We start from the raw sequence: 49,893 nt of genomic DNA, 5'->3' as shown, positions 1-49,893 counted from the left end.
ACACAAATCCCCAGGAAAACACACATAAACGCGATAGTTAAACGCGCTCGATTGTGGCACCCAGCTCCGTCAGGTTTTCCACGAAGCGCGGGTAACCGCGATCGATGTGGGAGATGTCGTGCACGGTGGTCACGTCGTCGGCGACGAGCCCCGCCAGCACCAAGCCGGCGCCCGCGCGAATGTCGGAGGCCCACACGTCGGTCGAGGAGAGCTGGTCCACGCCGCGCAACACGACGTGATGGCCGTCGACCGTCGCGTCCGCCCCCAGTCGCTGCATCTCGTCGACGAAGCGGAACCGTGCCTCGAAGACGTTCTCGGTGATCACGGAGACCCCGTCGGCGATGGCCGAGATGCCGATCGCCATCGGCTGGAGGTCCGTGGGGAAACCCGGGAACGGAAGGGTCTGGTAGTCCACCGCGTTGGGGCGGTTCTGCATGCGCACGCGGAAGCCGTTGTCGTAGGTCTCCACGTCCGCGCCCGCGATCTTCAGTTTCGCCAGCGCCAGGTGGAGGTGACGCGGCGCAATACCGGTCACGGTGATATCCCCCCGCGTCATTGCCGAGGCGTAGGCCCATGTTCCGGCGACGATGCGGTCACCCACCACGGTGTGCTCGGTGGGGTGGAGTTTTTCCACTCCGTCGATGGTCACTGTGGACGTGCCCGCCCCGGCGATGCGCGCCCCCATCGAGTTGAGCATCTCGCACAGATCCACGATCTCGGGTTCGCGCGCGGCGTTCTCCAGGACGGTGCGGCCCTCAGCGAGAACCGCAGCGGTGAGGATGTTCTCCGTTGCACCCACGGACGGGAAGTCGAGGTTGATCCTCGCGCCGGTGAGCTTGTCGGCCTTGGCCACGACGGCACCGTGCTGGATGTGCGTGGTCGCCCCGAGCTTCTCCAGGCCCGACTGGTGCATGTCCAGCGGCCTGGACCCGATGGCGTCTCCACCGGGCAGGGCCACGTACGCCTCGCCGCAACGGGCGGCCAGCGGCCCCAGGACGGCGACGGACGCGCGGAACTGGCGCACGGCCTCGAAATCGGCGTGGGGCGAGACATCGGCCGGAACAGTGATGGTGACCTCGGGCCCGGAGATGTTGACCTCGCAGCCCAAGCCGACGAGGACATCCCTCATGAGGGGCACGTCAAGGATCTCCGGGCAGTTGTGGAGGGTGGTGGTTCCCTCGGTCAGCAGCGTCGCCGCCATGAGCTTGAGCACACTGTTCTTCGCGCCGTCCACCCTGACGACACCTTCGAGACGGGTTCCTCCGTGGACCAGAAATCGTTCCTTCACCCCGCCCACAGTACCGGCCCCGGGGGCCTTTAAGGCAGAGCCCCGATGCGCCGGGCCGCGTTGACCGCCTCATAGCGGGTGTGTGCTCCGAGCTTGCGCATGACGCTGCGGAGATAAGACTTCACCGTCTCCGCCCCGATGCCCATTTCCTCGGCGGCCTCCACGTTCGTGTGGCCGAGGGCGACACAGGAGAGCACGTCGAGCTCGCGGGCGGACAGCTTCGTCGACTGCTTGATGCGCACCGGGGAGACCATCTGGTCGCAAAGCTGCTCCAGCTCCTTGCGCAGGTTGTCGTCGTCGACCCGGTTGGCCAGCATGCGCAGCTTGGAGTGGGTGGAGCGGACCTGCTCCCACTCGGCACCGTTCATCACCCGCCCGGCCTTGGCGGCGCCGGCCCCGCCCTCGGAGCGTCGTAAAGCGGAGTTGACCGCGAGGTCCTGCTCGAGGGTGCGCGCGGTCATGGTGACCTCCTCGATGACCTTGTCGCCGAGGCGAACCGGCGAGTGGACACCGACGTAGAGGACGCCCCGAATCTCGCGCTGGACGATCACGGGGACAGCGACGACGGAGTGCAGTCCCTCGTCCTGGATCTGCCGGTCGTACTCATGGGAGATGACGTTGGCGCGCGTGTAGTCGGAGATCCCGACCGCGCGGCGCGTGGCGACGACCCGCCCTCCCACACCGGAACCCGAGTCGATGACGAGGTTCTGCAGTGCGGGCGTACGCAGGCCGATCCACTGGGTGATCTGGAGGCGGTTGTCGGCGAGGAGCGTGCCGTACATCGCGACAGGGATGCCGGTGGCCGTCTTCAGCGCTGTCAGTGCTGCGCGGATGGCATCGTCGTCATCCCTGATTCTCTGCGCGTCCATGATCAATCCTTACAGTCTCCACCCCTCCGGGTGTCCCCGTAGGGGGGAATTTTATGTCCGAACTTGACTACGGATTTTCAACATCATATCGCGCTTGCGGGGGTAGCCAAATTCCACCCCCTCCACCTGTCCCCGTTCCACACCAGTTTAATAGACCATATTGTCTACTTATCGAAGACTCATAAGTCTGCATTGCGGGTGTACGATGAGCGGCATCCCCCGCGTGAGTCGCACGCGGCCGACAATTCCCTAAGGAAGTAATGATGAGCAAGATCGCAAACAACGTTCTCGACCTCGTCGGCGGCACCCCGCTCGTCGAGCTGCACGACGTCACCGGGGACGCCAAGGCCCGCGTTATCGGCAAGCTGGAGTTTTACAACCCCGCCAACTCAGTCAAGGACCGTATCGGCAAGGCCATCGTCGAGGCCGCCGAGGCCTCCGGCGAGCTCAAGCCGGGCGGCACCATCGTGGAGGCGACTTCCGGCAACACCGGCATCGCCCTGGCGCTCGCCGGCGCGGCAAAGGGTTACAACGTCGTTCTCACCATGCCGGAGACGATGTCCACCGAGCGCCGGGTGATCCTGCGCGCGCTCGGTGCCGAAATCGTGCTCACCCCGGGCGCCGCCGGAATGAAGGGTGCCGTGGACAAGGCGAATGAAATCGTCGACGGGGACGAGAACGCCATCCTGGCCCGCCAGTTCGAGAACGAGGCCAACCCCAAGATCCACTACGAGACCACCGGGCCCGAAATCTGGAATGACACCGACGGCGAGATCGACATCCTTGTCGCGGGAGTGGGCACCGGCGGCACCATCTCGGGTGCCGGCAAGTACCTCAAGGAGAAGAACCCGGACATCAAACTGGTCGCCGTCGAACCGGCCGCCTCTCCCCTCCTCTCCAAGGGCGAGGCGGGCCCGCACAAAATCCAGGGTCTCGGTGCCAACTTCATCCCGGGCACCCTCGACCGCGGCATCGTCGACGAGATCATCGCCGTCTCCAACGAGGACGCGGTGGAGTACTCCCGCGAGCTCGCCCGGCAGGAGGGCATCCTCGGCGGGATCTCCACCGGTGCCAACCTGAAGGCCGCGCTTGAGGTCGCCAACCGCCCGGAGAACGAGGGCAAGACGATCGTCTTCATCGTCTGCGACTTCGGCGAGCGCTACGTCTCCACCGTGCTCTACGAGGACATCCGCGACTAAGCGCCCGCTTTACGACGCCCCGCCATACGCGACTCCGCGTAGCGCGGGGCGTTTTTGCACCCGCCCCTAACAGGCACGTTGGGCGATCATGCGACGCTGCTAGACTCGGCGGGCATGTTCAACGCCCTGAAGATGATCCGCGAGGATCTGGTAAACGCGCGCAGCCACGACCCGGCCGCCCGCGGCGACCTGGAAAACGCCGTGGTGTATTCGGGGCTTCACGCCATCTGGATTCACCGCGTCTGCCACTGGATGTGGGGGCGCGGCTGGAAGGGCCCGGCCCGGATTCTGGCGCAGATCAACCGCTTCCTCACCGGCATAGAGATCCACCCGGGGGCGACCATCGGGCGCCGGTTCTTCATCGACCACGGCATGGGCATCGTGATCGGAGAGACCGCCGAGATCGGCGACGGCGTGATGCTTTACCACGGGGTGACTCTGGGCGGTCAGGTTCTGACGCAGACCAAACGCCACCCCACGGTCGGGGACAACGTCACCATCGGCGCCGGTGCCAAGGTGCTGGGCCCGGTGACCATCGGGGAGAACTCGGCCATCGGAGCGAACGCCGTGGTGACCAAGTCCATCCCACCGAGCTCCATTGCCGTGGGAATCCCTGCGAAGGTCCGCGAGCGCAAGCGCGAGGAGACCAAGCACCTCGTTGACCCGGACAAGTACTTCGACCCGGGCAGCTACGTCATCTAGCGGGCCGGGTTAGGCGAGGAGGTCGTTGTACTCCGGGTTCTTATCGATGTAGCTCGCCACGGCGGGGCACGACGGGATGACTTTCAGTCCGGCGGAGCGGACGTCGTCAAGCGCGAACTTGATCAGGGGCTTCGACAGGCCCTGGCCGCGGAACTCGTTCTCCACCACCGTGTGCGGAAGGACGCGGGCTCCGTCCCGGTCGGAGTAGGTGGCGTAGCCCGCGACCGCACCGCCGACATGGATCTCGTACTGTCCCTTGGACTCGTTCTTGCTCAGCCCGTAGTTATTGCTCATGATCGTGCCTTTCCTTGGGTAGATCCCCACCCTAACGGAATCGCCCGGCTCGGGCGCGCAAAAAAGCCCCGTCCCCGCGAGGGGAAGAGGCTTTGATGTGTGGCCAGAGCCAGGATCGAACTGGCGACCCCACACTTTTCAGGCGTGTGCTCTACCGACTGAGCTATCTGGCCAGAACTGCTCAAACAAGCTGTTCTGCGACCCTGACGGGACTTGAACCCGCGACCTCCGCCGTGACAGGGCGGCGCGCTAACCAACTGCGCCACAGGGCCTTATTCTGTTGTTCTGCTCGCTCCGGGGCGTTTCCGCACCGTCGCTTGCACGAGTTGTTACTCTACACAGACGCTTCGCAGGAGTACAAATCCGCAGGCGGGGAGCAATTTCGCTCACTGTACCCCGGTGACGCAGCGCCCGGCGGGTGCGTCCGGCCCCATCTCTCCTCCGCCCCCCGGACACGAAAAAGCGGCCGGGATTCCCCTGGAATCTCGACCGCCTGCTGCGACCCTGACGGGACTTGAACCCGCGACCTCCGCCGTGACAGGGCGGCGCGCTAACCAACTGCGCCACAGGGCCTTATTCTGTTGTCCGAACCCACGGGGCTCGAGTACCCCCAACGGGATTCGAACCCGTGTTGCCGCCGTGAAAGGGCGGAGTCCTAGGCCTCTAGACGATGGGGGCCCGCTATCTCAAGAACTAATCGCTCTCAGGCAGCCCGACAATCATAAACCAGCGCCATGGCAGACTCCAAACCGGCCGTGGGCCCCACCGCCGCCCCTTGACCCCGCAGGTAATGTCGCCCGCATGGAGGAACGCGAGCGCCCCGAAGCGTGCCGGGAAGAGCACGGTTACACCGCGGACAGAGCCCGCTACATCGCGCGGATCAAGCGGATCGAGGGACAGGTGCGTGGGATCGAGAGAATGATCGATGAGAACCAGTACTGCATCGACATCCTCACCCAGATCTCGGCGATCACGTCCGCGCTGGAGAATGTGGGGCTCGCGCTTCTCGACGAGCACCTGAAGCACTGCGTCGCAGGTGCCGTCGACAACGGCGGCGGGGACGCCGTGGACGCTAAAGTTGAGGAAGCAATGCAAGCGATCAAACGAATGGTGAAGAGCTGATGGCAACCGCGAAAATTTATGATGCCGATTTGAACCCCACAAAGGACGAGGTCGCAGCAACGTACTCGAAGATCCAGAAGGTCGACGGCTCGTACCGGGCCGTGGATCCGGCCAACGTTGTGGGCATTGAGGTCGTCGTGGGCAAAGACCCCGACGACAACCTGGCCCAGCTCGGGCTGAGCTACCGCCCCGCGGACCAGGCCCTGGACACCGAGCTGCTCCGGATGCAGCACTCCGAGCTCGGCGAGCGCTCCGTTGCCTACCTCACCGACGATGCCGTCGCGGTGCGGGAAATCATCCGCATGATCATCACCGGCGGGCACGGCGCCGACTTCGACAACGGCGAGCCAATTTTCGACGTCTACGGCAACGGACGGACCCCGGACGCGACGGTCGGTGACGTGGAAATCGAGGAGAGCAACGGGTGGACCTCCCTCGGTACCGCCACCATCGACGGGGAAAGCCACCAGTTCCAGCTGCGCCTGCAGAAGACCATCCAGGAGCAGAGCACCGAAGCGGACGAGCTGGCCCTGGTCAAGGACGGCAACGCCACCCTCATGCGCCTCGAGGTGTGGCGCTAAGAAGTGAACCCCTCAGGCCCGCCCCGTCATGCGCCGGGGCGGGCCTTGGCGGCTGCGGGGGTTAAGAACCTTCCCCGTAGACGATCCTGCGGCGTCTACTCGGAAACGGCCGGCCCCGGTAAAGAACCCTGCGCAAGCCGCGGGAAGAAAGGGGCGGAACCAACCGCTGAGCGGGCTCGGTACCCGTGGTCCCACCAGCACGGCTGACCTCGGCGCGGCCCCTGACTCCGCCCATTCGGAATTGCTCCTCCCTTTTCCTGGGGCACCAGACATGAAACCGCATCGGGCAGGGGTTGTCATCTCGTGTCGGACCTGAGGCCCGCACCGGTTCAGGGCCGCCCGGTCAACCTCATGTGGAGTAGTGGATAAGGTCGGCCAGCCTCATCTGTCTCGCTACGCCCGACGACCTCGAACCCGCCGTGAGCGTAGAACCCGGCGGCGCCAGCGTTTTGCTCATTGACATCCACGGTAGTGACACCGTGCACCACGATGGCGTGACTGAGAAGCGCCGAGCCAATGCCACCTCTACGCCGCGCCGCGTCGACAAACAGCATTTCCAGGTTCCCATCCAGGACTCCCGAGAATCCCACCGGCTGACCGTCAAGTTCCGCGACCGTTAGGGTCACCGCCGGGAAGTAATCAGACTGGAGGTGCCCTTCGATCTCTTCGCGGTGAGTCTCGGCAAGAAAGTCCTGCGTCGCGTCCACGGCGCTGCGCCATATCGCAACGAGCGCGGGATACTCCACGATCCCCCTGGAGGGCGAAGACGAAGAGCAGGCGTGGCGGGTTTCTCGGGCGACGACATCAGTCCATTGTCCCCCATGAGCCCGTGGCTGCCAGTGCACACTCGGCCACCGCATGCTCACCCGCGCGCATGGGGGTCGCGCGACGGGGCCGAAAAGAAACCCCTGGTCAAAAATGACCAGGGGTTTTCTCAGTGTGGGCCCTCCGGGGCTCGAACCCGGGACCTGCGGATTAAAAGTCCGTAGCTCTACCAACTGAGCTAAAGGCCCGAACCGTTCGCGCGAAGCGGCCGGCTCGTTGAGCTAGTTTAGCGCCCCGACCGCGAATTGCTGAATGCGGGTGGCCGCTACCCGTCCCCGCGAACCGACAACGCCCCCTCCCCCGCCAGCCGGTGGGTGCCGGGGCGGGTGAGGGGGCGTCGAGAAGCGCGCAGCGGTTACTTCTGCATCGTGCCGGTCTCGGCGATGCGATTGTGGAAGTCGAAGGCGTGCTTCAGGTCGTGCGGGGTGGCCTGGTACTTGGACTTGGCCGCCAGCTCGACGTACTCCTCCAGCAGCGGGCGGTACGTCGGGTGCGCGATGGAGATCATGCGCTGGACGCGGTCGCGGGGCGCGAGGCCGCGCAGGTCCGCCACGCCGTACTCGGTGATGAACACCATGGCGTCGTGCTCGGTGTGGTCCACGTGGGAGACCATCGGGACGATGGCGGAGATCGCGCCGTCCTTGGCCACCGACGGGGAGATGAAGGAGGAGATGTAGGCGTTGCGGGTGAAGTCGCCGGAGCCGCCCAGCGCGTTCATCAGGCGGGAGCCGTTGATGTGGGTGGAGTTGGCGTTGCCGTAGATGTCGGCCTCGATCATTCCGTTGGAGGCGATCAGGCCCGTGCGGCGGATGACCTCGGGGTGGTTGGAGATGGACTGCGGGCGCAGGATGATGGACTCGCGGTAGCGCGATGCCTCGTTGTTCATCTTCTCCGCGTACTCCGGGGAGAGGGAGAAGGAGGTGGCGGAGGCGACGGTCATCTTGCCGGCATCGATGAGGTCGACCATGCCGTCCTGGATGACCTCGGTGTACGCCTGGATGTTCTCAAACTTCGAGTCCATCAGGCCGGCCATCACGGCGTTGGGGACGTTGCCCACGCCGGACTGCATGACGTAGCCGTCGTAGGTGAGGCGGCCCGCCTTCACCTCGCTCTCGAGGAAGTCGAGGAAGTTGCCCGCGATCTGCTCGGAGGTCTCGTCGGGTGCCTTGAAGGGGGCGTTGCGGTCCGGGTCGTTCGTCTGCACGATGGCGACGACCTTCTCCGGGTCGATCTCGATGTAGGTGGTGCCGATGCGGTCCCCGGCCTTGGTGATCGGGATCGGGATCCTGTTCGGCAGCGGCGGCACGAGCCAGATGTCGTGCATGCCCTCGAGCTCCTCGGACTGCCACTCGTTGACCTCGATGATGATCTTCTTCGCGGCGTTGAGGTACTCGACGGAGTTGCCCACGGAGGAGGTCGGGACGATGTTGCCCTGCTCGGTCACGCGCACGGCCTCGACGATGGCGGGGTCGACATCGCCGAAGAAGCCCTCCTCGACCATCATGCCGGAGTGGGAGAGGTGGATGTCCTGGAACTTCATCTCGCCGGCGTTGATCTTGGCGCGCATGGTCGGGTCGGACTGGTAGGGCATGCGGTAGCGGAGAGCGTTCGCCTCGGCGAGGACGCCGTCACACTCCGGCGCGGTGGAGGCGCCGGTGAACATGTCGATGCTGAAATCCTGGCCCTTTTCGTGGGCCGCCTTCGCCTTGGCGGCGATGGCGGCGGGCATGGCCTTGGGGTAGCCGGCACCGGTGAAGCCGGACATTCCGACCTTGTCGCCGTGGTTGACAAACTGGGCGGCCTCCTCAGCCGTCATGACCTTGTCACGCAGCTTTGCGTTCGCGATGCGATCGCTCATGTATCTCTCCTTAGATAGCGGATAACAACCTCACTTTATTGTGACGTACCTTTCACTGCCATACGCGCATTTCCCGCGACGGTGAAGCTTTTTCTTTACAGGCTTCACAAATCTGTTAATGAGGCAGGTGAAAGCACCCGCGATCCCTTAACTTCCGCGCTAATCGACACCCCGGGGCCCACGTCGTTCACCCCCGAAAGTGCGTAACCGACCCCGTCCGGTGCCCACCGGAGGAAATTGGACTGTATTGGGCCGACAGGGAACAATGGAGCCACTATGACTGAGACCCTGCCGTCAACCGCGGCATCCGCCCCGCTGCGCATCGGGGGCTACGAGCTCAACTCCCCCGTTGTTCTCGCACCGATGGCGGGCGTGACCAACATGCCCTTCCGCGTGCTCTGCCGCGAGATCGAGGAGCAGTTGACCGGCACGACCTCCGGGCTCTACGTCTGTGAGATGATCACCGCCCGGGCCTTGGTGGAGCGCAACGAGAAGACGCTGCACATGACCACGTTTGCTCCGAGCGAATCGCCGCGCTCCCTGCAGCTGTACACCGTGGATCCGGCCTACACCTACAAGGCCGCCCGCATGATCGTCGATGAGGATATCGCCGACCACATCGACATGAATTTCGGCTGCCCCGTGCCCAAGGTGACCCGCCGCGGTGGCGGCTCGGCGATCCCCTACAAGCGCCGCCTCTACGCGAATATCGTGGCGGCTGCCGTCAAGGCCACCGAGGGCAGCGGAATCCCGGTGACGGTGAAGTTCCGCATCGGAATCGACGACGAACACCACACCCACCTCGATGCCGGCCGCATCGCAGCCGAAGAGGGTGCGGCAGCCGTGGCACTTCACGCCCGCACCGCGGACCAGCGGTACTCGGGCTCTGCCCACTGGGAGGAAATCGCCCGCCTGGTCGAACACATGGAGGGCTCCGGTCTGCCGGTCATCGGCAACGGGGACATCTTCTCCGCCGCCGATGCCCAGCGCATGATGCGCGAGACCGGTTGCCACGGCGTGGAGGTCGGCCGCGGCTGCCTCGGCCGGCCCTGGCTCTTCGCCCAGATCGGGGCCCAGCTGCGCCGGGAGGAAATCCCGGGCGAGCCCACCCTCGGCGAGGTCTCACGCATCATCTACCGACACGCGGAGCTTCTTTCGCTTCACGACGGCGAGCAGCACGCGTGCCGGGACATCCGCAAGCACACCGGCTGGTACCTGCGCGGGTTCCCCGTCGGCGGGACCTTCCGCAAGGATCTCGCCCGCGTGGAGTCCCTCGCCCAGCTGCGCGACTTGCTGGACACCATCGCCGACTCCACCGAGCTGGCGGAGAAGGCCGAGGACGCGCGGGGCCGCCAGGGCTCCTCGTCCAAGGTGGCACTGCCCGACGGCTGGCTCGACGACCCCGAGGACGAAACGGTGCCCATCGGCGCCGAAATTGAAAGCAATGGAGGTTAGACACCGTGGAAGACGGCAAGATCGCGCCCCGGCGCACCGTGTACCGCGACCACATGGAGGCGTTCTCAAGCGACCTCCTGGACATGTGCGACACGGTCCGCAGCGTGATGTCCAACGCGTCGACGGCACTGCTCACCCAGTCGCTGGACCACGCCGAAGAGGCGCTCTCCAGCGCGGACGGGCTCGAAGAGACGCGCCAGCGCTGCGAGGACCGCAGCATGAAGCTTCTCGCGCTGGAGAACCCGGTCGCCTCCGACCTGCGGCAGGTGGTCTCCTCCATCTACATCGTGGAGGACTTCGAGCGCATGGGGGCCCTTGCCATGCACATCGCCAACACCGCCCGGATGCGCCACCCCTCGCCTGTTGTGCCGGAATCGATGACGGACTTCGTCACCGAGCTCGCGCGCCTCGCCGACGACCTGGGAAAGAAGACCCACGAGCTGCTGGGAAACCCCGACGTTGAGGTGGCCATCGGCCTGCGTGACGACGACGATGACGTCGACGCCATGAAGAACTACCTCCTCAACGTGCTCACCCACCACGAGTGGCCGCACAGCGCCCGCGAGGCCGTCGACCTGGCCCTGCTCTGCCGCTACTACGAGCGCTACTCGGACCACTGCGTCAACGTTGCGGCGCGCACGGTCTTCCTGGTCACCGGCCTCAAACCCGATGCATACCTGGAGAAGCAGCGGGCCGTGGACGGCTTTGAGATGGACGAAAAATTCGCCGCCATCGAGCGCCGCTTCCGCCAGGACCGCAACCAGCGGCCCAGGATGTGAGGCGGCGCCGCGTGGCGGCGCACGTTTTCCTGGTAGCTCGCGGGGGGCGTCGATAGGCGCCCCGGGCGATTACCCGAAGCGGCCGGCGATGTAGTCCTCGGTCTCCTTCTTGTCCGGGTTCTCGAAGATGGTGGTCGTGTCGTTGAACTCGACCAGGTGGCCCGGCTTACCCGTGGCCTCGAGCGAAAAGAAGGCGGTCTTGTCGGAGACGCGGGCCGCCTGCTGCATGTTGTGGGTGACGATGACGATGGTGTAATCGTTCTTCAACTCGTGGATCAGGTCCTCGACGGCGAGGGTGGAGATCGGGTCGAGGGCCGAGCAGGGCTCGTCCATGAGCAGAACCTCGGGACGCACCGCGATGGCGCGGGCGATGCAGAGGCGCTGCTGCTGACCGCCGGAGAGGCCGCCGCCCGGTTTGTCCAGGCGGTCCTTGACCTCCTCCCACAGGTTGGCGCCGCGAAGGGACTCCTCCGCGACCTCCTTCAGCTTCTTCTTGTTCTTCTCCCCCGACAGCATCAGACCCGCCACAACGTTGTCCTCGATGGACATGGTCGGGAAGGGGTTGGCCTTCTGGAAGACCATGCCGATGGTGTTGCGCACGCCGACCGGGTCGACCTTCGGGCCGTAGATGTCGTGGCCGTCGAGGAGGATCTCACCACGCACGGTCGCGTTCGGGATGACCTCGTGCATGCGGTTCAGGGTGCGCAGCACGGTGGACTTGCCGCAGCCCGACGGTCCGATGAAGGCGGTGACGGCCTGCGCCGGGATGTGCATGTTGACGTTCTGCACGGCTTGGAAATCGCCGTAGTAGATGTTGACGTCGTTGAGTTCGAGCTTGGACATCGTGGTTTCTCCTCTGGGGCGGATTGTTTCGGTGCTTCGGGGGTTACTTCTTCACCGAGAATCGCGACGCAATGAGGCGGGCGAGCAGGTTCAGGGTGATGACGAGGATGACGAGGGTCAGGGCTGCGCCCCAGAGCCTGTCCATGGAGGGGCCGGTTGCGCCCGTCTTCCACATGTCCAGCATGAACAGCGGCAGGGACGACTGCGGCTGGGAGAACATGCCGAACCAGTTCAGCGCAGGGGTGGAGCCGACCAGGATGAGCACCGGCGCGGACTCGCCCATGACGCGGGCGACGGCGAGCATGACACCGGTGAGGATGCCGGACAGGGCGGTCGGAAGGACGATGCGCGCAATAGTCTTCCACTTGGGCACGCCCAGGGCGTAGGAGGCCTCACGCAGGTCCATCGGGACGACGCGGAGCATTTCCTCGGTGTTACGCACCACGATGGGGACCATGAGGAGAATCAGCGAGAGCGACACCGCGAAACCCGAGCGCTGCTGGCCGAGAATCGTGATCCACAGGGCGTAAATGAACAGCGCGGCAACGATCGAGGGGACACCCGAGAGAATGTCGACCATGAAGGTGGTGATGCGGCCGAGGCGGTTGCCGTTGGAGTACTCCACGAGGTAGATCGCCGTGAACACGCCGACCGGGATGGAGATGATGGAGGCCACGAGGGTCTGCATGATGGTGCCCGCGATGGCGTGGAGGGCCCCGCCGCCGTGGGCCCGGGCGCGAACACCCACCATGTCGTGGGTCCACCAGTTCACGTCGGTTACAGCCCCCCAGCCACGGCTGACCACCGTGAACAGGAGCCAGAGCAGAGGAATGAGGGCGATGATCATGCACGCCCACATGAGCAGGCCCATGAGTGAGTTCGTGGATTTACGGCTGGCGGAGATGTCCGTGAAGGGGCTGCGGTCGGTGGACGCATCGGTCTCCCGGCGGGTGGCCGTCCCGGTGGCGGTGCTGCTGGCGGACGCGTCGATTGCGCGGTCGCCCGAGGTGTTCGGAAGTGCGGTGCTCATTTCGCTTCTCCCCCTTACTTCTTGTTGACGATCGCGCGGGCGATCGAGTTGACGATAAAGGTCAGGATGAACAGCACGAGGCCGGCGGCGATGTAGGCACCGGCGCTGGTGGGATTGTTGAACTCGGCCGAGGCGTTCGCGATGTGGGTGGCGAAGGTGGACCCGCCGTCGAATAGCGAGGCGCGGTACATCAGGCCCGGTGAAACAACCATGTACAGCGCCATGGTCTCACCGAGGGCGCGGCCGAGGCCCAGCATCGAGCCGGCGATGTAACCGGAGAGGCCGAACGGGATGACGGTCATGCGAATGACCTCCCAGCGGGTCGCGCCGAGCGCGAGGGCCGCCTCGACCTGGCCCGGAGGGGTCTGGACGAACACCTCGCGGGCGGTTGCGGCGATGACCGGGAGGATCATGATGGCCAGGACGATGCCGCCGGTGAGGATGTTGCGGCCCGTCGCGAAGGAGGGGGAGTTCTGGTAGTGCGCGAAGAGGAAGAACCCGTTGCCCCACGAGTTGATCCACTCGTAGGCCTTGCCGAGGAAGGGGCCGAGGATCTGCGCGCCCCAGAGACCGAACACGATCGAGGGAACCGCGGCCAGCATGTCGACCAGTGTGCCGAGGGGGCGGACCAGGCGCTTCGGGGCGTAGTTGGAGAGGAACAGCGCGATGCCCAGCGCGATCGGCATGGCGAGGATGAGGGCGATGAGGGAAATCGTGACCGTGGAGAAGAACAGGTTCGGGATGCCGAACTGCATCGCGTCGAGGTTCGCCGTCTGCCACTGACCGGTGTAGGTGAAGAAGCCGAGCAGGCCGCCCTCGTTCTTCAGGATCGGGGGGATCGCCTGCAGCAGGAGGAACAGGCCGATGGCGGCAATGATGATGGCAATGAGCGTGGACGAGGCGGTGGCGAAGAATTCGAACACACGGTCACCGGGGCGCTTTACGCCGGCGGAGTGGGTCGGGGCCATACCTGGGGCGCCCGAGGTATCGGCAGGGGTCTCCCGGTCGAGGGTGGGGGTTCCGGTGGAACCGCCCGGGATCACGGCGTCGGATGCCACGTCTCTGCCGGCGCGGTGGTCACCGCGGCCGGTCGACGGCAGTTCGTTTTCAGCCATAGTCACGAGTCCTTCTATTGAATGTCTCTGGCGGGAGGGCTGCTCCCGCGACAACTCCGGCGACCGTGGCGGGCACCGCGAAGGTGCGGCCCGGCCGGGCCGGTACATGAGACAACCCCCCGGTCAGACAAGACCGCACGGGGGGCAATCTCTCGCGTGGCGCAGATGCCTGACGCGGGTTTCGTTGCTTGTTAGCCGATGGCCTTGACGGCCTCGCGGAGACGCTCGGCGTGGGCACCCTTGACCGGGATGAAGCCCTCGTCGGCGAGCTCGTCGTCCTGGGAGTCGAGTGCGACGTTCAGGAAGTCCTTGACCATGTCGGAGGTCTGCTTGTCGTAGCCGGCGGAGCAGACGATCTCGTAGGTGGTGAGAACCAGCGGGTAGGTGTCGGCCTGGTTGGACTTGAACAGGGCTGCGGAGTCGACAACCATGTTGTGGCCCTGGGTCTTGAAGGACATGCCGTCAATGGCCTTGCCCACGGTGTCCTCGTTGAGCTCGACCGGGCCGTTGCCGAAGTCGATGTTCGCCTTCTTCTCGGCGAAGCCAGCCTCGACGTAGGTGATGGCACCCGGGGTGGAGTTAACCTGCTCCGCGACACCGGTGGAGCCGTTGGCACCGGCACCGACGGAGGCCGGGAAGGCCTTGCCGGAACCCTGCCACTTGCCGTCGGAGGCGGAGGCGAGGAACTTCTGGAAGTTGTCGGTGGTACCGGACTCGTCCGAGCGGAAGACGACGGAGATGTCCTGGTCCGGAAGCTTGGCGCCCGGGTTGGACTCGGCGATCTTCGGGTCGTTCCACTTCTTGATGTTGCCCTGGAAGATCTCGACGATGTTGTCGACGGTGAGGTTCAGCTTGTCGACGCCGTCGAGGTTGTACGCGATGGCGACGGGGCCGATGACGAACGGCAGGTGCCATGCCTCGTTGCCGCCGCAGCGCTCGGCAGCCTTCTGAACCTCGTCGTCCTTGAGGGCGGAGTCGGAGCCGGCGAAGGTGGCCTGCTTGGCGATGAAGTTCTTGATGCCGTTGCCGGAACCTGTGGCGTTGTAGGCGAGGTTCGCACCCGGGACCTCTTCGGAGTAACGGGAGCCGAAGTAGTCCATCGCGTTCTGCTGGGAGGTTGCACCCTCGGCGACGAGCTGGCCGGTCTGGCCGGTGAGATCGGAGGCGCCCTTGCCCTCCGTCTTGGTCTCGGTGGCGGTTGCGGAAGAGGTGCTGGTGGTCTCGCTCTTCGAGGAGCTGGAGCTCCCGGAGTCGCCGCAGGCGACGAGGGATGCGGAGGAGACGGCGACGACGCCAATGACGGTGGCGGTGCGCTTGAAGTTGCGGATCACGGGGTACCTTTCGGGTGCAAATCAGACGATTATCCGAGCATCGCCCCTCAGGGGGAGAGACCACCCTCCCGCGCCCGCCCAAGGCGCGCGAGGAGGGGCAATCTCCGATTGCTCACACTCGGGTAACCTACGAGATTCCGGTTAACCGGTGGTATCGGTTCGGGTGAACAATGCGTAAACTTTAAAAACCCCCTGCACAAACCCTGTTATTTGCTGTGTTTTTGGTAGACGACGTGGGACTCCTTCACGGTGAAGCCCATCGCGTCGTAGCGGTGAACAGCCGGCCCGTTATTCGCCTCGACGTAGAGGATGACCTCATCGGCGCCGTTGCCCACCAGGTGCCCCAGTCCGAGCGAGAGCAGTGGCGTGCCCAGCCCGGCCCCACGAAACGCCGTGGCGAGCCCGATCACGTACACCTCCCCCACCCCGCCGGGGTGGGGCTTCGTCCAGTGGAACCCCGCCATGACCCCGTCGCGGTAGAGGAACCACACACCGTCCGGGTCGAACCAGTCCGTGTCCATCCCGCGCCGCAAGCGGTCCGCGTCCCATCCCCCCTGCTCCGGGTGCCACGAAAACGCGTCGTTGTTCACGGCCAGCCACTGCCCCTCCACTGCCTCCCGCCCGAAACGTTCCACGGCTGCGGGGTAGTTCAGCGCCTCGTAACCGGCGGGCACCGTAAGATCCGCCCCGGCGCGCAGGGCGTCACCGCCGAGTCCCATTACATAGAGCTCGCGGGTCTTGCGCATTCCCAGGCTACGGGCAGTTTCCCGGGCCTCCGGAAGATCGCCGTGCGCCCAGATCCCGGCGGCGGGCTCCGCCTCCAACACCGCGCGGGCGAGCGCGGCGCCGTACCCCCGGTGCCGCACGGCCGGGTGAACGACGAGCTCCGCGGACCCGTCGGGCGCGAGGGCGGCCAGGCCGGCCAGCTCCCCGCCGCTGTGCTCCTCAAAGTGGCGGTGCCCGAGATCCTCCGTGATTCCGCGGAGAAAAGCCTCCGAGAAGGGAGCGATTCCGTCGTACTTCTCCGCCTCGGCAAGGATGGTCAGGCGATCTCCGGTGTCAGTCATGGCTCCAGGCTACGGTAGAAATAAAGGCGTGAGGTTGAGTTCGATTGGGCGCCTGGTGCGTCGCGTCTGGCGCTGGGCGGCGGTGTTCGCGATCGTGCTCGTGGTTGCGCTCGCCGCCGACACCATCGTTGGATCGCGCGCGGAGAACCGCCTCTCCAACGCCGCCGAGAGCTTCGACGGGCTCGCATATCCCCCGGACACCTACATCGGCGGTTTTCCCTTCACCCAGGCCCTGTTCACCGATTCCGTTCCCCGGCTCAGCCTGACCACCCTCGATGCCCCGGTGGAGGGGCTCGGGATCGTCAACGCGACCGCGGAAGCCTTCGACATCGACGTCCCCGGCAGGCAGGTGCTCAACGCCGACTTCACGGGGGCGGAGGCATCGCTCGTGCGCCGCCGCATCCGCCTCGACGGCGTCGCCTTCGGACAGCTTCTCAACATGACGGACCTGGACATCTCCAACCCGTACGACATTTCCCCCACGGGTGGGGTCGCCAGCGAGGCCAGGCTCACGGGGACGGTGCCGGGCATGGAGGTACCGTCCACGGTCGTGGTGACGCTCCGCCTCGAGGACGGGGTCCTGGAGATGCGCCCGAGCGCGCTTGTCGACGCCCCGCGCACCGCCACCGGTGACGACGCAGCCCGGATCCTCGACGCCTTCACCCTGAAGCGCGACACCCGCGATCTGCCCCTCGGCGGCCCGGCGGACCTGGTACAGGTTTCCGGAGGCTCGATCGAGTTCTCGCGAGACCGCATCAACGTCACCCTCACTCCGGACGATCTCACCCCACTTGCCCCCACGACACGGTGACACCCGCGGGCGGGGTCCGGCGGGTGAGTACCCTGGCGTGCATGAGTGAGATCAACGACAACGAACCCCGCCCGGAAGACCCCGAGAACACCCCCGGGCAGCAGCCCACTCTCGCCGGTAGCGAGGCCGTCAACCTCGCCGCGGAGCAGTCCAAGAACACCGCCCACCGCAACATCCCGGGGTTGGGTTTTGAAGACGTCCCGCTGGAGGACGACACCGCCAACCTGCGCCAGGGCCCTTCCCTCCACGACGGACTGCTGGCGCTTCTACCGCTCGTCGGGGTCTGGTCCGGCTCCGGCCAGGCCAACGACAACGGCGAAGAGTACGCCTTCGGCCAACAGCTGGTCATCTCCCACGACGGGGAGAACTACCTGCGCTTCGAGTCGCGCACGTGGCGCCTGGACTCCGACGGGGAGGCGACCGGGGCGGACCAGCGTGAGGTCGGCTTCTGGCGCATCTCCCCCAAGGACGAGATCGAGGTGACCCTGACCAATTCGCGCGGCCTGGTGGAAATCATGTACGGCGAGCCCGTCAACGAGCGCGCCTGGCAGCTCGAAAGCGCCTCCACCATCGTCACCGCGACCGGCCCGGCGCAGCACGGACCCGGTAAACGGCTTTACGGCCTCATGCCGAACAACAACCTGGGCTGGGTGGACGAGCGCGCCGTCGGCGGCGAGCTTGTACCCTACATGTCGGCGGAGCTCAAGCGCGTCGCCGGCTAGCCGGTGGCGGCGGCGAGGGCAGCGTCGATAAGCCCTGCAATTTCCTTCTCGTTGCCGGGTGCGGGGAGCGGGGTGCCGTCGACCGCGGTCACCCGCACCCCGCGGCGCACGGAGCTGACCAGCCACACCGATTCGGCGGTGGCGAGGTCATCGACGTGGAGGGGTTTTTTCTTGCACCGCCACCCGTTTTCCGTGGCGTACTCGAAGATGGCCTGCTGAGTGGTGCCGGGGAGTATGTCGGGCCCCGCCGCAGGAGTGCGCAGGCGGGATCCGCGCTTGACCACGAGGACGGTTGACGTGGCGCCCTCGAGTACGCGGCCGGTAGCCGGGTCGATGTAGATGACATCGTCGTATCCGTGGTCGCGCGCCCAGCGCAGCGCGCCCATTGTCGCCGCGTAGTTCAGCGTCTTCGCCCCGAGGGCGAGCCAGGGGACGGCGGCCTCATCCCGGTTGATGGTGAAACCGCGTCCGGTGGTCATCACGGAGACCCCGTGCTTGCGCTGCCTGGCGAACTCCGGGTTGGGCGGGCGTACCGTGAGCCACGCGGTGGGAACGCCGGTGGTTTCGCGGCCCCGTGTCATGGTCCACACGCAGGCGGCGTCGATGGTATCGGGCGCGGCATCTCCCCGCTCGCGGCAGTAGTCCGCCACCGCCTCCCGCGTCGCGGTGATCCAGTGCTCCCCGCCGGGGTCGGGGAGGTTCAGCGCCCCGGCCGAGCGGCGGAACCGATCGAGGTGCTTCCCCAAGTTCACCGGACGTCCGCCCCGGATGAGAATCGTCTCGAAGATCCCGTCGCCACGGGTGACGGCCGCGTCGTCCCAGAAGACGTGCGGCATGTTCGCGTTCTGCCTGCGCACCGACCCCCCGAACGGTTCCACGAGGTAGATCACGGGTTGGGGAGGGAGTAGTGACTGGCCCATGCCTCCACATTATGCACGTATGATCGGCCCCGTGATTGAGGACAACAACCAGCCCCACCGCTCCCCGCTGCTCGCCACGCCCGGGGCCGCCGAGCTCGCGGAGGCCGGCACCTCACCGCTGGACGCGGCGGGTGTGGCCTGGCACTACGGCAACCCCCTCGGGGAGCAGCGCGCCCTCGCGGGGGGACCCGTCCTCGTGGACCGCTCGCACCGCGCGGTGCTCACGGTCACGGGCCCCGACGCCCCTGTCTTCCTCAACAACCTGCTCTCGCAGAAGCTCGACGATGTCCCGGCCGGATTCTCCGGATCCGCCCTCGACCTCGACATGCAGGGGCGCATTCTCCACCACGCCGACGTGTATTACGACGGCACAGCCTTCCACCTCGACCTACCCTCGGCACAGGGGGCCAGCTTCGCGGAATACCTGCGGCGGATGGTGTTCTGGTCGGATGTCGTCATCGAGCCCTCCAACCTGGCCATACTGACTGTCCTCTCCCCCACCGCGGACGCGCCGTCCGTCGACGGCGTCTTCACCCGCGAAGTGCCCGGGTGGGGCCGGGTGCACAGGTGGGACGTGGCGGTCGAGCGACGCGACATTACCAGCACCGCCCGGGACTTCACCGCCGCCGGGGGGTCGCTCGCCGGCTTGATGGCGTTCACCGCCGAGCGCGTCCACGCCGGAGAGCCCGAGCTGGCGGCGGACCTCGACGGGAAGTCGATACCCCACGAGGCGCCCGCCCTGATCAGCCGGGGAGGACGGGTGCGGGCGGTTCACCTGAACAAGGGCTGCTACCGCGGCCAGGAAACGGTGGCGCGCGTGGAGAACCTCGGCCGCTCGCCCCGCCTCCTGGTCACCCTGCTTCTCGACGGCTCCGCCCCCGTCGACCCCGCCACCGGCGCCGATCTCACTCTCGGCGGCCGAACCGTGGGCAGGCTGGGCACCGTCGTCCACGACGCGGACTACGGGCCCATCGCCCTCGCCCTGGTGAAACGCTCCGCCATCGGGCGGGGGGATCTGGTCGTCACCGGGGAGGTGGACGTGGCCGCGAGCATCGACCCCGAATCCCTGCCCGGGGACGAGGGGGAGAAGGCGGGCCGTCGGGCCGTCGAAAAGCTGCGCGGAAACCGTTGATGCCCCCATCCCCGCAGCGTGCGGCTCGTTAAGGAATTTTCCGGGGCGACAGGCTATTATGTTGCACAGGACAATTCAGACACGATTTATAGAGGCCGCCCATTAAACAGGGGCCGCCCGAAAAACCACCTCAAGGGGGTCACGCCATGGGCCGCGGACGCGCCAAAGCAAAGCAGACCAAGGTTGCTCGCCAACTCAAGTACCACACTCCGGACATGGACCTCGAATCGCTGCAGCGGGAGCTGGCGGGCCAGACCCCGGCCCGCGGGTGGGACGACCAGGACGAGGCGGATGACCCCTACGCCGACTACGTCAACTGGGACAGCCACCGCTAACCCATCCTTGGACCTCTGACCCTGGCTTGTCGCCGGGTCTTCTTCTCGCCCCGGGTTCGTCCGCCCGGGGCGTTTCCGCGTCCTAGTAGTGCGGGTGGGAGCCGGTGAGGGTGGCGCGGGCCGTCTCGCCCTCCGGCGCGCGGCGGACCTCCCCGATAACCCAGCTGTCCACGTGGCGTGCCGCGAGGATGGCCAGAGCGCGGTCGCGGTCCTCGGGGGCGACGACTGCCACCATGCCGACACCCATGTTGAAGGTCTTCTCCATTTCCTCGTCCGGAACCTGCCCGTAGGAGCGGATGGTGCGGAAGATCTGCGGCGGGGTCCAGGAGCCGCGGCTCATCTCAGCGACCTTGCCCTCGGGGATGATGCGCTCCATGTTGCCCACCAGCCCTCCGCCGGTGACGTGGCAGAAGGTGCGCACCGAGCACTCGCTCGCCAGCTCGAGGCAGTCGAGAGCATAGATGCGGGTGGGCTCGAGCAGTTCCTCGCCCAGCGTGCGGCCGAGCTCCTCCATGTGGCCGTCAAGCGGCAGCCCGGCGCGCTCGAGCAGGACGTGGCGGGCGAGCGAGTAACCGTTGGAGTGCAGGCCGGAGGAGGCCATTCCGATGATGACATCTCCGGTGCGGACCCGGTCCGGACCGAGCAGCTCGTCGGCCTCGACGACTCCCACGGCGGTGGCGGAAACGTCGTAGTCGTCCGGTTCCATCACGCCGGGGTGCTCCGCGGTCTCCCCGCCGAGAAGGGCGCAGCCGGCGCGGACGCAACCCTCGGCGATGCCCGAGACGATCTCCGCCACCTTCTCCGGAACCACCTTGCCGACCGCGATGTAATCCTGCAGGAAGAGCGGTTCCGCGCCGCAGACGACGAGGTCGTCGACGCACATGGCGACGAGGTCGATGCCGATGGTGTCGTGCCTGTCCATCGCGCGTGCCACGGCGAGCTTCGTGCCCACACCGTCCGAGCCCGCGGCCAGCAGCGGCTCCCGGTACTTGCCCAGGGCGAACAGGCCGGCGAAGCCGCCGAGTCCACCGCGCACCTCGGGGCGGCTGGCGCGCTTGGCCAGCGGGGCGAAGAGCTCGACCGCCTTGTCACCCGCCTCGATGGAAACGCCGGCGGCCTCGTAGGAAACGGGTGTCTGGTCGTCGTGAAGGCTGCTCATCGGCTATTTTTCACCTTTCTGGATGCGGCGGACTAGGTCGGCGTTGTGGTTGCCCTCGGGAAGGCCGAGGGGGTAGTGGCCGGTGAAGCAGGCGGCGCACAGCGTCTCCGCGGGCTGCTCGGTGGCGGCGATCATCTCCTCCGTGGGAACGAAGGCCAGCGAGTCCGCGCCGATCATGGTGCGGATGGACTCGCTGATCGCAGCGTCATCCCCGCCGCCGCCGTTGTTGGCGATGAGCTCGCCCGGGCTGGCGAAGTCGATACCGTAGAAACACGGCCACTTCACGGGCGGAGAGGCGATGCGCACGTGCACCTCTGCCGCGCCCGCCTCGCGCAGCAGCTTGATCAGCTTGCGCTGGGTGTTGCCGCGCACGATGGAATCGTCCACCACCACGAGCTTCCGGCCGGCGATGATCTCGCGCACCGGATTGAGCTTGAGGCGCAGGCCGAGCTGGCGCAGGGTGTCGGAGGGCTGGATGAAGGTGCGGCCCACGTAGGCGTTCTTCATCAGGCCCTGCTTGAACGAAATCCCGGACTCCTCCGCGTAACCGATCGCGGCGGGGGTGCCGGATTCCGGCACGGGCATGACCAGGTCCGCGTCGACCGGGGCGACGCGGGAGAGGCGTCGGCCGATCTCGATGCGCGAGGCGTGGACGGAGCGGCCCTCGATGACGGAGTCCGGCCGGGCGACGTACACGTACTCGAAGACGCAGTGCGCGCGGGGCGTCTCGGCGAAGCGCTCGGTGTGCACGCCGGATTCGTCGATGGCGATGAGCTCGCCCGGTTCGATGTCGCGGACGAATGTTGCTCCGACGATGTCGAGGGCGCAGGTCTCGGAGGCGACGACCCAGCCGCGGTCGAGGCGGCCCAGCGCCAGCGGGCGCACACCGTGCGGGTCCCGGGCAGCGTAGAGGGTGTGCCCGTCGGTGATCATGAAGCAGAAGGCGCCCTCGATGTGGGGCAGGAGCTCGCGGGCGGCGTCGAGAAGCGACTTGTCGTCCCGGATTCCGTCGGTGAGCAACGCGGACACCACGGCGGTGTCCGAGGAGGAACCCTGGCCCTCCACGCCCTGGGCGGGGATGAGCTTGCGCTCGATCGCCTCGTCCTGGAGGGCCTGGTAATTGGTCAGGTTTCCGTTGTGGGCCAGGGCGACATCAGTGCCGTTCGGCGACGTGCGGAACATCGGTTGGACGTTTTCCCAGCTGTTGCCGCCCGCCGTGGAATAGCGCGTGTGCCCGATCGCGACGTTGCCCTGCAGGGCGTCGAGCACGGATTCGTCGAAGATCTGGGAGACGAGGCCCGTGTCCTTGAACACCACCACGTTCTCGTGGTTGCCCACGGCGATGCCGGCACCCTCCTGGCCGCGGTGCTGCAGGGCGAAGAGGCCGAAGTAGGTGAGCTTGGAGACGTCCTCCCCGGGTGCCCACACCCCGAACACCCCGCATTCCTCGCGGGGTTGGTCATCCAACTGGCCTGGCGCATCAATACGCACGGGGGCCGCATGGTCCCCGGTGTTCACGGTTTGCACCTGCCCCACTTTATCGGATTGGCGCGCTCAAAGGGCAATTACGGGCAGGCCGGCGGCCACTTCGCCGGCGCGCGAGCCGCTGGCGTCCACCCGCGCGTCCGCGAGGGCGTCGTCAAAGCTCAGCAGCCCCGTGGCCAACCGCAGCCAGGTCTCCGGGTCGCACTCCACCACGTTCGGCGGGGTGCCGCGCGTGTGACGCGGTCCCGCCACGCACTGCACCGCCACGAACGGCGGCACCCGCAGCTCCACCGTGTAGCCGGGCAGCTCCTCCGCGAGGGCCCGGGCGGTGCGGCGGCAGGCGTCTGCGAGGAGCCCGCGCCCCGGCTTCTCCCCCGCCTCCCCCCGGAGCCACGGGGCGACCGCCTCGACGGCCTGGCGCGTCAGCACGGGATCGTTCTTCTGGGTCATGGCCTCATGGTAAACGTGCGTATTAAAGTAAGTCCCCATGCCAACAACTTCCGAGCCGACCTCCGGGCAGACCTCCGAGCCGATGGGCGAGCCGGCAGCCAAGTCCCCGCACGTCACCCTCCGCTTCATGGCGGCCCCCACGGACATCCTCCTGGCCGGGTCCCAGGGTGTCTCCGGCGGGCGCGTGCTCGAGTGGATCGACAAGGCGGCCTATGCCTGCGCCGCGCAGTGGTCGGGCACCTACTGCGTCACCGCCTACGTGGGACACATCCATTTCACCCGCCCGATTCCCTCCGGCCACATGGTGGAAATCCGCTCCCGCATCGCCATGACGGGGCGCTCCTCCATGCACATCGTCAACGAGGTTCTCTCCGCCGACCCGCGGGAGGGCATCTTCACCCGCGCCTGCGACTGCCTGGTCATTTTCGTGGCAAAGGACCCCACGACGGGCAAGCCCATGCCGGTTGAACCCTTCGTCCCCTCGACCGAGGAGGAGGAGCGGGTGAAGCAGGCCGCGCTGTCCCGCATTGACCTGCGCAAGGAAATCGAGCGCGAGATGCTGAAGCAGACCTACACCGACGCCTCCACCGCGCCGCGTGTGATCCACCGTTTCCTGGCCAAGCCCACCGACGTGAACTGGGGCGGCAACGTGCACGGCGGCACGGCGATGGAGTGGATTGACGAGGCCGGTGTGGCCTGCACGATGGAGTGGTCCGGTGAGCGCACCGTGGCCGTGTACGCGGGCGGCATCCGCTTCTACAAGCCCATCTCCATCGGAGACCTGATCGAGGTGGACGCGCGCCTGACGCGGACCGACGCCCGGTCCATGCACTTGGCGGTCCAGGTCCGCTCCGGCAGCCCCCGGGGAGGACGCGGCGCGCTGACCAGCGCCATCCACGCCACCTTCACGTACATCGGCGTGGACATTGACGGCCAGCCGCTTCCCGCCCGCCAGTACAAGCCTCAGACGGAGGAGGACATGCGCCTCTGGGAGCACACGCAGACCCTCAAGGACCTGCGCGCCCAGTACGCACCGACACCGCTCGTGCAGCCGCGCCCGGCGCGCCAGCTGATCTACTAGCCCCCCGGCAAACGCACAGAAGCGGGGCCGGCACCTCCCTGGAGGGTGCTGGCCCCGTTTGCGCGCCTGCGGGTGTCGCCCCGGCTGCCGCTATACCGCCGCGTTGGGCGCGGTGGAGTGGCCGAAGAGTGCCGGCAGAGTGGCGGACCAGGCGCTCTCCAGCTCGGCCAGGCCGATCGTTTCCCCGGCGACCGAGATTTCACCGGTGCCGTTGGTGGATCCGATCACGGCACCGGTGATGCCCAGCGCGGCCGCCGCCTCCACGACACCGTCGACGCGGTCCGTGGTCACAGCGACGAGCACGCGCGAGGCGGACTCGGAGAACAGCGCGGTGAACGCGTCCTCGTGCACCGCCTCGAGATCCAGCTCCACGCCCTTGCCAGAGCCCTGCACCAGCTCGAAGACCGCCTGGGCGAGCCCTCCCTCCGACAGGTCGTGCGCGGCGTTGATGCCTCCGTGGTCGACGAAGAAGCGCGCTAGGCGCTCCTCGTCGGCGAGGTCGACCTGCGGGGGCACACCGGCGAGCCCGCCGCCCGAGATGTCCTGCCACACCGAGCCGCCGAACTCCTCGCGGGTCTCTCCGAGAAGCACCAGCGCGTACTCCTCGTCCGCCGCGCCGATGCGGTTGCGCACGGTGTCGTTGACGTCCTCGATCACACCGAGCACGCCCACCACCGGCGTGGGCAGGATCGGGGTTTCACCGGTCTGGTTGTAGAAGGAGACGTTGCCGCCCGAGACGGGGATCCCCAGCTCCCGGGCGCCGTCCGCCAGGCCATGGACGGCCTCGCGGAACTGCCACATCACGTCGGGGTTCTCCGGCGAGCCGAAGTTGAGGCAGTTGGTCACAGCGACGGGGCGGGCGCCGGTGGTGACCACGTTGCGGTAGGCCTCGGCGAGTGCGAGGCGCGCACCCATGTTGGGGTCGAGGTAGGTGTAGCGCCCGGAGGCGTCAGCCGAAACGGCCACGCCGCGGGATGTCTCCTCGTTGATGCGCAGCACACCTGCGTTGGCGTGCTTCGCCTGCACGGTGTTGCCCCGGACGTAGCGGTCGTACTGCTCGGTGATGAAGTCGCGGGAGCATAGCGCGGGCGAGGCCAGCATCTTCAGCCACGCCTCGCGCACGGAGGCGCTCTTGTCGACTTCCCCGGCACCCTGCACCTCGTCCAGCCAGGCGGGGCGGGCGAAGGGACGCTCGTAGACGGGGCCCTCGTCGATGGTCGAGGGCGGCGCGTCGAGGACCAGCTCGCCGTTGTGGTAGACGACGTAGCGGTCCTTTTCGTCGGTCACCTCGCCGATCACGGCGGCGTTGACCTCCCACTTCGCGCAGATCTCCATGAAGCGGTCAACGTTGTCGGGGGTGACCACCGCACACATGCGCTCCTGGGACTCGGAGGCGAGGATCTCCGCGGCGGACATGTTCTCCGCGCGCAGGGGCACGGCGTCGAGGTCCACGCGCATGCCACCATCGCCCGCCGCCGCGAGCTCCGAGGTGGCGCAGGCGAGACCGCCCCCGCCGAGGTCCTGGATCCCCACGACAACACCCGCCCCGTACAGCTCGAGACAGCACTCGATGAGCACCTTCTCCGCGAAGGGGTCGCCGACCTGGACGGCGGGAAGCTTGCGCTCCTCGCCCTCCTCGAAGGTGGCGGAGCCGAGCACCGAGACGCCGCCGATGCCGTCGAGGCCGGTGCGGGAGCCGAAGAGCACGACCTTGTTGCCGGTTCCCGAGGCAAAGGCCAGCTTGAGGTCCTCGACCTTCAGCGTGCCCACACAGAGGGCGTTGACCAGCGGGTTTCCGGCGTAGGCCGCATCAAATACGGTCTCACCCCCAATATTGGGCAACCCCAGGGAATTGCCGTAGCCGCCGATGCCGTGGACGACGCCGGGAAGGACCCGCTTGGTGTCGTCCGCGTCAGCTGGGCCGAAGCGGAGCTGGTCCATGACGGCGATCGGGCGCGCACCCATGGCCATGATGTCGCGCACGATGCCGCCGACACCGGTCGCGGCACCCTGGTAGGGCTCGACGAAGCTCGGGTGGTTGTGGCTTTCCACGCGGAAGGTCACGGCGTCGCCGCCCCCGATGTCCACCACGCCGGCGTTCTCGCCGATGCCCGCGAGGATCTTCGAGGCCATCTCCTCGGTCATCGTCTCCCCGAAGTAGCGCAGGTGCACCTTGGAGGACTTGTAGGAGCAGTGTTCCGACCACATGACGGAGTAGACGGTGAGCTCGGAGTCGGTCGGGCGGCGGCCGAGGATGTCGCGGATGCGCTGGTACTCGTCGTCCTTCAGGCCGAGCTCAGCGTAGGGCTGCTCCAGATCCGGGGTGGCCTTGGCGTTGTCAACGGTGTCGTTGTGCACAGTCACGGCTTTTCAGGCTCCGATCGAAGAGATGGCGGACAGGAAGAGTCCGAGGCCGTCGGTTGACGGCCCGGTGAGCAGCTCGATGGCGTGCTCGGGGTGGGGCATGAGGCCGACCACGCGGCCGGTCTCGTTGGTCACACCGGCGATGGAGTTCAGCGAACCGTTGAAGTTGTCGGTGTAGCGGAAGACGACCCGGCCCTCCTTCTCCAGCTCCTCGATGGTCTCGGGGGCAGCCTGAAAGCGGCCCTCGCCATGCTTGGCGGGGACGAGGATCCGCGAGCCCTCCTCGAACCGGCTGGTCCACGCGGTACGGGTGTTGGCCACCTCGAGGTAGGTGTCCACGCAGTGGAAGTTCAGCCCCTGGTTCCGCGTCAGGGCACCGGGGAGCAGACCCGCCTCCGTGAGGATCTGGAAGCCGTTGCAGATGCCCAGAACAGGCATGCCCTTCCCGGCGGCCTCCACTACGGCACCGATCATCGGGGCCTGCGCGGCAATCGCGCCGGAGCGGAGGTAGTCGCCGTAGGAGAAACCCCCGGGCACGACGACGGCATCGACACCCGTGAGGTCGTCGTCGGCGTGCCACAGCTGCTTCGGCTCCGCGCCCGCGAGCCGCACCGCGCGGAGCGCGTCGACGTCGTCAAGCGTTCCCGGGAAAGTGATGACGCCGATGGTTGCCGTCATCGAACGACCTCGAAGTCCTCGATCACGGTGTTTGCGAGAAGGGTCGAGGCGACGCGCTGCAGCTCCTCGTCGGACACGGAATCGTCGACCTCGATCTCGAAGCGCTTGCCCTGGCGCACATCCTCCACGCCGCTCACGCCGATCCGCCCGAGGGCGCGCAGCACCGCCTGGCCCTGGGGATCGAGAATTTCTGCCTTCGGCATGACATTTACCACGACACGTGCCATGAGTTTCCTTCTCTGGTTGGACGTCGAGATTCCGCTTCGCGACGGGGCGCCACGACCGCATCTCACAAGGGTCAAAAGACAGCGCCAAGTATATAGGACGGGCAGGTACTCCCCTATTTTTCAGGGCCTCGACTCAGGCGGTGGCGTCGGTGGCGGAGGAGGGGAGAAATACCCTGTAATCGGCGGGCACCGCCCCCTCGGAGGCGGCACCGAGGGCGGCGTCGAGGAAGTCGCGGCGCACCTTCTTCTCCCCCAGTTCGCGTCCGGAGACGGAGAGGCGGATCGTGTTTCCCTTCGCTGCCCCGCGCTCGGCGGCGCGGATGATGTTGCGTCGCCACCACTTCGCTGCACCGAACCCCTCACCGACGGAGAGGTTGCGGCAGCGGCGGAACTCCCCGCTGCGGGTGAGGTGCAACCCCTTGGTGGAGGCCACCAGGTCGAAACCGAAGTCGTGGACGACGGCGAGTGTGCCGTCGGAAAGCTGCCACCGCGGCGGGGCGAAGATGTCGAACTCGTAACCGAGGGACTTCATCTGGCGCGTGGCACCCTTGAGCCGCAGGCGGGCTTCATGGTCGCCGAGGGTGGCGAACTCCGAGCGGCGGCCCTGGGCGGGCTGGTCGAATCCGTTGAGGATGAGCGCTCGGCCCGCGTCGCGCTGGCCGTCGAGCCAGCCGCGGGTCTTCTTGTCCCTGGCCAGGTGCCACTTCTTGTCGATGTGCGGGGCGACCAGCAAGGATACGGGGATGCCACTGCGGTCGAGATCGGATACTAAAACGGCCACGCCATCGAGAGTGGTGTCGAAGATGGAGGACACCGAAACGAGGACGTGGCCGGTCATGGGGGAGATTATCGCACAGCCGGGCCGGAGCCGCTGGCCGGCGGAGCCGCCTGCTGGTAGGCGGAGAGGTCGACCTGGGGGGTCGGCTGGAGGTGGTCCGTCGCCGGGTTGTTCACCGTCGGATTGGACAGGTTGACGTGCGTGTCGATGTCGGACGGGACGTAGGGGTCCTCACCGGAGAGCACACGCTTGACCTGGTCGCGGTCGACGGTGCGGGTCCAGGTGCCCACGACAAGGGTGGCGATGGAGTTGCCGGCGAAGTTCGTCAGCGCGCGCGCCTCGGACATGAAGCGGTCGATACCGACGATGACACCGACGCCGGTGAGCAGGTCGGGGCGGAACGCCTGCAGGCCGGCGGCGAGCGTCGCCAGACCGGCACCGGTGACGCCGGCGGCACCCTTGGAGGCGATGATCATGAAGACCAGCAGAGAAATCTGCTCGCTCATGTTCATCGGCATGTTCATCGCGTCGGCGATGAAGATGGAGGACATGGTCAGGTAGATCGCGGTGCCGTCCAGGTTGAAGGAGTAGCCGGTGGGCACGACGATGCCGACCGTGGACTTGTCCACGCCGAGGTGCTCCATCTTGCGCATGAGGTTCGGCAGGGCCGATTCGGAGGAGGAGGTGGCCAGGATGAGGAGGAACTCGCCGCCCAGGTACTTGAACAGCGACCAGGGGGAGACGCGCGTGACGACCCAGAGAACCAGGCCGAGGATACCGAAGACGAAGATGAAGCAGGTGAGGTAGAACGCGCCCATGAGCACGATCATCTGCACCACGGCCTTGATGCCCGTCTTGCCCACGACGGCTGCGATGGCACCGAATGCGCCGATCGGGGCCAGCCAGAGGATCCAGCTCAGGATCTTGAAGATGAGCTTCTGCAGGTGGGCAACGAAGCCCAGGATGGGCTCGCCCTGCTTGCCCAGCGACTGCACCGCGAAGCCGACCAGCAGGCCGATGAAGAGGACCTGCAGGATGGTGCCCGAGGTGAAGGCGGAGAAGAAGGACGTGGGGATGATGCCCTGAATGAACCCGGTCAGACCGTGGCTGGACTCCGCGGCCTGCTGGGCGTACTTCGCCCCCTCCCCGGCGGTGGACTCGTAGTTGATGCCCTCACCCGGCTTGATGACGTTGCCCACGATCAGGCCGATGGCCAGGGCGAAGGTGGACATCACGATGAAGTAGATCAGCGCGAGGCCGCCGGTCTTGCCCACCGTCGCGGCGGAGCGCACGGAGCCGATGCCGAGCACGATGGTGCAGAAGATCACCGGGGTGATGATCATCTTGATCAGCGAGACGAAGCTGTCGCCCAGCGGCTTGAGCTGGACCGCGAAACTGGGAGCCATGAGGCCGACGACGACGCCGCCGATGACGGCCACGATGACGGCGATGTAGAGCCAGTGGGTGTTGTCGCGGCGGCGCTTCGGCTCCGCAATCTGGGGGGTGTAGCTCGCACCCGTCTGGGGAAGCGAAGTAGACATGTTGACCTCTCTGGTGAGAAGGGGCGTAAAACTAGACAATTTTTACGCTCATTCTGCGGTAATCACTTGTCTTTCAACATACTCACCCCTTGAAGGTGGCCCGCATCACGCCCCCGTTACCCCCGCGAGCCCGCCACACGTCCCAGTCCGCGGGGGTGACGTTGGGCCACCCCTCACGCCTCCACGGCGCCGCTGTGGGCGAGGGTCCACGCGTACTCGAAGGCGGTCTGCCTCCACCGCGCGTAGCGCCCGGAGACGCCGCCGTGGCCGGCCTGCATCTCCGTCTTCAGCAGAATCTCCCCGCCCGTGGCCATCTCCCGCAACTTGGCCACCCACTTGGCGGGCTCGACGTAGAGCACCCTCGTGTCGTTCAGGCTGGTCACCGCCAGAATGTCGGGGTAAGCCTTCGCCTCGACGTTCTCGTAGGGGGCGTAGCGGGAAATGTAGTCGTAGACCTCCGGGTCGTGGTACGGGTCGCCCCACTCCTCCCACTCACCGACGGTCAGAGGGAGTTCGGGCATGAGGATGCTCGTCAGCGGGTCCACGAAGGGCACGATCGCCTGGATACCGGCGAACTTCTCCGGCGCCATGTTCGCCACCGCGCCCATGAGCAGGCCGCCGGCGGAACCACCCTCGGCCACGAGCTGGCCGCGGGTGGTCACCCCCTGCTCGACCAAAGCATCCGCGCAGGCGATGAAGTCCGTGAACGTGTTCATCTTTTCCAGGCCCTTGCCGTGGTCGTACCAGAGCCTGCCCATCTCGCCGCCGCCGCGCACGTGGGCGCACACCCAGACCATCCCGCGGTCCAGCAGCGAGAGGCGTGCAACGGAAAAACCCGGGTCATTGGAGGCCTCGTAGGAGCCGTACCCGTAGAGCAGCGTGGGGTGCGTGGCGCCCGGGTCCGTGTCCGCGCGGCGTACGACGGACATCGGCACGCGCGTGCCGTCCTCAGCCGTCGCCCACATGCGCGAGGCCACGTAATCGGCCGGGTTATAGCCTCCCCTGACCTCCTGCTCCTTGAGCAGGACTTTGTCACCCGTGGCCACGGTGAGGTCGAACAGCTGCGCGGGGCGGGTGTAGGAGGAGTAGCTCACCCGCACGACGGGCGCGTCCCACTCCGGGTTCCCGCCGAGACCCACGGTGTAGAGCTCCTCGTCGAACTCGAGCTCACGGAACCCCCCGATACCGGCCTCCCCCACCTTGGCCAGGGCAAGCCGGCTGATGCCGCCTGAGCGGTAGGCGCAGAAGATGAAGTCCCGGTAGGTGTCCACGCCCTCGATGCGCACGGCATCGTCGTGAGCCATGAGGACCTCGAGGCCGGCGAGGGCGGGCAGGGGCTTGCCGACGACGCACGTGCCCACCTCGTAGTTGGGGCCTGTGGCGTTGTGCGTGACCACCCAACGGCCACTGCCCGCCACCTCCGCGTAGTCCACGTCGTATTCGACGCCCTGCTCGCGGGGCCAGAGCACCTCGAACTCGCCCTCGGGCTGATCGAGCGGGAGCACCCGCCACTCGCTGGTGAGCTTGGAACCGGAAACGATGTAGAGGAACTTCTCAGCGCGGTCCCCGCCAATGCCGACGTTGAAGCGCTCGTCCGGTTCCTCGTAGACCAGCACGTCCCGGGAGGACGGGGTGCCCACGGCGTGGCGCCACACCTGGTGGGCGCGCCAGGCGGCGTCGACGCGGGTGTAGAAGAGGAACTCCTCGCCGGCCCACGTGGCGCCGTAGAAGACGTCGTCAAGCGCATCGGGCAGGATCTCCCCGCTGTCGAGATCCTTGATGCGCAGCCGGAAACGCTCGTCGCCCTCGGTGTCGGAGGAGAACGCGAGCAGGCGGCCGGACGTGCTCACGCTGGAGGCACCGAGCGAGAAGAACTCGTGGCCCTCGGCGAGTTCGTTGACGTCCAGGATGATCTGCTCACCGGGCAGGGCGGAGCCGTCATCCGGCACGACCGGGGGCTGCCACGGGGCGCCCGGGTCGGCGGGGACGCGGCAGCTCAGCCCGTAGTCCCTGCCCTCGATGGTGCGGCCGTAGTACCACCAGTCGCCCTGGCGCTGGGGGACGGACATGTCCGTTTCCCTGATGCGGGACTTGATCTCCCCGTAGATCTCCTCCGTCAGCGCCGAGAGGTTCGCGGTGCGCGCTTCCGTGTAGGCGTTCTCCGCCTCGAGGTAGGCGATGGTTTCCGGCGACTCCTTGTCGCGGAGCCACTCGTAGTTGTCCACGACCTCGCGGCCGTGGAACGAGCGCGTCACGGGGTGCTTCGGGGCACTGGGGGGAAGGTTGCTCGGCTGTCCACTCATGGCCGCCGAGTTTACGCGCGGCCGTTCAGCCCACCGGCTAGGCCATCGTCCCGGGCCAGTCGCCGAACTTCCTCCCGCTGAGGCGCTCGTAGGCCTCCACGTAGCGGTCGCGGGTGGCCTCCACCACGGAGCCCGGCAGCTCCGGGGGCGTGTCCCCGCTCGCCGGGTCCCAGCCGGACTTCGGCCCGGTGAGCCAGTTGCGCACGTACTGCTTGTCGAAGCTCGGCTGGACCCGCCCCTCCTCGTATGAGTCCGCCGGCCAGTAGCGGGAGGAATCCGGGGTGAGCACCTCGTCGGCAAGCACCAGCGTGCCGTCCTCGTCGAGGCCGAACTCCAGCTTGGTGTCGGCGAGGATGATGCCCCGGGTCGCGGCGTAATCCGCGGCGCGTGAGTAGATGTCCAGGGTGGCGTCGCGGAGCTTGCCCGCGAGTTCGGACCCGACCCTGTCAGCCACGTGGGCGAAGGAGACGTTCTCGTCGTGGTCACCCTGCTCCGCCTTGGTGGCCGGGGTGAAGATCGGCTCGGGGAGCCTGGATGCCTCCGCGAGGCCGTCGGGAAGCTCGATGCCGCACACGGTGCCGTTCCGGTCGTACTCCTTCTTGCCGGAGCCCGTCAGGTAGCCGCGGGCGACGCATTCGAAGGGGACCATGTCGAGGCGCTTGACCACCTGGGCGCGGCCGAGGACCTCCTCGGGGATGCGCTCGTCGTCGATGGGTCCCGCGAGGTGGTTGGGCACGTCGCCCAGCAGGTCGAAGAAGAACATCGAGGTGGCGGTGAGCACGCGCCCCTTGTCCGGGATCTCCGGGTCGAGGGAGAAGTCAAAGGCGGAAATCCGGTCGGTGGCCACCATCAGGAGGGTGTCGGCATCGATCCCGTAGATTTCACGGACCTTGCCGCCGGACAGGTGGTCGTAGTCAGAGAGCTCTGGACGCATGGGGCACAAGTCTAGTCCCGGCGCGGTCGGGACCGGACCGGGAGACCGGGAATCCCCGAAATCACTGCCCGGGGAGCGGCGGGCGGTGGTTTAAAGTAAGTTCCATGCATGCCCGCCGCCTCGCCTCGACCCCACTGACCCTCGTCACCGCCGCCGGGCTCACCCTCGGGCTCTTCCCCGTTCTCACCGCGTGCAGCCAGGTGGACCCCGAGAGCAGGGAGCAGGTGACGGAGCTCGCCAACGAGCCGGAGGGGTTCACGCCCACCGCCGACGGCGAGAAGCTGGCGTTCGACGAGCCCGCCCATGTGGTCACCACGAGCCTGAGCAACGGCGTGCCCGTGTACTGGGACGTCACCGTGCACAAGCCGGAGACCCTGAGCCCGGAGCAGGTGGAGGAGAACATCGGGCAGGACCCGGAGACCATCGGCTCCCCGCCCCCCGAGCGGATCAGGAAGTACCGCTGCTTCCCGGTCACCTTCACGCCGCGTGGCGACGGCCTGAGCCGCGGTCAGGCACCCGTCTCGGTGTCCCTGCCCACTCTCACGCCGGTGGACGACAACGGAACGGACGCCAACTGGGTGCATCAGGGCGACGACCGGTACTGCGGCACTGACCGCTCCCGCACTGTTCCCGCCTACATCGGGGACATGCGCATCGGGGAGAACTACGATGCCGCGGTGGTGACCTGGGAGGGCGAGGACGACCCGGGCATCGTGGGCACGGGCGTGCGCCTGAACACCCTGCCCAGCCCGCGCAACCCGTCCCAGCCTGCGCAGGCGATCAACTGGGCGGCGAAGTAACCCTGCCCCGGGCGCGGGGTCAGAGAATGTCGCCCGGGGTGTAGCTGGCGGCGTCGGGGTGGGCGCGGACAAGCGCGGCGATGCGGGCCAGGACGTTGTCCACCTGGGACTCGGCGGCGCCGATGAAGGCGTGCCGGTCGGAAAGGGCCGCGTCGAGGGCGGTGCGGTCCAGCGGGAGACGGTCATCGGCTGCGAGGCGTTCGACAAGGTTCTGCTCCGCGCCGTTCTCGCGCATTTCCAGGGCCATCGCGACGGCGTTTTCCTTGATCACCTCGTGGGCGGTCTCGCGGCCCACCCCGGTGCGCACCGCCGCCATGAGGATGCGGGTGGTGGCCAGGAACGGCAGGTAGCGGTCCAGCTCACGGTTGATCATCGCGGGGAACGCGCCGAACTCGTCGAGGACGGTGAGGAAGGTCTCCAGCTGACCGTCGATGGCGAAGAAGGCGTCCGGAAGCGCGACGCGGCGCACCACCGAGCAGAACACGTCGCCCTCGTTCCACTGCTGGCCGGAAAGGTCGGCCAGCATGGTGAGGTAGCCGCGGAGGATGACCTGGAAGCCCCCGACACGCTCGCAGGAGCGGGCGTTCATCTTGTGCGGCATGGCGGAGGAGCCGACCTGGCCCTCCTTGAATCCCTCTGTGACCGTCTCGTTGCCCGCCATGAGGCGGATGGTGGTGGCCAGCGAAGACGGCCCCGCGCCGAGCTGCACGAGCGCGGAGACCGCGTCGAAGTCAAGGCTGCGCGGGTACACCTGGCCGACGGAGTCGAAGGTGCGGGAGAACCCGAGGTGGCGCGCGATCCCGCCCTCGAACTCGTGGAGCTTGGCTTCATCGCCGCCCATCAGGTCGAGCATGTCCTGCGCGGTGCCCATCGGGCCCTTGATGCCGCGCAGCGGGTAGCGCTCCAGGAGCTGTTCGATGCGCTCCACGGCGACGAGGATCTCATCCGCCGCCGAGGCGAAGCGCTTGCCCAGCGTGGTCGCCTGCGCGGCGACGTTGTGGGACCGGCCCGCCATGACGAGGGAGCGGTACTCCTCCGCCCGGTTGCCCACAGCCTTGAGCAGCGCCACGGACTTGTCCCGGGTGAGCTCGAGCGAACGGACGATCTGCAGCTGCTCCACGTTCTCCGTCAGATCGCGGCTGGTCATGCCCTTGTGGATGTGCTCGTGGCCCGCCAGCTCGTTGAACTCCTCGATGCGGGCCTTCACGTCGTGACGCGTGACTTTCTCGCGTCGGGCGATGCTGTCGAGGTCCACCGTGTCGATCACGCGCTCGTACGCCCCGATGGCCTCGTCGGGAATGTCGACCCCGAGCCCCTTCTGCGCCTTCATCACGGCAACCCAGAGCTGGCGCTCCAGGATGATCTTGTGCTCGGCGCTCCACAGCGTCGCCATCTCGGGCGAGGCGTAGCGGTTGGACAGGACGTTCGCGTTCATCGGTTTTTCAGCCACGCCGGCCATTATCGCACGCGGCACCGCCCCGGGGGGGTGCGTGCCGGCCGGGCAGCGGGCGGGGTCAGCCCTCGACGCGAATGTCACCCTCGATCGCGCGGCGCGCGATGTCGCTGCGACAGAAGGACCCCTGGAGCGTGATCTTCTCCACCTCGGCGTAGGCGTTCGCCACGGCCTCGTCCAGCGTCGCGCCCCTGCCCATGGCGTTGAGCACGCGGCCGCCGGAGGAAACGAGCACCCCGTCCTGCAGCGTGGTGCCCGCGTGGAGGACCCTGGCGGGATCCCCGAGGTTGTCCCCGGTGATGGTGTCTCCCGTGCGTGGCGCGGCCGGGTAGCCCTCCGCGGCCAGCACGACGGTGGCGGCGAAGCCCTCCTCCCACTCGAGGGGAGGCAGTTCCGACAGACTGCCGGTGGCGACGGCCGCCAGGACGTCGGCAAGCGGGGTTCTGAGCAGCGAGAGCACGGGCTGGGTCTCGGGGTCGCCGAACCGGGCATTGAACTCCACCACGGCGGGACCCTCGGGCCCCCACGCCGCACCGACGTAGAGGAGGCCCTGGTAGGGGATGCCGCGGGCGACCATCTCGCGCGCCACCGGCTCGGCGATCTCCGCGACGATTCGCTCGACCCCGCCCTCCGGCAGCCACGGCAGCGGGGTGTAGGCGCCCATGCCGCCGGTGTTGGGTCCGGCGTCGTTGTCATGGGCGCGCTTGTGGTCCTGGGCCGGCAGCAACGGCACGACGGTCTCCCCGTCCACGAGGCAGAACAGCGACACCTCGGGCCCCTCGAGGAAGGATTCGAAGAGCACGGGGTTGCCAGACTCGACCACGGCGCGCGCGTGCGCCTCCGCCTCCGCGCGGTCCTGCGTGACCACCACACCCTTCCCGCCGGCGAGCCCGTCATCCTTGACCACGTAGTTCGGGCCGTACTCGTCGAGGGCGGGGGCGAGGCCGTCGAGCGTGTCGACGCTCGTCGCCGACGCGGTTAGAACACCCGCCGCTGCCATCACGTCCTTGGCGAAGGCCTTCGACCCCTCGAGCTGCGCGGCCCGGCGGGAGGGGCCGAAGACATCGATGCCGGCCTCACGCAGCGCGTCGGCCGCACCCGCCACCAGCGGCACCTCCGGGCCGATAACAACGAGATCGGCCTGCAGATCCCGGGCCAGGGCGACGACCGACTCGGGCGAGCCGACATCGACGGGGTGGACCCGGGCCAGGGAACCCATGCCCGCGTTGCCCGGTGCGACGTGCAGCTCGTGGGGAGACGACCCCCGGGCGAGGCCTGTGAGCAGGGCGTGTTCGCGGCCGCCCGAACCGATGACAAGGATGCGCATGGACCCTAACTTACCGGTAGCGTGGACGGGCATGAGCACCGTATTCACCAAGATTCTCAACGGGGAGATCCCCGGCCGCTTCATCTACCGCGACGAGACCGTGGCCGCGTTTCTCTCCATCGAACCGATCGCCTACGGCCACACCCTCGTGGTCCCCGTCGAGGAGGTGGACAAGTGGACCGACCTCTCCCCCGAGCTGTGGGCCCACATGAACGAGGTGGCCCGGGAGATCGGGCGCGCGGTCATCGGTGCCTTCGGCTCAGCTCGCGCCGGGTACCTCATCGCCGGTTTCGAGGTCCCCCACGCCCACATCCACGTCTTCCCCGCGAACGACATGTCCGGCTACGACCTCTCCCGCGTCACCCCGGCCGACCAGACGGATCCCGCCAAAATGGACGGCCCGGCCGAAGCCCTGCGCGCGGAACTGGGTACCGGCGAGGACGGCTGGCGCTAGCCGTCCCACCGGGGATTATCCAGGTCGATGCCCTCCTCCGCGGCGCGCTTTTCGACGAGCCGCAGCAGGTAACCCTGCTCACCGGCGTACGCCGCGTCGAACCGGGGGTCCGCGACGTACATCCGGGCAAGGATGACCTGGCGCGCGGCGCTGACCGGGTACCAGGACCCGAGGGCGTCGCGGTGCGCCAGGACGAGCGCGTCGGCCTCGGGGGAGCCGGGCTCAACCCCGGCCTCGCGGGCGGCGCGCAGCCGCTCGGTGAAGGCACGCTGCCCGTCGCTCAGGCGGGCGTAGTCCCCCGCGCGCATTCCGCGCTGCTTCGAGCGGGCGCTCTCCCACTCGGGGGACCCGCCCCAGCGCTCCTCCGCCTCGCGCTGGTAGGCGGGCATGTCCGCGCCCAGGTAGGTGGATAGTTCGCACATGTCAGTCTCCTCAATCAGCCTGTTGACGGTATCCATCTGCCGCTTCAGCACGCGGGCACGGGAGCGCAGCGTGCAGCGGTGGCGCCGGAGGGCGTCGGCGAGCGCGGCGCTGGGCGGGGCGTCGAGAAGCGGGCCCACCTCCGCGAGGGGGACGCCCGCGCTGCGGTAGAGCACGATGGCGGCCCCGCGCTCGAGGTCCCCCTCGGTGTAGACGCGGTACGAGCCCTCGCGCCGCGGCACGAGAAGGCCGAGCGCATCCCAGTGCCTCAGCGCCTTGGGGGTGACGCCCAGCCACTGCGCTGCTTCGCCGATGAGATACATGGATTCAGCCAAAGGGTTGCCGCCGGGGGAGGGTCAAATACCGGGGCTAGGAGGCGATCATGGGCAGGGAGATCGTGAAGGTGGAACCCTTGCCGGGGGCCGTTTTCACGGAAATTGCGCCGCCGTGCTGCTCGACGAGCGACTTCGTGATGGCCAGGCCCAGGCCCGACCCACCGCCGCTGGCGCGGTTGCGCGAGACGTCCGCCCGGTAGAAGCGCTCGAAGATGTGCTCGGCGTCCTCGGGGCTCATGCCCACGCCGTCGTCGGCGACGTCGATGAACACCTTGTCCAGGTTCTCCCGCAACGTGATGGTGACGGAGGCATCCGGCCCCGCGTGCTTGAACGCGTTGGAGATGAGGTTGAGCATGACCTGGTGCAGGCGGTCCGGGTCGCCGTCGACCGTGGGCACCTTGAGCGTGTCGTTGACGATGCGCACCGTGCGCTCGGGGAACGCCGCACGCGCCGAGTCGGCGGCGGAGGCGCACAGCTCAAGCATGTCCACCGTCCGGGAGTGCAGCCGCGCACCCTCGGCGCGCGTCAGCGCCAGGAGGTCCTCCACGAGCAGCTTCATCCGGCCCGACTCCTGGTCGATCTTGCTCAGCACCATGTCCGGGTCCGGGGCCATTCCCTTGTGGTACAGCTCCGCGTAGCCGCGGATGCTCGTGAGCGGGGTGCGCAGCTCGTGGGAGGCGTCGCCGACGAAGCGGCGCATCTGCTCCTCCTTCGTGCGCGACTCCTCAATGGACTCCTGGAGCTGCCCGACCATCGTGTTGACCGCGTAGGACAGCTTGCCCACCTCGGTCTCCCGCGGCCACGCGGGCACCCGCCGCGAGGTGTCGCCGTCCGCGATGGCCAGCGCGGTGTTCTCCACCTCACGCAGCGGCGCGAGGGCGCGGCGCACCATGTAGTTGCCGGCGAAGGCGATGAAGATGACGGCGATGCCGCCGAGGCTCAGCTCGATGACCGCCAGCGAGGCAAGCATGCGGCGCTCGGAGTCGAGGGACTTGGCCACGTACTGGATGCTGCCGTCGGAGTTGCAGCGGGCGAGCGCGCGGTAGTAGCGCAGCGGCTCCGTGCCGCGCACCGACGTGATTGTCTGCGGGTCGGTGCCGTCGAGCTGGGAGTAGTCGGGCGGGTAGGCCCGCGGGAAGTAGCTGATGGTCTTGTCCAGGCCCGGGTAGTAGATCGCCTGGGTGAATTCGCTTGGCGCACCGCTCGTCGGCCAGGGCGAGGCCTGGCCCACCCACGTGTCCAGCCCGCTGCGCAGCTCCCCGTCGGCGCGCTGGTAGAGCAGCCCGCGCATGAGGAGGTAGACGGCGGTGAAGCTCAGCGTCATCGCCAGCACCGAGACGATGAGGACCACGGCCACCAGGCTCTTCTGGAGGGGAACCCGGGTGGCCGACGAGCTCAGGTTGAGCGGGCGGTAGATCATCTCCCGGACGTTACTGGCGCGGGGTGCGCAGCACGTAGCCCACGCCGCGGACGGTGTGGATCAGGGGCACGTCGCCGGTGTCGATCTTGCGGCGGAGATAGGAGATGTAGGACTCCACCACGTTGCCGTCGCCGCCGAAGTCGTAGTGCCACACGTTGTCGAGGATCTTCGCCTTGGACAGGACCACCTCGGCATTGAGCATGAGGTAGCGCAGGAGGTTGAACTCCGTCGGGGAGAGATCGATGATCTCGCCCCCCTTGGTCACCTCGTGGGTGTCGTCGTTGAGGGTGAGATCCGCGTAGCGCAGGGTGGCGTCCTCATCGCCGGCCTCGGTGACGTTGCCGCGGCGCAGGATCACGCGGAGGCGGGTAATGACCTCCTCCAGCGAGAAGGGCTTGGTGACGTAATCGTCGGCGCCCAGGGTCAGGCCGTGGATGCGGTCCTCGACGGCGTCCTTGGCGGTGAGGAAGAGGACCGGGCCGTCGAGGCCGTCGGCGCGCAGCTTGCCGAGCAGCTCGAAACCGTCCATCCCGGGCATCATCACGTCGAGGATGTAGGCGTCCGGGCGGAACTCGCGCGCGAGCTTCAGGGCGTCCTGCCCCGACTGGGCGCTCTCCACCTCGAACCCCTGGAATTTCAGCGAGACGGTGAGGAGTTCGACGATGTTCGGCTCGTCATCGACGACGAGAACCTTCACGCCCTGGTTGTTGTCTGCCATGTGGGTGCTCCCTTTCATGAGTGTCTGAAGGGTAGTAAACCCGCCGCACCTGAACGTTTGCTGAACGCGGACTGGGCCGGAGGTTTTTCTTTAGGGGCATTTGCCTTGGGGTGGCGTCCGGGTGGCGAAGCGCCTGGTGGCGGGCACCCGCATCCCGCAAACAGGGAAACCTAAACCGCTAAAACGCCTGTTCGGCAAAATGGCCGGTTGTGATGAACTGCAGTTTTACCGGTTTAGATTTACCGGTTTGCATTTACCTGTTTGCGGCACCACCGTGTGGCCGCCCACACGCGCCCACACCCCCCAGCAGGACACGAAAATACCCCCCACCAGCTTCTCTGGGGTGAGGGGACGCGGAGCTGGAGACGAGACTTGAACTCGCAACCTACGCATTACAAGTGCGTTGCGCTACCGATTGCGCCACTCCAGCAGTGAGGCAGAGTGTACACTGTGACCCCCTGAGTGCGTGAAAAAGTGCCAGCCGATAGTGTGTGCGGTGTGGCAATCGGGTTGAACCAGGCGTGGGATAATTTCCGCCAGAAATCGCGTAGCGTCGCAACGATCGACGAGGCCCGCACCTCGCCCCCGCCGTCGGTTCTCGCCCCAGTCGACCTGACCGATCCCGCGCAGGTCGCGGCCGTGATGAACATCGCGGCTCGGATCGGCTCGATCCTGATCACCAACGGCACGACCAGCTCCGATGTCAAGGCACAGATCCACACGGTGACCTCCTCGTACGGTCTGCATTACTGCCACGTGGACATCACCGTGAACACGATGACGATCCACACGATCATCGGCGTGGAGCGCCGGCAGCCGGTGAGCGTGTTCCGGGTTGTCAACGACTTCTCGTACAACTACCACAAGCTCCAGGAGGCGGACCGCCTGATCCGCTCCATCCGTTCCGGTGCAACCCCGCCGGAGATGGCCGAGAAAATCCTGGACACAATCGACCGGGAATACATCCCCCACCGCGTCGCCCGCTTCCTCGGCGGATGGACCGTCATGGGCGCGGCCGTCGGCATCCTCCTGGGCAGCGACCTGTTCATGGCCTCGGTGGGCGCGCTGACGTCGTTCCTGATCATGGTGGTCAGCAAGGTCCTTTCCCGCAACGACCTGCCCTACTTCTTCCACTGCGCCATCGGCGGGTTCCTCGCCACCGTGCCGGCCGTGCTCTTCTACCACTTCTCCGCGAACTTCGGCTACACCATCGTGCCCAGCCAGGTGATCGCCACCGGCATCGTCGTCCTCCTCGCCGGGCTCACGCTCGTGCAATCGCTTCTCGACGGCATCACCGGCTCCCCGGTCACCGCGTCCGCCAGGTTCTTCCAGACCATGCTGTTCACCGGCGGCATCGTGGCGGGAGTCGCGTTCGGCATCAGCGTGGCAGATCTCCTCGGGGTGGGGCTCCCGCCGCTGGAAACCATGCTGGGCGCACCGTCGTTCAGCTCGGCCCTGGCCCGGTTGATCGGCAGCACCGTGGCATCGGCGGCCTTCGCGGTGTCTTCCTTCGCAGAAAAGCCCGCCATTCTCGTCTCGGCGGCGACCGCGCTCGCCGGCTCCGCGATGTACTACCTATTCCTCCTCCCACTCGGCACGGGACGGCTCCTGGCCACCTTCGCCTGCGCCTTCGTCGTCGGCCTGGCCGGCGGCCTCGTCTCGCGCCGCTTCCTCATCAACCCCGTCATCACCGCCGTGGCGGGCGTGACCCCGTTCTTGCCCGGTTCCGGAATCTACCGGGGCATGTACGCCATCCTGAACGAGCAGCTCGTGGTGGGCATGACCAGCCTCGCCCTGGCCGTGGGCACGTGCGTGGCCCTCGCGAGCGGCGTGGTCCTCGGTGAGTGGGGGGCGCGCCGCATCCGCCGCCCCCGGATGTTCAACCCCTACCCCGCCTTCCGCCGCGCGGGGCGGGTGACCTTCCAGCAGATCCGGCGCGCCGAGCAGGCGGCGCTGGGGCGTCGTCGCCGCCGCCCCTCCGCCTGAGGCCGGGCGCGGTTTGTTGGCGTAGAATTAGGCGGTCCGTGTTCGGGCGCGGGCTCCAAACCACGCCCGCAACACCAGTGCCGTGTACAAGCCGTGCAGAAGGAGAAGCTTCGTGCCCCCCAAGATCACCGATTCTCGCCCCTCCCCCGAGGCCGTCCACGCGGTTGAGGAGCAGACAGCCTCCGGCGCTCGGCGGATCGTGGCCACCTACTCCGAGGACTTCTTCGACGGCGTCACGCTGATGTCGATGCTGGGCGTCGAACCGCGCGGCTTCGTGTACAAGAAGTACGCCGAGGAGCAGGAGGCTGCCGCCGCCGAGGCAGCCGCGGCCTCCGCCGCCCCCGCGAAGAAGGCGACCAAGAAGAAGGCCACGAAGAAGAAGGCAACCAAGAAGGCCGCCAAGAAGACCACGGCGAAGAAGACGACCAAGAAGGCGACGAAGAAAACCACGAAGAAGGCGGCCACGAAGGCCACCTCCCCCGACGAGGCCTAAGGCGGGCGCCATGACCGGGGCAAACAGCTTTGTAGTCGTCGCCAACCGCCTTCCCGTCGACCGCGCCGAGTCGGGCGACGGCTGGGAGACCTCCCCGGGCGGGCTCGTCGCCGCGCTCGCCCCCGTTCTGCGCCGCCACGAGGGGTGCTGGGTGGGTTGGCCCGGTGAGGTGGACGAGCGCCTGGACCCCTTCGAGTTCGACGGCATCCAGCTCCACCCGGTCGCGCTGGACCAGAGCGACTTCGAGAACTTCTACGAGGGCTTCTCCAACTCCTCGCTCTGGCCCCTCTACCACGACCTGATCGTCCCGCCCCGCTACGAGACGGAGTGGTGGGACTCCTACCTCGATGTCAACCGCCGCTTCGCGGAGGCCGCCGCCAGCGCCGCCGACGACAACGCCGTGGTGTGGGTGCAGGACTACCAGCTCCAGCTCGTCCCGGGCCTGCTGCGCGAGATGCGCCCGGACCTCACCATCGGTTTCTTCCTCCACATCCCCTTCCCCTCCCCCGACCTGTTCCGCCAGCTGCCGTGGCGCGAGGAGATCACCCAGGGCTTGGAGGGCTGCGACCTCATTGGCTTCCAGCGCGGGGAGGACGAGGAGAACTTCCGCGCGCTCGTCGGCGAGGACGGGCCGCGCACCGGTACCTTCCCCATCTCCATCGACCCGGAGTCGATAGTCCGGGGTGGCCGGGAGGACGTCGAGAAGCTGCGCGAAAGCCTGGGCAACCCGGCAACGCTCATGCTCGGCGTGGACCGCCTCGATTACACCAAGGGCATCCTCCAGCGCCTGCTCGCGGTGGAGGAGCTGCTTGAGCAGGGCAAGCTTGACGACGTCACCGTCGTGCAGCTGGCGACCCCCTCGCGCGAGAGGATCGACCACTACCGGGAAACGCGCCGCGAGGTGGAGGAGGCCGTGGGACGGATCAACGGCCGCTTCGGCACGGTCGGGCGACCCGTGGTGCACTACATACACCGCCCGGTGCCGAAGGAGAGCCTGGGCACCTTCTACGCCGCCGCCGACGTCATGCTGGTCACCCCCTTCAAGGACGGCATGAACCTTGTGGCCAAGGAGTACGTCTCCTGCCATCCCGAGGGTGACGGTGCGCTCGTCCTCTCCGAGTTCGCCGGCGCGGCCGGGGAGCTGAGCCAGGCGTTCCTGTGCAACCCCTTCGATCTGCCCTCCGTGGAGGAGGCCATCCTCGGCGCGGTGAAGGGCAACCCGGAGGCGATGAAACAGATGTACGCCTGGGTGTCCGAACACGACGTGGACCGGTGGGCGAAGGCCTTCCTGGAGGCGCTGTGAGGCCCCGCACCGCGGTGGCGCCGGTCGCGGTGGCGGGTGCGGTGCTCGCGGGCACCCTCCCGGGGTGCGCATCCCGGGGGGACACCGCTGGTTTGAACGGCCCAACCTGGCAGATCGTGGGCATCTACACCGACCCGGACAACACGGCGGACCTTCCGGCGGATGCCGCCGGGCGGGCCACGCTTGCGTTCGGCGGCACCTCGATGCACGGCCAGACCGGATGCGCCCCGCTGCAGGCGAAGGTCAGCTCGCAGGGCGACTCCCTGCGGTTGGACGATGTGCGCATTGACAACCCAGGCGATTGCAAAGGCGGCGCGCGCCACGTGCACGACCAGCTTGCCGGCCTGTTCACCTCGGGCGCCGAGTTCGATGTCCGCCACTTCGGCGACGCCGAGGCGGTGCTGACCCGGCGCGGCGGGGAGGTCAACGCACCCGCCATCCGGGTGATGAAGCCGTGACCGACCGCGCAGGTGCGCTGCGCCGGTTGGCAGGGGCTGAGTCTCTGCTGGTGTGCCTCGACTTCGACGGCACCATTTCCGAGATCGTCACCGACGCCTCCACCGCCCGCGCCCACCCGGGTGCCCTCGCCGCGATCCGGGTGCTCGCCCATCTGCCCGCCACAGAGGTCGCGGTACTGAGCGGGCGCCACCTCGAGGGCCTGCGCAGCGTCCTCCCGCTCGGAGACCCCGTGGTGCTCGTCGGATCCCACGGCGCCGAGCCCAGCCAGGGTGGCCCTGAGCTCTCCCCGGACGATCTCGACTACCTCGAGCGCATCCAGTCCCGTCTGGAGGCCATTGCGGAGCCTCCGGCCTACGTGGAGGTCAAGCCCTACCAGCGCGTCATCCACGTCGCCGCGCTCGCCGAGTCCGACCCGGATGCCGCGACGGCGGTTCTCGCCCGCGCCCGGGAGATCGACGCCGGGGGGCGCCCCGTCACCGAGGGACGCAACGTGGTGGAGTTCTCGGCCGTGGACACCACCAAGGGCACCTGGCTCGCCGGGTACAAGCGGCGCTTCACCGTCACCCTCTTCGCCGGCGACGACACCACCGACGAGACCGCCATCGCCGTACTCGGGGCCGGGGATGTCGGCATCAAGGTCGGCGGGAAGCCCTCGGCCGCCGGGCTGCGCCTGGCATCGGTCGCCGACATGGCGGGCTTCCTCACCGATCTCGCGTCGGCCCGGTCCCGCCTGGCGGGGCGCCCACGGTACGACCCGGAATGAAGTCGGTGGGAAGTATCGTGCGCGCCGGCACTGGCGCACCCCCGATGAGGGAGCCGAGCACCTTTCCCACCTCCGCCCCCTTGAGCCGGTTCGGCTGATCCACCGTGGTCAGGCCCAGGTAGCGGGCGGCGGCGATGCCGTCAAAGCCCGTGACCGACAGGCCGTGGGGCACCCGGTCGCCGTAGGCCTCGAGGACACCGAGGGCCATGGAGTCCGTCGTGCACAGCACGGCTGTCAGGTCCGGGTGGGCACCGAGGAGCTCGCGGGCGCCGCCGGTGGCGGAAGCGAGGTCGTTGAAGTGCCTGTTGACGATGGGCACGTTCCCGATCCCCGCCCCGCGGAACACCTCCAGGGCACCGCGCACGCGGGCGCGCTGGACGTACATGTCCGAGGCCTCCACCTCGCCGGGCGTGACGGGCCCGTCGCGGACGGTGCTGAAGAGACGCTTGGTGAGGATGCCGATGCGTCGGTGACCGGCGCTGACGAGCGCGCGCGCCGCGGGTTGGATGGCCGCGAAGTCGTCGATGCCGACGAAGGGCACCCCGGTCAGGTTGGCGGGCTGGTCGCAGACCACGACGGGCAGGCCGCGGCCCCGGGCGGCGCGCAGGTGGGGATCTCCCGCGGGTACGGAGTAGACCACGAAACCGTCCACGATGGCCCCCGTAACCATGTCGGCCCTGGTGGCCGAGTTCTCGCCGGGGCCGACGGGGATGAGGCTGAGGGAGAAGTCGTCGTGCGAGGCGAGGCCGGCGAGGAAGTCGACGGAGGCGTGGTCCTCGAAGGCGTAGGAAAGGCGCTCGGTGAGGATGACCCCCACGGAGCCGGCGCGGCTGGTGCGCAGGGAGCGCGCGGTGGGGTCGGGTCCGGCGTAACCGAGGCGCCGGGCGGTGGCGAGGATGCGCTCGCGCAGCTCAGGGGAGAGCTGGTCCGGGCGGTTGTAGGCGTTGGAGACGGTGGTCCGCGACACGCCGAGCTCGGCGGCGATGGAGGCGAGGGTTGCCCGGGCGGCGGGGCGGCGTGGCATGGGTCCATCGTATTGCCCGGGCCCGCACCGGGGGCACAGACCCTCAATTGAAAGTAATTTTCAGTAGTGCTTTAATGAAAATTATGACCATTAAGCACATGCGCGCCGCAGCGTGCCTTTTCACAGCGTCCCTGACCACCCTGGGCCTCACCGGATGCGGGCAATCGGGTGGTTCCGGCAGCTCACCGTCCCCCTCGGCGGACGCTCACGGCGAGACCGTCGCCACGACGAAGGTGTGGGCCGACGTGGCCGCATCCGTTCTCGGCCACGACGTGGGCGCGATCATCTCCAACCCCTCCACCGACCCCCACGAGTACGAACCCACCGCAGCAGACCACGCCCGCGTCAATTCGGCGGAGCTCGTGGTGGCCAACGGCGGGGTCTATGACGCGGCCCTGTACTCCACCGCCGACCCGGTGAAGGTCATCTCGGCGCTGCCCCTGACCGAGGCGCACAACCATGAGCACGGGCACGACCACGGAGAGGGCCACGAACACGGCCACGGGGACAACGAACACGTCTGGTATTCCACAACCGCGCTCGCGGACGTGGGACACAAGGTCGCCGACACCGCCGGCGGTAGCACGGACGCCCTGAACACCCGCCTCAGCGAGATAGCGTCCGCGCTGGCCGCCCTCCCGGACGCCCGGGTGGCGCAGGTTCACCCGATCGCCGACGCGATCGTGGAGGAATCCCCGCTGGAGGAGGTCACCCCCGACGCCTACCGCGCCGCCTCCCTTGACGAGACGGAGCCCTCGGGGGCAGCCGTCGCCGAGTTCATCGACGAGCTGCGGGCGGGCCACGTCGACGCGCTCATTTCCGACCCCCAGAGCCCGAACGGTTCCGCCCAACGCATCGTCGACGAGGCGAAGGCCGCCGGGGTGCCCGTCGTGGAGGTCTACGAGACCCCGCCCGGCGGGGAAAACTTCCTGGATTACTTCCTACGCGTGGCGCGCGAGCTCGCCCGGTCGCTGCAGTGATCGCCCGGCTGTGCGGCGCCGCCGTCAATCCCCTCTGGGACGGGCTGGACCTTGAGGTCTCCCCCGGGGAAATGGTCGCTGTCCTCGGCCCCAACGGCTCAGGAAAGTCAACCCTTCTGAACACCCTCGTGGGCACCCGGCGCCTCGACCGCGGCACCGTGGAGACCCGCGGGCGGCTCGGGTACATCCCCCAGCAGCGCATGTTCCCCCGCGACCTGCCTGTGCGGGCGCGCGACCTGGTGTCCCTCGCCCTGGGCCACGGGGTGCTCCGCGGCCGGGCGGGGCGGCGGGGGGACGTCGACAAGCTTCTCGAAAGCGTCGGCGCACTGGCGTTCGCGGACCGACGCGTGGGCGCGCTCTCGGGCGGGCAGCAGCAACTCGTGCGGCAGGCGCAGGCGCTGGCGAGGCGCCCGGAGCTGTTGCTCGCCGACGAACCCTTCCTCTCCCTGGACGTTTCCCGGCAGCGAGAGAGCGCGCGGAGGTTCCGGGAGACCGGGGCCGCCGTGGTGCTGGTGACGCATTCGCTCGACCCCGTGGCAGACATGGTCGACCGCGTCCTCTACATCGGCCCGCACGGGCACGTGCTGGGGGCTGCCCGCGAGGTCCTGCGCTCCAGCGTCCTCACCGAGCTCTACGGCTCCCCGGTGGACGTGCTCACCGTGCGGGGCAGGACGGTGATCGTGTGACCCCGGCAGACCTGATGCATACCCTCGCGGGCGCCATCGCGCAGACCCGCTACCTGCTCGGTTTCGATTTCGTCGCCTCCGCCCTCGCCGCGGCGGCGCTGCTGGGCCTGCTGTCGGGGCTCATTGCACCGTTGGTGGTTCTGCGGCGGATGTCCTTCGGGGTGCACGCGACCTCGGAGCTCGCCCTGATGGGGGCGGCCGCGGCCCTGCTCTTCGGCGTCAACCTCGGGCTGGGGGCCGTGGCCGGTTCCGTGAGCGCCGCGGTGCTCCTCGCGCTCTTGGGGCTGCGCGGCGGCAACGATGCCGCGGTGGGGGTGGTGATGAGCTTCGGCATGGGCATCTCCGTACTCTGCCTGCACCTGTACCCGGGTAACTCCACACGGGCGATGGCGCTGCTCACCGGGCAGATCGTCGGCGTGACGGGCACCGGGGTGCGGTCCCTGGCGCTGGCGGCGCTGCTGGTGGCCGCCGCGGTGGGCCTGCTCTGGCGCCCGCTTCTCTTCGCCTCGGCCGACCCCGAGGTCGCGGCCGCTTCCGGTGTTCCCGTGCGCGGCCTCGCCCTGGTCTTCGCCGTGCTCCTCGGGATCACCACCGCGCAGGCCGTGCAGGTCGTGGGCGTTCTGCTGGTGATGGCCCTGCTCATCGCGCCCGGCGCGAGCGCCGTCGCGGTGACGGCGAACCCCCGCGCCGCCGTGGTGTGGAGCGTCATCTTCGCCGAACTCGCCTCGGTCGGCGGGCTGGTGCTTTCCCTCACCCCCGGCCTTCCCGTGAGCGTCGTGGTGGCCTTCATCTCCTTCGCCATCTACGCCGTGTGCCGGCTGGCCGGCTCCCGCGCCCGGCGGGCACCCGTTAAGCTGGGCGCGTGAACCCACGGCGCCGGAACCTCACCCTCGACGGTGTCGTGCGCACGTGGGTGGAGGTCGACGGCCACGGGGACACTCTGGTCCTCTTCCTCCACGGTCTGCGGCAGTCCGGCAACGTGGCCCGCGCGTTCACCGGCCACACCTTCGACAGCCTCGCCGAGCGCGGGTGCACGGTTGTCTACCCAGATGCCCTGCACCGCCGCTTCAACGCGCTCGACCCGGGCAGCGGCTCCGACGACGTCGGCTTCCTCACCGAGCTCATCGGCCTGTACAGGCCGCGGCGCGTGATCGGGTGCGGGTTCTCCAACGGTGGCCAGATGCTGGTGCGCCTGCTTTTCGACGCCCCCGGGGCCCTCCATGGCATCGCCACCTTCGGCACTCCCCTTCCCGCCCTGAACACCATGCCGGCCCGGCCGGGAAACTGGGTACCCACACCCGTTCTCTCGGTGCACGGCACCGCTGATCCCCTGGTCCCCTACCTCCCGGGTGAGCGGCCCGGTGCGCTGCAGAGCGCCGCGTTTCTGGCCGCGCTCAGCGGCTCCGGGGAGCACGCGGTGGAGCAACCCTCTCCGGGCCTGCGGCGCGACACCTGGTCCGGTGGCTCAGCTCCCGTGGAGCTGTGGTCCGTCGAAGGCATGGGCCACGTCGTACCCGCTCCCGTGGCGCTCGACGAGCGCCTCGGCCCCGGCACCGACCTCGTCGTCGGGGCGGAGCTGGTGGGTCGGTTCTTCAGCCTTTGACGCGACGCTGGCGCGCGAACTCGCTGAGCACCACGCCCGCGGCGACGGAGGCGTTGAGCGATTCGACCCAGTCCGCAGTGGGAATGGACATGATCACGTCGCAGTTTTCCCGCACCAGGCGCGAAATCCCCTTGCCCTCGGAGCCGACGACGATGACAACCGGGTCGGTTGCGCCGTCGAAGGTGTCGATTGTGTGTTCCCCACCGGCGTCGAGGCCGACGACCATGTAGCCGTTGTCCTTGAACTGCTTCAGTGTGCGGGTGATGTTGGTGGCCTTCGCCACGGGAAGGCGCGCCGCGGTACCCGCGGAGGTGCGCCAGGCGACGCCCGTGACCTGCGCGGAGCGGCGCTCGGGGATGATGACACCGTGGCCGCCGAAGGCGGCGGTGGA

The 49,893-nt window shown here is 67.8% G+C and carries 50 protein-coding genes and 6 tRNA genes (1 of these 56 only partly in view); 22 read left to right on the top strand and 34 right to left on the bottom strand.

Going from position 1 to position 49,893, the window contains the following annotated elements:
• Positions 1–37 precede the first annotated feature (37 nt).
• On the bottom strand, positions 38–1,288 hold the full coding sequence (gene murA, locus B3611_RS05680) for a UDP-N-acetylglucosamine 1-carboxyvinyltransferase (protein WP_291314105.1): 1,251 nt from the start codon (positions 1,286–1,288) through the stop codon (positions 38–40).
• A 29-nt stretch (positions 1,289–1,317) separates the two neighbouring features.
• Positions 1,318–2,157 carry an acetate metabolism transcriptional regulator RamA gene (gene ramA / locus B3611_RS05675; RefSeq protein WP_291314104.1) on the bottom strand — a complete coding sequence of 280 codons (840 nt, stop codon included), beginning with the start codon at positions 2,155–2,157 and terminating at the stop codon, positions 1,318–1,320.
• Between the two features lie 263 nt (positions 2,158–2,420).
• On the opposite strand from ramA, the gene cysK reads away from it, so the two are divergent.
• Positions 2,421–3,356 carry a cysteine synthase A gene (cysK, locus tag B3611_RS05670; RefSeq protein ID WP_291314103.1) on the top strand — a complete coding sequence of 312 codons (936 nt, stop codon included), beginning with the start codon at positions 2,421–2,423 and terminating at the stop codon, positions 3,354–3,356.
• Between the two features lie 114 nt (positions 3,357–3,470).
• Complete coding sequence (gene epsC, locus B3611_RS05665; protein ID WP_291314102.1) at positions 3,471–4,058, top strand: serine O-acetyltransferase EpsC; 588 nt, start codon at positions 3,471–3,473, stop codon at positions 4,056–4,058.
• A 9-nt stretch (positions 4,059–4,067) separates the two neighbouring features.
• On the opposite strand, the gene B3611_RS05660 is transcribed toward epsC, so the two are convergent.
• The 5 genes from B3611_RS05660 to B3611_RS05640 form a co-directional block, all read right to left on the bottom strand.
• Positions 4,068–4,352 (bottom strand): GNAT family N-acetyltransferase, encoded by a 285-nt coding sequence (locus B3611_RS05660; RefSeq protein ID WP_291314101.1) that lies wholly within the window; start codon positions 4,350–4,352, stop codon positions 4,068–4,070.
• A gap of 100 nt (positions 4,353–4,452) precedes the next feature.
• Positions 4,453–4,525: transfer RNA gene (locus B3611_RS05655), tRNA-Phe, on the bottom strand.
• A gap of 25 nt (positions 4,526–4,550) precedes the next feature.
• Positions 4,551–4,624, bottom strand: a tRNA-Asp gene (locus B3611_RS05650).
• 227 nt (positions 4,625–4,851) lie between these two features.
• A tRNA-Asp gene (locus B3611_RS05645) sits at positions 4,852–4,925 on the bottom strand.
• Between the two features lie 32 nt (positions 4,926–4,957).
• Positions 4,958–5,030: transfer RNA gene (locus B3611_RS05640), tRNA-Glu, on the bottom strand.
• Between the two features lie 123 nt (positions 5,031–5,153).
• On the opposite strand from B3611_RS05640, the gene B3611_RS05635 reads away from it, so the two are divergent.
• Together B3611_RS05635 and B3611_RS05630 are read left to right on the top strand one after the other, a co-directional pair.
• Positions 5,154–5,474: a metal-sensitive transcriptional regulator gene (locus B3611_RS05635; protein WP_291314100.1), complete on the top strand. Its 321-nt coding sequence runs from the start codon at positions 5,154–5,156 to the stop codon at positions 5,472–5,474.
• The gene (locus B3611_RS05630) at positions 5,474–6,055 is read left to right on the top strand and encodes a CG0192 family protein (protein ID WP_414646302.1); all 582 of its coding nucleotides are present in this window, start codon (positions 5,474–5,476) and stop codon (positions 6,053–6,055) included. Before B3611_RS05635 ends, B3611_RS05630 begins: the two co-directional genes overlap by 1 nt.
• A 329-nt stretch (positions 6,056–6,384) precedes the next feature.
• On the opposite strand, the gene B3611_RS05625 is transcribed toward B3611_RS05630, so the two are convergent.
• The 3 genes from B3611_RS05625 to B3611_RS05615 all read right to left on the bottom strand — a co-directional run bounded on the left by B3611_RS05625 (position 6,385) and on the right by B3611_RS05615 (position 8,738).
• Complete coding sequence (locus tag B3611_RS05625; protein WP_422652309.1) at positions 6,385–6,762, bottom strand: GNAT family N-acetyltransferase; 378 nt, start codon at positions 6,760–6,762, stop codon at positions 6,385–6,387.
• Between the two features lie 233 nt (positions 6,763–6,995).
• Positions 6,996–7,068 (bottom strand) — tRNA-Lys (locus B3611_RS05620).
• Positions 7,069–7,235: 167 nt separating this feature from the next.
• Positions 7,236–8,738: an acetyl-CoA hydrolase/transferase family protein gene (locus B3611_RS05615; protein WP_291314097.1), complete on the bottom strand. Its 1,503-nt coding sequence runs from the start codon at positions 8,736–8,738 to the stop codon at positions 7,236–7,238.
• A gap of 276 nt (positions 8,739–9,014) precedes the next feature.
• On the opposite strand from B3611_RS05615, the gene dusB reads away from it, so the two are divergent.
• The gene (gene dusB, locus B3611_RS05610) at positions 9,015–10,193 is read left to right on the top strand and encodes a tRNA dihydrouridine synthase DusB (RefSeq protein WP_291314096.1); all 1,179 of its coding nucleotides are present in this window, start codon (positions 9,015–9,017) and stop codon (positions 10,191–10,193) included.
• A 53-nt stretch (positions 10,194–10,246) separates the two neighbouring features.
• Entirely contained in the window at positions 10,247–10,972 is a 726-nt protein-coding gene (gene phoU, locus B3611_RS05605) for a phosphate signaling complex protein PhoU (protein WP_291314118.1), read from the top strand.
• Positions 10,973–11,041: 69 nt separating this feature from the next.
• On the opposite strand, the gene pstB is transcribed toward phoU, so the two are convergent.
• The 5 genes from pstB to mshD all read right to left on the bottom strand — a co-directional run bounded on the left by pstB (position 11,042) and on the right by mshD (position 16,358).
• On the bottom strand, positions 11,042–11,815 hold the full coding sequence (gene pstB, locus B3611_RS05600) for a phosphate ABC transporter ATP-binding protein PstB (RefSeq protein ID WP_291314095.1): 774 nt from the start codon (positions 11,813–11,815) through the stop codon (positions 11,042–11,044).
• Positions 11,816–11,858: 43 nt separating this feature from the next.
• Entirely contained in the window at positions 11,859–12,845 is a 987-nt protein-coding gene (gene pstA, locus B3611_RS05595; RefSeq protein ID WP_291314094.1) for a phosphate ABC transporter permease PstA, read from the bottom strand.
• A 14-nt stretch (positions 12,846–12,859) separates the two neighbouring features.
• Complete coding sequence (pstC, locus tag B3611_RS05590) at positions 12,860–13,960, bottom strand: phosphate ABC transporter permease subunit PstC (RefSeq protein ID WP_414646301.1); 1,101 nt, start codon at positions 13,958–13,960, stop codon at positions 12,860–12,862.
• A gap of 191 nt (positions 13,961–14,151) precedes the next feature.
• Positions 14,152–15,291, bottom strand: coding sequence for a phosphate ABC transporter substrate-binding protein PstS (gene pstS, locus B3611_RS05585; protein WP_291314093.1), 1,140 nt, complete (start codon positions 15,289–15,291; stop codon positions 14,152–14,154).
• A 206-nt stretch (positions 15,292–15,497) separates the two neighbouring features.
• Positions 15,498–16,358: a mycothiol synthase gene (gene mshD, locus B3611_RS05580; RefSeq protein WP_291314092.1), complete on the bottom strand. Its 861-nt coding sequence runs from the start codon at positions 16,356–16,358 to the stop codon at positions 15,498–15,500.
• A gap of 34 nt (positions 16,359–16,392) precedes the next feature.
• Between mshD and B3611_RS05575 the strand changes: the two genes are divergently transcribed.
• Together B3611_RS05575 and B3611_RS05570 are read left to right on the top strand one after the other, a co-directional pair.
• Positions 16,393–17,169 (top strand): DUF2993 domain-containing protein, encoded by a 777-nt coding sequence (locus tag B3611_RS05575; protein WP_291314091.1) that lies wholly within the window; start codon positions 16,393–16,395, stop codon positions 17,167–17,169.
• Positions 17,170–17,210: 41 nt separating this feature from the next.
• Entirely contained in the window at positions 17,211–17,891 is a 681-nt protein-coding gene (locus B3611_RS05570; protein ID WP_291314090.1) for an FABP family protein, read from the top strand.
• On the opposite strand, the gene B3611_RS05565 is transcribed toward B3611_RS05570, so the two are convergent.
• Positions 17,888–18,811: an aminodeoxychorismate lyase gene (locus B3611_RS05565; RefSeq protein ID WP_291314089.1), complete on the bottom strand. Its 924-nt coding sequence runs from the start codon at positions 18,809–18,811 to the stop codon at positions 17,888–17,890. The genes B3611_RS05570 and B3611_RS05565 overlap by 4 nt on opposite strands.
• Here B3611_RS05565 and B3611_RS05560 point away from each other — a divergent pair.
• On the top strand, positions 18,810–19,943 hold the full coding sequence (locus tag B3611_RS05560; RefSeq protein ID WP_291314088.1) for a YgfZ/GcvT domain-containing protein: 1,134 nt from the start codon (positions 18,810–18,812) through the stop codon (positions 19,941–19,943). The genes B3611_RS05565 and B3611_RS05560 overlap by 2 nt on opposite strands.
• A 146-nt stretch (positions 19,944–20,089) precedes the next feature.
• Positions 20,090–20,278, top strand: coding sequence for a DUF3073 domain-containing protein (locus tag B3611_RS05555; protein ID WP_291314087.1), 189 nt, complete (start codon positions 20,090–20,092; stop codon positions 20,276–20,278).
• Positions 20,279–20,360: 82 nt separating this feature from the next.
• On the opposite strand, the gene purM is transcribed toward B3611_RS05555, so the two are convergent.
• The 3 genes from purM to B3611_RS05540 form a co-directional block, all read right to left on the bottom strand.
• Complete coding sequence (gene purM / locus B3611_RS05550) at positions 20,361–21,437, bottom strand: phosphoribosylformylglycinamidine cyclo-ligase (RefSeq protein WP_291314086.1); 1,077 nt, start codon at positions 21,435–21,437, stop codon at positions 20,361–20,363.
• Positions 21,438–21,440: 3 nt separating this feature from the next.
• A complete protein-coding gene (gene purF / locus B3611_RS05545; protein ID WP_291314085.1) occupies positions 21,441–22,904 on the bottom strand; it encodes an amidophosphoribosyltransferase in 1,464 nt (487 codons plus the stop codon).
• 87 nt (positions 22,905–22,991) lie between these two features.
• A complete protein-coding gene (locus B3611_RS05540; protein ID WP_291314084.1) occupies positions 22,992–23,372 on the bottom strand; it encodes a sterol carrier family protein in 381 nt (126 codons plus the stop codon).
• 82 nt (positions 23,373–23,454) lie between these two features.
• On the opposite strand from B3611_RS05540, the gene B3611_RS05535 reads away from it, so the two are divergent.
• Positions 23,455–24,453 (top strand): acyl-CoA thioesterase, encoded by a 999-nt coding sequence (locus B3611_RS05535; RefSeq protein ID WP_291314116.1) that lies wholly within the window; start codon positions 23,455–23,457, stop codon positions 24,451–24,453.
• Between the two features lie 90 nt (positions 24,454–24,543).
• Here B3611_RS05535 and purL read toward each other — a convergent pair whose 3' ends face one another.
• The 7 genes from purL to B3611_RS05500 all read right to left on the bottom strand — a co-directional run bounded on the left by purL (position 24,544) and on the right by B3611_RS05500 (position 33,278).
• Positions 24,544–26,817 carry a phosphoribosylformylglycinamidine synthase subunit PurL gene (purL, locus tag B3611_RS05530; RefSeq protein ID WP_291314083.1) on the bottom strand — a complete coding sequence of 758 codons (2,274 nt, stop codon included), beginning with the start codon at positions 26,815–26,817 and terminating at the stop codon, positions 24,544–24,546.
• A gap of 6 nt (positions 26,818–26,823) precedes the next feature.
• Positions 26,824–27,495, bottom strand: coding sequence for a phosphoribosylformylglycinamidine synthase subunit PurQ (purQ, locus tag B3611_RS05525; protein ID WP_291314082.1), 672 nt, complete (start codon positions 27,493–27,495; stop codon positions 26,824–26,826).
• The gene (gene purS, locus B3611_RS05520; RefSeq protein ID WP_291314081.1) at positions 27,492–27,722 is read right to left on the bottom strand and encodes a phosphoribosylformylglycinamidine synthase subunit PurS; all 231 of its coding nucleotides are present in this window, start codon (positions 27,720–27,722) and stop codon (positions 27,492–27,494) included. The genes purQ and purS overlap by 4 nt, the downstream gene beginning before the upstream one ends.
• A 133-nt stretch (positions 27,723–27,855) precedes the next feature.
• On the bottom strand, positions 27,856–28,560 hold the full coding sequence (locus B3611_RS05515) for a DUF2334 domain-containing protein (protein ID WP_291314080.1): 705 nt from the start codon (positions 28,558–28,560) through the stop codon (positions 27,856–27,858).
• An 8-nt stretch (positions 28,561–28,568) separates the two neighbouring features.
• Positions 28,569–30,041 (bottom strand): cation:dicarboxylate symporter family transporter, encoded by a 1,473-nt coding sequence (locus tag B3611_RS05510; protein ID WP_291314079.1) that lies wholly within the window; start codon positions 30,039–30,041, stop codon positions 28,569–28,571.
• A 173-nt stretch (positions 30,042–30,214) separates the two neighbouring features.
• Complete coding sequence (locus B3611_RS05505) at positions 30,215–32,344, bottom strand: S9 family peptidase (protein WP_291314078.1); 2,130 nt, start codon at positions 32,342–32,344, stop codon at positions 30,215–30,217.
• 37 nt (positions 32,345–32,381) lie between these two features.
• Positions 32,382–33,278 (bottom strand): phosphoribosylaminoimidazolesuccinocarboxamide synthase, encoded by an 897-nt coding sequence (locus B3611_RS05500; protein WP_291314077.1) that lies wholly within the window; start codon positions 33,276–33,278, stop codon positions 32,382–32,384.
• A 104-nt stretch (positions 33,279–33,382) separates the two neighbouring features.
• Here B3611_RS05500 and B3611_RS05495 point away from each other — a divergent pair, with 104 nt between their 5' ends.
• A complete protein-coding gene (locus B3611_RS05495; RefSeq protein WP_291314076.1) occupies positions 33,383–34,078 on the top strand; it encodes a hypothetical protein in 696 nt (231 codons plus the stop codon).
• Between the two features lie 19 nt (positions 34,079–34,097).
• Here the strand turns inward: B3611_RS05495 and purB are convergent, their stop codons facing one another.
• Both purB and purD read right to left on the bottom strand, forming a co-directional pair.
• Positions 34,098–35,537, bottom strand: a complete 1,440-nt coding sequence (gene purB / locus B3611_RS05490) for an adenylosuccinate lyase (protein ID WP_291314075.1) — start codon at positions 35,535–35,537, stop codon at positions 34,098–34,100.
• A gap of 55 nt (positions 35,538–35,592) precedes the next feature.
• A complete protein-coding gene (purD, locus tag B3611_RS05485) occupies positions 35,593–36,858 on the bottom strand; it encodes a phosphoribosylamine--glycine ligase (protein WP_291314074.1) in 1,266 nt (421 codons plus the stop codon).
• Positions 36,859–36,889: 31 nt separating this feature from the next.
• Between purD and B3611_RS05480 the strand changes: the two genes are divergently transcribed.
• Positions 36,890–37,312 (top strand): HIT family protein, encoded by a 423-nt coding sequence (locus B3611_RS05480; RefSeq protein WP_291314073.1) that lies wholly within the window; start codon positions 36,890–36,892, stop codon positions 37,310–37,312.
• Here the strand turns inward: B3611_RS05480 and B3611_RS05475 are convergent.
• The 4 genes from B3611_RS05475 to B3611_RS05460 all read right to left on the bottom strand — a co-directional run bounded on the left by B3611_RS05475 (position 37,309) and on the right by B3611_RS05460 (position 40,635).
• On the bottom strand, positions 37,309–38,055 hold the full coding sequence (locus B3611_RS05475; protein WP_291314072.1) for a MerR family transcriptional regulator: 747 nt from the start codon (positions 38,053–38,055) through the stop codon (positions 37,309–37,311). The genes B3611_RS05480 and B3611_RS05475 overlap by 4 nt on opposite strands.
• Before the next feature lie 46 nt (positions 38,056–38,101).
• A complete protein-coding gene (locus tag B3611_RS05470; RefSeq protein WP_291314071.1) occupies positions 38,102–39,487 on the bottom strand; it encodes a sensor histidine kinase in 1,386 nt (461 codons plus the stop codon).
• Positions 39,488–39,497: 10 nt separating this feature from the next.
• Complete coding sequence (locus B3611_RS05465; RefSeq protein ID WP_291314070.1) at positions 39,498–40,205, bottom strand: response regulator transcription factor; 708 nt, start codon at positions 40,203–40,205, stop codon at positions 39,498–39,500.
• 357 nt (positions 40,206–40,562) lie between these two features.
• Positions 40,563–40,635: transfer RNA gene (locus B3611_RS05460), tRNA-Thr, on the bottom strand.
• Positions 40,636–40,709: 74 nt separating this feature from the next.
• Here B3611_RS05460 and thrE point away from each other — a divergent pair.
• The 5 genes from thrE to B3611_RS05435 all read left to right on the top strand — a co-directional run bounded on the left by thrE (position 40,710) and on the right by B3611_RS05435 (position 45,209).
• Entirely contained in the window at positions 40,710–42,191 is a 1,482-nt protein-coding gene (thrE, locus tag B3611_RS05455) for a threonine/serine exporter ThrE (protein WP_414646304.1), read from the top strand.
• A gap of 112 nt (positions 42,192–42,303) precedes the next feature.
• On the top strand, positions 42,304–42,684 hold the full coding sequence (locus tag B3611_RS05450) for a histone (protein WP_291314069.1): 381 nt from the start codon (positions 42,304–42,306) through the stop codon (positions 42,682–42,684).
• Positions 42,685–42,694: 10 nt separating this feature from the next.
• Positions 42,695–43,987 carry an alpha,alpha-trehalose-phosphate synthase (UDP-forming) gene (locus tag B3611_RS05445; RefSeq protein WP_291314068.1) on the top strand — a complete coding sequence of 431 codons (1,293 nt, stop codon included), beginning with the start codon at positions 42,695–42,697 and terminating at the stop codon, positions 43,985–43,987.
• Positions 43,984–44,445 carry a hypothetical protein gene (locus tag B3611_RS05440; RefSeq protein WP_291314067.1) on the top strand — a complete coding sequence of 154 codons (462 nt, stop codon included), beginning with the start codon at positions 43,984–43,986 and terminating at the stop codon, positions 44,443–44,445. Before B3611_RS05445 ends, B3611_RS05440 begins: the two co-directional genes overlap by 4 nt.
• The gene (locus B3611_RS05435) at positions 44,442–45,209 is read left to right on the top strand and encodes a trehalose-phosphatase (RefSeq protein WP_291314066.1); all 768 of its coding nucleotides are present in this window, start codon (positions 44,442–44,444) and stop codon (positions 45,207–45,209) included. The genes B3611_RS05440 and B3611_RS05435 overlap by 4 nt, the downstream gene beginning before the upstream one ends.
• Here B3611_RS05435 and B3611_RS05430 read toward each other — a convergent pair.
• Complete coding sequence (locus tag B3611_RS05430) at positions 45,148–46,233, bottom strand: LacI family DNA-binding transcriptional regulator (protein ID WP_291314065.1); 1,086 nt, start codon at positions 46,231–46,233, stop codon at positions 45,148–45,150. The two genes, B3611_RS05435 and B3611_RS05430, sit on opposite strands and share 62 nt — an antisense overlap.
• A gap of 83 nt (positions 46,234–46,316) precedes the next feature.
• Here B3611_RS05430 and B3611_RS05425 point away from each other — a divergent pair, with 83 nt between their 5' ends.
• From B3611_RS05425 to B3611_RS05410, 4 genes are read left to right on the top strand one after another with little or no spacing between them, the layout of a single operon-like run.
• A complete protein-coding gene (locus tag B3611_RS05425) occupies positions 46,317–47,213 on the top strand; it encodes a metal ABC transporter solute-binding protein, Zn/Mn family (RefSeq protein ID WP_291314064.1) in 897 nt (298 codons plus the stop codon).
• The gene (locus tag B3611_RS05420) at positions 47,210–47,899 is read left to right on the top strand and encodes a metal ABC transporter ATP-binding protein (RefSeq protein ID WP_291314063.1); all 690 of its coding nucleotides are present in this window, start codon (positions 47,210–47,212) and stop codon (positions 47,897–47,899) included. Before B3611_RS05425 ends, B3611_RS05420 begins: the two co-directional genes overlap by 4 nt.
• Positions 47,900–47,913: 14 nt before the next feature.
• A complete protein-coding gene (locus B3611_RS05415; protein ID WP_291314114.1) occupies positions 47,914–48,765 on the top strand; it encodes a metal ABC transporter permease in 852 nt (283 codons plus the stop codon).
• Positions 48,762–49,502, top strand: coding sequence for an alpha/beta hydrolase family esterase (locus B3611_RS05410; RefSeq protein WP_291314062.1), 741 nt, complete (start codon positions 48,762–48,764; stop codon positions 49,500–49,502). Before B3611_RS05415 ends, B3611_RS05410 begins: the two co-directional genes overlap by 4 nt.
• Here the strand turns inward: B3611_RS05410 and rlmB are convergent.
• On the bottom strand, positions 49,492–49,893 hold the 3' portion of the coding sequence (rlmB, locus tag B3611_RS05405) for a 23S rRNA (guanosine(2251)-2'-O)-methyltransferase RlmB (protein ID WP_291314061.1). It continues 540 nt past the right edge of the window; only the last 402 of its 942 coding nucleotides appear in the window; its start codon lies off the right edge, out of view — the gene reads right to left on this strand; it ends in the stop codon at positions 49,492–49,494. The two genes, B3611_RS05410 and rlmB, sit on opposite strands and share 11 nt — an antisense overlap.

The organism is Corynebacterium sp. UBA2622 (assembly GCF_002339505.1).
Classification (GTDB): domain Bacteria; phylum Actinomycetota; class Actinomycetes; order Mycobacteriales; family Mycobacteriaceae; genus Corynebacterium.
This window is presented reverse-complemented; position numbering and strand designations above follow the sequence as displayed.

Excerpts from the sequence above, each read along its gene's own strand:
- ramA (WP_291314104.1), bottom strand. The coding sequence starts at position 2,157 with ATGGACGCGCAGAGAATCAGGGATGACGACGATGCCATCCGCGCAGCA.
- cysK (WP_291314103.1), top strand. The coding sequence starts at position 2,421 with ATGAGCAAGATCGCAAACAACGTTCTCGACCTCGTCGGCGGCACCCCG.
- epsC (WP_291314102.1), top strand. The coding sequence starts at position 3,471 with ATGTTCAACGCCCTGAAGATGATCCGCGAGGATCTGGTAAACGCGCGC.
- B3611_RS05660 (WP_291314101.1), bottom strand. The coding sequence starts at position 4,352 with ATGAGCAATAACTACGGGCTGAGCAAGAACGAGTCCAAGGGACAGTAC.
- B3611_RS05635 (WP_291314100.1), top strand. The coding sequence starts at position 5,154 with ATGGAGGAACGCGAGCGCCCCGAAGCGTGCCGGGAAGAGCACGGTTAC.
- B3611_RS05630 (WP_414646302.1), top strand. The coding sequence starts at position 5,474 with ATGGCAACCGCGAAAATTTATGATGCCGATTTGAACCCCACAAAGGAC.
- B3611_RS05615 (WP_291314097.1), bottom strand. The coding sequence starts at position 8,738 with ATGAGCGATCGCATCGCGAACGCAAAGCTGCGTGACAAGGTCATGACG.
- dusB (WP_291314096.1), top strand. The coding sequence starts at position 9,015 with ATGACTGAGACCCTGCCGTCAACCGCGGCATCCGCCCCGCTGCGCATC.
- phoU (WP_291314118.1), top strand. The coding sequence starts at position 10,247 with ATGGAGGCGTTCTCAAGCGACCTCCTGGACATGTGCGACACGGTCCGC.
- pstB (WP_291314095.1), bottom strand. The coding sequence starts at position 11,815 with ATGTCCAAGCTCGAACTCAACGACGTCAACATCTACTACGGCGATTTC.
- pstA (WP_291314094.1), bottom strand. The coding sequence starts at position 12,845 with ATGAGCACCGCACTTCCGAACACCTCGGGCGACCGCGCAATCGACGCG.
- pstC (WP_414646301.1), bottom strand. The coding sequence starts at position 13,960 with ATGGCTGAAAACGAACTGCCGTCGACCGGCCGCGGTGACCACCGCGCC.
- mshD (WP_291314092.1), bottom strand. The coding sequence starts at position 16,358 with ATGACTGACACCGGAGATCGCCTGACCATCCTTGCCGAGGCGGAGAAG.
- B3611_RS05570 (WP_291314090.1), top strand. The coding sequence starts at position 17,211 with ATGAGTGAGATCAACGACAACGAACCCCGCCCGGAAGACCCCGAGAAC.
- B3611_RS05560 (WP_291314088.1), top strand. The coding sequence starts at position 18,810 with ATGCCTCCACATTATGCACGTATGATCGGCCCCGTGATTGAGGACAAC.
- B3611_RS05565 (WP_291314089.1), bottom strand. The coding sequence starts at position 18,811 with ATGGGCCAGTCACTACTCCCTCCCCAACCCGTGATCTACCTCGTGGAA.
- B3611_RS05555 (WP_291314087.1), top strand. The coding sequence starts at position 20,090 with ATGGGCCGCGGACGCGCCAAAGCAAAGCAGACCAAGGTTGCTCGCCAA.
- purM (WP_291314086.1), bottom strand. The coding sequence starts at position 21,437 with ATGAGCAGCCTTCACGACGACCAGACACCCGTTTCCTACGAGGCCGCC.
- B3611_RS05540 (WP_291314084.1), bottom strand. The coding sequence starts at position 23,372 with ATGACCCAGAAGAACGATCCCGTGCTGACGCGCCAGGCCGTCGAGGCG.
- B3611_RS05535 (WP_291314116.1), top strand. The coding sequence starts at position 23,455 with ATGGGCGAGCCGGCAGCCAAGTCCCCGCACGTCACCCTCCGCTTCATG.
- purQ (WP_291314082.1), bottom strand. The coding sequence starts at position 27,495 with ATGACGGCAACCATCGGCGTCATCACTTTCCCGGGAACGCTTGACGAC.
- purS (WP_291314081.1), bottom strand. The coding sequence starts at position 27,722 with ATGGCACGTGTCGTGGTAAATGTCATGCCGAAGGCAGAAATTCTCGAT.
- B3611_RS05515 (WP_291314080.1), bottom strand. The coding sequence starts at position 28,560 with ATGACCGGCCACGTCCTCGTTTCGGTGTCCTCCATCTTCGACACCACT.
- B3611_RS05510 (WP_291314079.1), bottom strand. The coding sequence starts at position 30,041 with ATGTCTACTTCGCTTCCCCAGACGGGTGCGAGCTACACCCCCCAGATT.
- B3611_RS05505 (WP_291314078.1), bottom strand. The coding sequence starts at position 32,344 with ATGAGTGGACAGCCGAGCAACCTTCCCCCCAGTGCCCCGAAGCACCCC.
- B3611_RS05500 (WP_291314077.1), bottom strand. The coding sequence starts at position 33,278 with ATGCGTCCAGAGCTCTCTGACTACGACCACCTGTCCGGCGGCAAGGTC.
- B3611_RS05495 (WP_291314076.1), top strand. The coding sequence starts at position 33,383 with ATGCATGCCCGCCGCCTCGCCTCGACCCCACTGACCCTCGTCACCGCC.
- purB (WP_291314075.1), bottom strand. The coding sequence starts at position 35,537 with ATGGCCGGCGTGGCTGAAAAACCGATGAACGCGAACGTCCTGTCCAAC.
- purD (WP_291314074.1), bottom strand. The coding sequence starts at position 36,858 with ATGCGCATCCTTGTCATCGGTTCGGGCGGCCGCGAACACGCCCTGCTC.
- B3611_RS05480 (WP_291314073.1), top strand. The coding sequence starts at position 36,890 with ATGAGCACCGTATTCACCAAGATTCTCAACGGGGAGATCCCCGGCCGC.
- B3611_RS05475 (WP_291314072.1), bottom strand. The coding sequence starts at position 38,055 with ATGTATCTCATCGGCGAAGCAGCGCAGTGGCTGGGCGTCACCCCCAAG.
- B3611_RS05470 (WP_291314071.1), bottom strand. The coding sequence starts at position 39,487 with ATGATCTACCGCCCGCTCAACCTGAGCTCGTCGGCCACCCGGGTTCCC.
- B3611_RS05465 (WP_291314070.1), bottom strand. The coding sequence starts at position 40,205 with ATGGCAGACAACAACCAGGGCGTGAAGGTTCTCGTCGTCGATGACGAG.
- B3611_RS05445 (WP_291314068.1), top strand. The coding sequence starts at position 42,695 with ATGACCGGGGCAAACAGCTTTGTAGTCGTCGCCAACCGCCTTCCCGTC.
- B3611_RS05430 (WP_291314065.1), bottom strand. The coding sequence starts at position 46,233 with ATGCCACGCCGCCCCGCCGCCCGGGCAACCCTCGCCTCCATCGCCGCC.
- B3611_RS05425 (WP_291314064.1), top strand. The coding sequence starts at position 46,317 with ATGACCATTAAGCACATGCGCGCCGCAGCGTGCCTTTTCACAGCGTCC.
- B3611_RS05415 (WP_291314114.1), top strand. The coding sequence starts at position 47,914 with ATGCATACCCTCGCGGGCGCCATCGCGCAGACCCGCTACCTGCTCGGT.